This window comes from Streptomyces sp. NPDC051180 (assembly GCF_040689545.1).
Taxonomy (GTDB): Bacteria; Actinomycetota; Actinomycetes; order Streptomycetales; family Streptomycetaceae; genus Streptomyces.
In genome coordinates, this window is record NZ_JBFBBC010000004.1 from 395,280 (window position 1) to 450,592 (window position 55,313).

51 protein-coding genes and 1 pseudogene (2 of these 52 cut by a window edge) are annotated in these 55,313 nt (G+C 73.5%); 19 read left to right on the forward strand and 33 right to left on the reverse strand.

All coding sequences use genetic code 11. The features are described from left to right. On the forward strand, positions 1-834 hold the 3' portion of the coding sequence (locus AB0424_RS10890) for a DUF5925 domain-containing protein (RefSeq protein ID WP_366303983.1). 285 nt of this gene lie to the left of the window's left edge; only the last 834 of its 1,119 coding nucleotides appear in the window; the start codon falls outside the window, past its left edge; it ends in the stop codon at positions 832-834. On the opposite strand, the gene AB0424_RS10895 is transcribed toward AB0424_RS10890, so the two are convergent. Beyond that, entirely contained in the window at positions 825-1,220 is a 396-nt protein-coding gene (locus AB0424_RS10895; protein ID WP_366303985.1) for a GntR family transcriptional regulator, read from the reverse strand. The two genes, AB0424_RS10890 and AB0424_RS10895, sit on opposite strands and share 10 nt — an antisense overlap. A 73-nt stretch (positions 1,221-1,293) precedes the next feature. Here AB0424_RS10895 and AB0424_RS10900 point away from each other — a divergent pair, with 73 nt between their 5' ends. Both AB0424_RS10900 and AB0424_RS10905 read left to right on the forward strand, forming a co-directional pair. Further along, positions 1,294-2,217: a GNAT family N-acetyltransferase gene (locus tag AB0424_RS10900; RefSeq protein WP_366303987.1), complete on the forward strand. Its 924-nt coding sequence runs from the start codon at positions 1,294-1,296 to the stop codon at positions 2,215-2,217. Beyond that, entirely contained in the window at positions 2,198-2,686 is a 489-nt protein-coding gene (locus tag AB0424_RS10905) for a DUF402 domain-containing protein (protein ID WP_366303989.1), read from the forward strand. The genes AB0424_RS10900 and AB0424_RS10905 overlap by 20 nt, the downstream gene beginning before the upstream one ends. Before the next feature lie 33 nt (positions 2,687-2,719). On the opposite strand, the gene AB0424_RS10910 is transcribed toward AB0424_RS10905, so the two are convergent. From AB0424_RS10910 to AB0424_RS10925, 4 genes are all read right to left on the reverse strand, one after another. Next, positions 2,720-3,142 carry a DUF6299 family protein gene (locus tag AB0424_RS10910; RefSeq protein WP_366303991.1) on the reverse strand — a complete coding sequence of 141 codons (423 nt, stop codon included), beginning with the start codon at positions 3,140-3,142 and terminating at the stop codon, positions 2,720-2,722. Between the two features lie 122 nt (positions 3,143-3,264). Further along, the gene (locus AB0424_RS10915) at positions 3,265-4,761 is read right to left on the reverse strand and encodes a tripartite tricarboxylate transporter permease (protein ID WP_366303993.1); all 1,497 of its coding nucleotides are present in this window, start codon (positions 4,759-4,761) and stop codon (positions 3,265-3,267) included. Between the two features lie 2 nt (positions 4,762-4,763). Beyond that, positions 4,764-5,306 carry a tripartite tricarboxylate transporter TctB family protein gene (locus AB0424_RS10920; protein ID WP_366303995.1) on the reverse strand — a complete coding sequence of 181 codons (543 nt, stop codon included), beginning with the start codon at positions 5,304-5,306 and terminating at the stop codon, positions 4,764-4,766. After that, positions 5,303-6,286 carry a tripartite tricarboxylate transporter substrate binding protein gene (locus AB0424_RS10925; RefSeq protein ID WP_366303997.1) on the reverse strand — a complete coding sequence of 328 codons (984 nt, stop codon included), beginning with the start codon at positions 6,284-6,286 and terminating at the stop codon, positions 5,303-5,305. Before AB0424_RS10925 ends, AB0424_RS10920 begins: the two co-directional genes overlap by 4 nt. Before the next feature lie 132 nt (positions 6,287-6,418). On the opposite strand from AB0424_RS10925, the gene AB0424_RS10930 reads away from it, so the two are divergent. Further along, on the forward strand, positions 6,419-7,087 hold the full coding sequence (locus tag AB0424_RS10930) for a response regulator (RefSeq protein WP_366303998.1): 669 nt from the start codon (positions 6,419-6,421) through the stop codon (positions 7,085-7,087). A gap of 7 nt (positions 7,088-7,094) precedes the next feature. Here AB0424_RS10930 and AB0424_RS10935 read toward each other — a convergent pair whose 3' ends face one another. Together AB0424_RS10935 and AB0424_RS10940 are read right to left on the reverse strand one after the other, a co-directional pair. Continuing rightward, positions 7,095-9,254: a tetratricopeptide repeat protein gene (locus AB0424_RS10935; protein WP_366304000.1), complete on the reverse strand. Its 2,160-nt coding sequence runs from the start codon at positions 9,252-9,254 to the stop codon at positions 7,095-7,097. Further along, positions 9,251-9,661: a hypothetical protein gene (locus AB0424_RS10940; protein ID WP_366304002.1), complete on the reverse strand. Its 411-nt coding sequence runs from the start codon at positions 9,659-9,661 to the stop codon at positions 9,251-9,253. The genes AB0424_RS10935 and AB0424_RS10940 overlap by 4 nt, the downstream gene beginning before the upstream one ends. A 248-nt stretch (positions 9,662-9,909) precedes the next feature. On the opposite strand from AB0424_RS10940, the gene AB0424_RS10945 reads away from it, so the two are divergent. Beyond that, entirely contained in the window at positions 9,910-10,938 is a 1,029-nt protein-coding gene (locus AB0424_RS10945; protein WP_366304004.1) for a lytic polysaccharide monooxygenase, read from the forward strand. 12 nt (positions 10,939-10,950) lie between these two features. Here AB0424_RS10945 and AB0424_RS10950 read toward each other — a convergent pair whose 3' ends face one another. From AB0424_RS10950 to AB0424_RS10960, 3 genes are all read right to left on the reverse strand, one after another. After that, positions 10,951-11,829: an alpha/beta fold hydrolase gene (locus tag AB0424_RS10950; RefSeq protein WP_366304005.1), complete on the reverse strand. Its 879-nt coding sequence runs from the start codon at positions 11,827-11,829 to the stop codon at positions 10,951-10,953. 180 nt (positions 11,830-12,009) lie between these two features. Next, positions 12,010-12,924 (reverse strand): hypothetical protein, encoded by a 915-nt coding sequence (locus AB0424_RS10955; protein ID WP_366304007.1) that lies wholly within the window; start codon positions 12,922-12,924, stop codon positions 12,010-12,012. Between the two features lie 59 nt (positions 12,925-12,983). Then, entirely contained in the window at positions 12,984-16,466 is a 3,483-nt protein-coding gene (locus tag AB0424_RS10960; RefSeq protein WP_366304009.1) for a DNA polymerase III subunit alpha, read from the reverse strand. Positions 16,467-16,617: 151 nt separating this feature from the next. Between AB0424_RS10960 and AB0424_RS10965 the strand changes: the two genes are divergently transcribed. Further along, positions 16,618-17,658: a DUF3533 domain-containing protein gene (locus AB0424_RS10965; RefSeq protein ID WP_366304011.1), complete on the forward strand. Its 1,041-nt coding sequence runs from the start codon at positions 16,618-16,620 to the stop codon at positions 17,656-17,658. 63 nt (positions 17,659-17,721) lie between these two features. Here AB0424_RS10965 and adhE read toward each other — a convergent pair whose 3' ends face one another. The 9 genes from adhE to AB0424_RS11010 form a co-directional block, all read right to left on the reverse strand. Next, positions 17,722-20,316 carry a bifunctional acetaldehyde-CoA/alcohol dehydrogenase gene (gene adhE, locus AB0424_RS10970; RefSeq protein WP_366304012.1) on the reverse strand — a complete coding sequence of 865 codons (2,595 nt, stop codon included), beginning with the start codon at positions 20,314-20,316 and terminating at the stop codon, positions 17,722-17,724. A gap of 147 nt (positions 20,317-20,463) precedes the next feature. Beyond that, the gene (locus tag AB0424_RS10975) at positions 20,464-21,252 is read right to left on the reverse strand and encodes a DUF1684 domain-containing protein (RefSeq protein ID WP_366304014.1); all 789 of its coding nucleotides are present in this window, start codon (positions 21,250-21,252) and stop codon (positions 20,464-20,466) included. After that, the gene (locus AB0424_RS10980) at positions 21,249-22,571 is read right to left on the reverse strand and encodes an NtaA/DmoA family FMN-dependent monooxygenase (RefSeq protein ID WP_366304016.1); all 1,323 of its coding nucleotides are present in this window, start codon (positions 22,569-22,571) and stop codon (positions 21,249-21,251) included. The genes AB0424_RS10975 and AB0424_RS10980 overlap by 4 nt, the downstream gene beginning before the upstream one ends. After that, positions 22,568-23,617, reverse strand: coding sequence for an LLM class flavin-dependent oxidoreductase (locus AB0424_RS10985; RefSeq protein WP_366304018.1), 1,050 nt, complete (start codon positions 23,615-23,617; stop codon positions 22,568-22,570). The genes AB0424_RS10980 and AB0424_RS10985 overlap by 4 nt, the downstream gene beginning before the upstream one ends. 29 nt (positions 23,618-23,646) lie before the next feature. Then, complete coding sequence (locus AB0424_RS10990; RefSeq protein WP_366304020.1) at positions 23,647-24,621, reverse strand: ABC transporter substrate-binding protein; 975 nt, start codon at positions 24,619-24,621, stop codon at positions 23,647-23,649. Positions 24,622-24,665: 44 nt separating this feature from the next. Then, positions 24,666-25,466, reverse strand: coding sequence for an amino acid ABC transporter ATP-binding protein (locus AB0424_RS10995; RefSeq protein ID WP_366304022.1), 801 nt, complete (start codon positions 25,464-25,466; stop codon positions 24,666-24,668). Continuing rightward, on the reverse strand, positions 25,463-26,356 hold the full coding sequence (locus tag AB0424_RS11000; protein WP_366304024.1) for an amino acid ABC transporter permease: 894 nt from the start codon (positions 26,354-26,356) through the stop codon (positions 25,463-25,465). Before AB0424_RS11000 ends, AB0424_RS10995 begins: the two co-directional genes overlap by 4 nt. Before the next feature lie 46 nt (positions 26,357-26,402). Continuing rightward, positions 26,403-28,208, reverse strand: a complete 1,806-nt coding sequence (locus AB0424_RS11005) for an FAD/NAD(P)-binding protein (protein WP_366304025.1) — start codon at positions 28,206-28,208, stop codon at positions 26,403-26,405. Beyond that, a complete protein-coding gene (locus tag AB0424_RS11010) occupies positions 28,205-29,053 on the reverse strand; it encodes an amino acid ABC transporter permease (protein WP_366304027.1) in 849 nt (282 codons plus the stop codon). Before AB0424_RS11010 ends, AB0424_RS11005 begins: the two co-directional genes overlap by 4 nt. A gap of 403 nt (positions 29,054-29,456) precedes the next feature. Between AB0424_RS11010 and AB0424_RS11015 the strand changes: the two genes are divergently transcribed. Both AB0424_RS11015 and AB0424_RS11020 read left to right on the forward strand, forming a co-directional pair. Next, a complete protein-coding gene (locus AB0424_RS11015) occupies positions 29,457-29,936 on the forward strand; it encodes a GNAT family N-acetyltransferase (protein WP_366304029.1) in 480 nt (159 codons plus the stop codon). After that, a complete protein-coding gene (locus AB0424_RS11020) occupies positions 29,933-30,907 on the forward strand; it encodes an ABC transporter substrate-binding protein (protein ID WP_366304031.1) in 975 nt (324 codons plus the stop codon). The genes AB0424_RS11015 and AB0424_RS11020 overlap by 4 nt, the downstream gene beginning before the upstream one ends. Positions 30,908-30,930: 23 nt before the next feature. On the opposite strand, the gene AB0424_RS11025 is transcribed toward AB0424_RS11020, so the two are convergent. Further along, positions 30,931-32,214, reverse strand: coding sequence for a DUF5685 family protein (locus AB0424_RS11025; RefSeq protein ID WP_366304032.1), 1,284 nt, complete (start codon positions 32,212-32,214; stop codon positions 30,931-30,933). Positions 32,215-32,525: 311 nt separating this feature from the next. On the opposite strand from AB0424_RS11025, the gene sepF reads away from it, so the two are divergent. Next, positions 32,526-32,960 (forward strand): cell division protein SepF, encoded by a 435-nt coding sequence (sepF, locus tag AB0424_RS11030; RefSeq protein ID WP_366304034.1) that lies wholly within the window; start codon positions 32,526-32,528, stop codon positions 32,958-32,960. 42 nt (positions 32,961-33,002) lie between these two features. Here the strand turns inward: sepF and AB0424_RS11035 are convergent, their stop codons facing one another. Then, entirely contained in the window at positions 33,003-34,862 is a 1,860-nt protein-coding gene (locus tag AB0424_RS11035; protein WP_366304036.1) for an MFS transporter, read from the reverse strand. Between the two features lie 405 nt (positions 34,863-35,267). On the opposite strand from AB0424_RS11035, the pseudogene AB0424_RS11040 reads away from it, so the two are divergent. Next, positions 35,268-36,110, forward strand: a pseudogene (locus AB0424_RS11040) (phosphatase PAP2 family protein); the annotation flags it as partial. Between the two features lie 143 nt (positions 36,111-36,253). Here AB0424_RS11040 and AB0424_RS11045 read toward each other — a convergent pair. Further along, positions 36,254-36,469: an I78 family peptidase inhibitor gene (locus AB0424_RS11045; protein ID WP_366304038.1), complete on the reverse strand. Its 216-nt coding sequence runs from the start codon at positions 36,467-36,469 to the stop codon at positions 36,254-36,256. Between the two features lie 307 nt (positions 36,470-36,776). Between AB0424_RS11045 and ctaD the strand changes: the two genes are divergently transcribed. Further along, positions 36,777-38,498, forward strand: a complete 1,722-nt coding sequence (ctaD, locus tag AB0424_RS11050; protein WP_366304040.1) for a cytochrome c oxidase subunit I — start codon at positions 36,777-36,779, stop codon at positions 38,496-38,498. Here the strand turns inward: ctaD and AB0424_RS11055 are convergent. The 4 genes from AB0424_RS11055 to AB0424_RS11070 all read right to left on the reverse strand — a co-directional run bounded on the left by AB0424_RS11055 (position 38,428) and on the right by AB0424_RS11070 (position 42,666). Next, a complete protein-coding gene (locus AB0424_RS11055; RefSeq protein ID WP_366304041.1) occupies positions 38,428-39,414 on the reverse strand; it encodes a YafY family protein in 987 nt (328 codons plus the stop codon). The two genes, ctaD and AB0424_RS11055, sit on opposite strands and share 71 nt — an antisense overlap. A gap of 108 nt (positions 39,415-39,522) precedes the next feature. Further along, positions 39,523-40,797: a glycosyltransferase family 4 protein gene (locus AB0424_RS11060; RefSeq protein WP_366304043.1), complete on the reverse strand. Its 1,275-nt coding sequence runs from the start codon at positions 40,795-40,797 to the stop codon at positions 39,523-39,525. A 71-nt stretch (positions 40,798-40,868) separates the two neighbouring features. Further along, the gene (locus tag AB0424_RS11065) at positions 40,869-42,161 is read right to left on the reverse strand and encodes an ABC transporter substrate-binding protein (RefSeq protein WP_366304045.1); all 1,293 of its coding nucleotides are present in this window, start codon (positions 42,159-42,161) and stop codon (positions 40,869-40,871) included. Further along, positions 42,139-42,666, reverse strand: a complete 528-nt coding sequence (locus tag AB0424_RS11070) for a hypothetical protein (protein ID WP_366304047.1) — start codon at positions 42,664-42,666, stop codon at positions 42,139-42,141. Before AB0424_RS11070 ends, AB0424_RS11065 begins: the two co-directional genes overlap by 23 nt. Before the next feature lie 129 nt (positions 42,667-42,795). Here AB0424_RS11070 and AB0424_RS11075 point away from each other — a divergent pair, with 129 nt between their 5' ends. Genes AB0424_RS11075 through AB0424_RS11085 form a run of 3 tightly spaced genes read left to right on the forward strand, consistent with a single transcriptional unit; the run spans position 42,796 to position 46,372 of the window. Continuing rightward, positions 42,796-43,206, forward strand: coding sequence for a hypothetical protein (locus AB0424_RS11075; protein ID WP_366304049.1), 411 nt, complete (start codon positions 42,796-42,798; stop codon positions 43,204-43,206). Next, positions 43,194-45,728, forward strand: coding sequence for an ATP-binding cassette domain-containing protein (locus AB0424_RS11080; protein WP_366304051.1), 2,535 nt, complete (start codon positions 43,194-43,196; stop codon positions 45,726-45,728). Before AB0424_RS11075 ends, AB0424_RS11080 begins: the two co-directional genes overlap by 13 nt. Then, positions 45,725-46,372 (forward strand): ATP-binding cassette domain-containing protein, encoded by a 648-nt coding sequence (locus AB0424_RS11085; RefSeq protein WP_366304053.1) that lies wholly within the window; start codon positions 45,725-45,727, stop codon positions 46,370-46,372. The genes AB0424_RS11080 and AB0424_RS11085 overlap by 4 nt, the downstream gene beginning before the upstream one ends. A gap of 23 nt (positions 46,373-46,395) precedes the next feature. On the opposite strand, the gene AB0424_RS11090 is transcribed toward AB0424_RS11085, so the two are convergent. Next, on the reverse strand, positions 46,396-47,076 hold the full coding sequence (locus AB0424_RS11090) for a transglycosylase family protein (RefSeq protein ID WP_366304055.1): 681 nt from the start codon (positions 47,074-47,076) through the stop codon (positions 46,396-46,398). Positions 47,077-47,314: 238 nt separating this feature from the next. Between AB0424_RS11090 and AB0424_RS11095 the strand changes: the two genes are divergently transcribed. Further along, entirely contained in the window at positions 47,315-48,097 is a 783-nt protein-coding gene (locus AB0424_RS11095) for a hypothetical protein (protein ID WP_366304057.1), read from the forward strand. A 155-nt stretch (positions 48,098-48,252) separates the two neighbouring features. Beyond that, a complete protein-coding gene (locus tag AB0424_RS11100) occupies positions 48,253-48,582 on the forward strand; it encodes a hypothetical protein (protein ID WP_366304059.1) in 330 nt (109 codons plus the stop codon). Between the two features lie 74 nt (positions 48,583-48,656). On the opposite strand, the gene der is transcribed toward AB0424_RS11100, so the two are convergent. The 6 genes from der to AB0424_RS11130 form a co-directional block, all read right to left on the reverse strand. Then, on the reverse strand, positions 48,657-50,105 hold the full coding sequence (gene der, locus AB0424_RS11105; protein WP_366304061.1) for a ribosome biogenesis GTPase Der: 1,449 nt from the start codon (positions 50,103-50,105) through the stop codon (positions 48,657-48,659). 70 nt (positions 50,106-50,175) lie between these two features. After that, the gene (locus tag AB0424_RS11110) at positions 50,176-50,763 is read right to left on the reverse strand and encodes a lysophospholipid acyltransferase family protein (RefSeq protein ID WP_366304158.1); all 588 of its coding nucleotides are present in this window, start codon (positions 50,761-50,763) and stop codon (positions 50,176-50,178) included. A 53-nt stretch (positions 50,764-50,816) separates the two neighbouring features. Next, positions 50,817-51,491 (reverse strand): (d)CMP kinase, encoded by a 675-nt coding sequence (gene cmk / locus AB0424_RS11115; RefSeq protein ID WP_366304063.1) that lies wholly within the window; start codon positions 51,489-51,491, stop codon positions 50,817-50,819. Positions 51,492-52,030: 539 nt separating this feature from the next. After that, positions 52,031-53,119, reverse strand: coding sequence for a prephenate dehydrogenase (locus AB0424_RS11120; protein ID WP_366304065.1), 1,089 nt, complete (start codon positions 53,117-53,119; stop codon positions 52,031-52,033). Further along, positions 53,116-53,478 carry a chorismate mutase gene (gene aroH / locus AB0424_RS11125; RefSeq protein ID WP_366304067.1) on the reverse strand — a complete coding sequence of 121 codons (363 nt, stop codon included), beginning with the start codon at positions 53,476-53,478 and terminating at the stop codon, positions 53,116-53,118. The genes AB0424_RS11120 and aroH overlap by 4 nt, the downstream gene beginning before the upstream one ends. A 117-nt stretch (positions 53,479-53,595) precedes the next feature. After that, positions 53,596-54,030 (reverse strand): YidB family protein, encoded by a 435-nt coding sequence (locus tag AB0424_RS11130; RefSeq protein WP_366304069.1) that lies wholly within the window; start codon positions 54,028-54,030, stop codon positions 53,596-53,598. Between the two features lie 120 nt (positions 54,031-54,150). On the opposite strand from AB0424_RS11130, the gene AB0424_RS11135 reads away from it, so the two are divergent. The 3 genes in view from AB0424_RS11135 to AB0424_RS11145 are tightly spaced (at most 46 nt apart) and all read left to right on the forward strand, a layout consistent with a single transcriptional unit that may run on beyond the window. After that, entirely contained in the window at positions 54,151-54,486 is a 336-nt protein-coding gene (locus AB0424_RS11135; protein WP_366304071.1) for a DUF952 domain-containing protein, read from the forward strand. A gap of 46 nt (positions 54,487-54,532) precedes the next feature. After that, entirely contained in the window at positions 54,533-55,024 is a 492-nt protein-coding gene (locus tag AB0424_RS11140) for a Rieske (2Fe-2S) protein (RefSeq protein ID WP_366304073.1), read from the forward strand. A gap of 10 nt (positions 55,025-55,034) precedes the next feature. Continuing rightward, on the forward strand, positions 55,035-55,313 hold the 5' end (the start) of the coding sequence (locus AB0424_RS11145) for a nucleotidyltransferase domain-containing protein (protein ID WP_366304075.1). It continues 423 nt past the right edge of the window; 279 of the gene's 702 nt are visible here — the first part of the coding sequence; the start codon lies at positions 55,035-55,037; the stop codon falls past the right edge of the window.

Genomic DNA, 55,313 nt, shown 5'->3' on the forward strand with positions numbered 1-55,313 from the left:
CGCTGGAACCGGGGCGCCGACGTCACCGTGACGGCCGCCGACGCCGAGCTGGCGGAGCGGATCCTCAAGGAGGCCACCGACGGCGCGAAGGACGAGCCGGAGCCGCAGCCCGAGAACGTGACGATGGGGTTCTGGTACGTGTCGCCCCGGCGCGGCCCGCACCGGACCACCCGGCAGATCAGCGCCGGGACGTGGGACGAGGTCCGGCCGAACTACTCCGCGCCGGTGGCCGAGTCGATGGACCGCCTCATGAAGGTGACGCCCGACTCCATCGCCGGCCGGCTCCTGCTGCTGCACGGTCCGCCGGGCACGGGCAAGACGTCGGCGCTGCGGACCCTGGCCCGGTCCTGGCGGGACTGGTGCCAGGTGGACTGCGTGCTCGATCCGGAGCGGCTCTTCAACGACGTCGGCTATCTGATGGACATCGCGATCGGTGAGGACGAGGGCACGGCGAAGGGACGCTGGCGGCTGCTGCTCCTGGAGGACTGCGACGAGCTGATCCGCGGCGAGGCGAAGCACACCGCGGGGCAGGCCCTCTCCCGGCTGCTCAACCTGACGGACGGTCTCCTCGGGCAGGGGCGCAACGTCCTGGTCGGCGTCACCACCAACGAGGACCTGGAGCGGCTCCACCCGGCCGTCGTCCGTCCGGGCCGCTGCCTGGCCCGTATCGAGGTCGGGCCGCTGACCCGGGCGGAGTCGGTGGCGTGGCTCGGCCGCGAGGAGGACGTGCCGCGCGAGGGCGCGACGCTGGCGGAGCTGTTCGCGCTGCGCCGCGGCACGCCCCCGGCGGAACTCCCGGAGCCCCGCAACGCGGGGGCGGGCCTCTACTTGTAGGGCGCGTCCGGCGGGCTGTCGTACGCCGCGCGCAGCGCCTCGCTCATCGCCGCCTCCGCGGCCTCGCGGCTGAGTCCGAGGCGGCGGGTCTCCTCGGCGTACTGGGCGGCGGCGGTGGCGGCCTTGCGGGTGGCGGCGTCGCCGGCGGCCGCGACGAAGGTGCCGTGGCGGCCGCGGGTCTCGATGACCCCGTCCGCCTCCAGTGCCTTGTACGCCTTCGCGACCGTGTTCGCGGCGAGGCCCAGCTGTTCCGCGAGCCCGCGCACCGTCGGCAGCTTGTAGCCGACCGGAAGTCTGCCCGACCGGGCCCGCTCCGAGATCTGGGCACGCAGCTGTTCGTACGGAGCGGTGGTGGATTCGTGGTCCACGGCGATGGTGAGTGTCACCCCGCCGATTCTGCCCCCACCCCGCCGGAAAATGGGAGGCGGCTGCGTCTCCGCCCCCGTAGCGTGCGGCCACATGACTGTGATCGTCCGTGATGTGACGCCCGAGGACGCCGCCGGATTCGCCCGGGTCCGCCGGTCCGCTCTCCCCTTCATGCTCGCGACGGCCGAGCAGCTGCGCTTCGACTGGGCGCACGCCCATCCGGAGAGCCACTACCGCCCGCTCGTCGCCGTGACCGAGGACGACGGGATCGTCGGGACCGCGCAGGTGGGGATCGCCCACGAAGCCCCCGAGCCCGGCATCGGCTACGCGAACGTGTACGTGGACCCGGCCCGCCTGGGCCTCGGCGCCGGGTCCCTGCTGCTGCGCACCGCCGAGGAGTACCTCGCCGAGCGGGGCGCGCACACCGTGTACAGCTGGGTCCTCGACGCGCCGGGGAACCGCGGCTGGGCCGAGCGCCGCGGCTACGCGCCGAGCCGGTCCGCGCACTTCCTCCGCCTCGACCTGAAGACGGCCGAGCTGCCGCCGCTCCAGGACCCGCCGGCCGGTGTCGAGGTGCTCACCGCGCAGGACTTCGCGGACGACCCCCGGCCGCTGTTCGAGCTGGACGCCGTGACGACGGCGGACGAGCCGGGCGACGTCGGGGCCGAGCTCGCCGACTTCGAGCACTGGCGGGAGACCACCTGGGAGCACCCCCATCTCGACCGGGCGCTGACGACGGTCGTGGTGGTGGACGGGGTCCCCGCGGCGTTCAGCGCGGCCCAGACGGACGGGCTCGGCCGGTACTCCTCCGGCATGACGGGGACCTCCCCCGCCTTCCGCGGCCGCGGACTGGCCAAGCTCGCCAAGAACACGTCCCTGCACCGGGCCCGCGCCGCGGGCTGCACGGAGGCGTTCACGGGGAACGACGCGGGCAACGGCCCGATGCTGGCGATCAACGAGTGGTTCGGCTACGAGATCGCTGCGACGGAGGTACGGCATGTCCGGACGATCGGTTGAGGTGACCCTCACGAAGGCCGGACGCACGAAGATCCGCTACCCGGCCGAGGTCCTCAGCGAAGGGGGCGCGCGGCTCTCGGTGCGCGCCCCGTGGGCGGCCGAAGGGGTCCGGGACTTCGGCTTCGTGCGGTTCGAGCCGGGCGACGTCTTCGTGGAGCACTACTGGAGCGACCGCTGGTACACGGTCAAGGAGGTGTGGTCCGCCGACGGCGCCCTCAAGGGCTGGTACTGCGACATCACCCGGCCCGCCGTGATCGACCGCTCCGGGGTGGTGGTCGAGGACCTCGACCTCGACCTGTGGGTGTCGGCGGACGGCAGCGAGGTGCTGCGGCTGGACGAGGACGAGTTCGCGGCCGGCGGCCTCGCCTCCTCCGACCCCGAGGCCGCGGCCCGCGCGGTCGTGGCCCTCGACGAACTCGAAGTCCTCGGCCGCGAGGGCCTGGTCGACCTGCTCCGCCGGCCGGCATGACCGGCCGGACACCCCCTCGGGGGGTGTCCGGGCTCAGCCCTCGTACAGGGCGACGTCGGACTCCCGGGTGGCGAGGAAGCCGGGCGTCGGCAGTCCCGTCTCGCCGGTGGTCAGCTGCATGAGCGTGGCCCGGACACGGGCCGCGCCCGGCTGGTAGGCGGCGTCCTTCACGACGGCGTCGTTGACCCAGGTGTGGACGCGGCCGTCGCAGACGGCCCGGGTGCCGCCGATCCCGGCGCTCCGGCCTCCCTGGAGGAGGGTGGAGCCGACGAAGACGGGGCCGGCGCTGTCGTCGAGGCAGCGGTAGGTGCCGGAGAGGGTCACCTTGCTGTCGGAGGCGACGACGCCGAAGCCGTCGACGGTCAGGCCGTCGACCTCCGTCGCGTGCGCGAGGGGGGCCGTGGCGGCGGTCACGGCGGCGAGCAGGCCGGCGGCGAGGACGAGGCGGACGCGCATGATGCGTGGTCCTTTCGGTGTGGGGGGATGGTGCTGCCCGCCAGGGATACCGGATCAGGCCGCCGACTGTCCGAAACTCACCCCATCGGCGGCGAGTTGGATTGCTCCGCGCGCATACGGTCCTACGGTCGGAGCGGGGTGCGCCGACCGGTCGCCCGCTTCAGCAGCGGCCAGGCCAGCAGGATCGCGACGACCGCGTACACCGTGACCGAGAACGGCGTGTTCACCAGTCCCGTCAGGGAACCGTCGCTGATCTGGAGGGCGCGGCGCAGCTGCTGTTCCGCGGCCGGCCCCAGGATCACGCCGATGACCGCCGGCAGCACCGGCAGGCCGTAGCGCCGCATCCCCAGGCCGATCAGCCCGATGACGAGCAGGATGACCAGGTCGAGGGCCTCGCCGCCCACCGCGTACGCGCCGACGGCGGCGAAGAAGAGGATCCCCGCGTACAGGTACGGGCGCGGGATGCGCAGCAGCCTGGCCCAGACGGGCGCGAGCGGCAGGTTGAGCGCCAGCAGCAGCACCATGCCGACGAACAGCGAGGCGATCAGACCCCAGACCAGCTCCGGCTCCCGCTCGAAGAGCAGCGGTCCGGGCTGGATGCCGTACTGCTGGAACGCGGCCAGCATCACCGCGGCGACGGCCGTCGTCGGCAGGCCCAGGGTGAGCATCGAGACGAGCGTCCCGGCCGCCGAGGCCGAGGCCGCCGACTCGGGCCCGGCGACGCCCTCGATGGCGCCCTTGCCGAACTGCTCCCCGTGCTTCGAGAGCCGCTTCTCCGTCACGTACGACAGGAAGGTCGGGATCTCGGCGCCGCCGGCCGGGATCGCGCCGAACGGGAAGCCGATCAGGGGGCCGCGCAGCCAGGACTTCCAGGTCCTCCGCACGTCGTCCCGGCCCAGCCAGGGGCGGCCGACCGGAATGGCCTCCCCCGCCGTGCGGCGCAGGTGCGCGGCGACCCACAGGGCCTCGCCGATGGCGAAGAGGCCGACCGCGACGATGACGACGTCGACGCCGTCGGCGAGCTGGAGCGAACCGAAGGTGAGGCGCTGCTGCCCGGTCATCTGGTCGAGGCCGACCAGACCGATCGTCAGACCGATCAGGAGCGAGGCGAGACCGCGGATGCGGGACGAGCCGAGGACCGAGGTCACCGCGATGAAGGCGAGGACCATCAGCGCCAGGTAGTCGGGGGCGCCGATGTCGACGGCGAGCGCGGCGACCGTCGGGGCCAGGACGACGAGCAGGATCGTGCCGATCATGCCGCCGGCGAAGTGGCCGACGGCCGCCGCGGCGAGCGCCTGCGCGCCCCGCCCCGCCTTCGCCATCGGATTGCCCTCGATGGCGGCCACCACGGCGGCGCTCTCGCCCGGGGTGTTCAGCAGGATCGAGGTGGTGGAGCCGCCGAACATGGCGCCGTAGTAGATGCCGGCGAACATGATGAAGGCGCCGGTCGGTTCGAGGCCGTACGTCACCGGCAGGAGCAGGGCGACGGCCATCGCGGGGCCGATGCCGGGCAGGACGCCGATGGCGGTGCCGAGGAGGACGCCGATCGCGGCCCACAGCAGGTTCATCGGGGTGAGCGCGGTCCCGAAGCCGTCGATCAGGGAGGTGAGGGAATCCACGGTCAGATCACTCCCATCAGCGGGCCGCCGGGGAGCGGGACGCCGAGCAGCTTGTCGAAGACGACGTAGGTGAGAAGCGAGAGGCCGGCCGCGATCAGCGGGTCGCGGTGGGGATGGCGGCTGCCGAGCGCGTAGGCCGCGCCCCAGAAGAGGAGGGCGCCGGCGACGGGGAAGCCGACGGGGCCGATGAGGACGGCGAACGCGAGGAAGACCCCGGCCAGCAGCAGGACGGTGCGCCAGTCGGCGGGCTCGGACAGGTCGACGTCCTCGCCGGCCTCGGACTCGCCCCGGCCGCCGCGCAGGACGTCGACGGTCAGCAGGACCGCGACGACGAGCAGCCCGCAGCCGACCACGAGGGGGACGGTGGCCGGGCCGACCGGACCGCGGCCCGTGACGTCGGTGTCGAGGGTGACCGCGTCGGCGAGGACGAGGACGCCGAGGAGGAAGAGGAGGACGCCGACGCCGAGTTCGGACCGGCCGCGCAGCCGGTCCCTCAGGGTGGGCGTCGCGGAGGTGGTCACGGGGGTGTCCACGGGGGTGTTCACAGGCCCAGCTCCTTCAGGACGGAGGCGACCCGCCGGTCCTGCTCGGTGAGGAAGGCACCGAACTCCTCGCCCGGCAGGAAGGCGTCGTTCCAGCCGTGGGTCCGCAGCGACTCGCGCCACTGCGGCGAGGCGTGCAGCTTCGTCACCAGGCCGACGAGCTTCTCCCGCTCGGCGTCGGAGAGACCGGGCGGGGCGACGACGCCGCGCCAGTTGGTGAACTCGGTGTCCAGGCCCGCCTCGCGGAGCGTGGGGGCGTCGAGTCCGGGAACCCGCTGGGGGCCGGTGACGGCGAGGAGGCGCAGCTCCCCCGCCTTGATCTGGTCGAGGTACTCGCCGACGCCGGAGACGCCGAAGCCGACCTTGTTGCCGAGGATGGAGGCGAGGAGTTCGCCTCCGCCGTCGAAGGGGACGTAGTTGACGTCCTTGGGCGCGATCCCGGCGGCCTGCGCCATCAGCATCGGGGCCAGGTGATCGGGGCCGCCGGGCGAGGAGCCGCCCCCGACGGGCAGCTTGCCGGGGTCCTTCCGCCAGGCGGCGAGCAGGTCCTGGATGGTCCGGTACGGGGAGTTCCTGCCGACCACGACGATGTCCTGCTCCTCGGTGAGCCGGGCGATCGGAGTGGTGTCGGCAAGGGTCCTGGGCGTCTTGTTGGTGTGGACGGCGCCGACGACGCCGAGGCCCATGGACATCGCGAGGCGGCCGTTGCCCCGCTCGCCGACGAGCCGGGTGAGGCCGACGGTCCCGCCCGCGCCGGGCAGGTTGAAGACCTCGATGTCGCCGGTGAGGTCCGCCTCCTCGGCGTTCTTCGCCGCCGTGCGGGCGGTGATGTCGTATCCGCCGCCGGGGGTGTTGGGGACCATGAAGCGCAGGCCGGGTATCTGCGTGCCGGTGTCGGAGCCGCTGCCGGGGGTGAGCAGCGGAGGGACCACCAGGACCAGCAGAGCCGCCCCGAGCAGGGCGAAGGGGGTGCGCAACCGCACGTGAGCCGCCTCTCGGACAGGGGGATAGGGGGGTGTGAGGTGGCCCACATGTTGCCGGTACGTGAAGAAGCTGTCTCTCTTCCGCAATCAACGGACGTTGTGGTCCTTGTGGTCGGGACCTACCGTGTCGGCGTGACGAACGTGCTGGTGGTGGACGACGACTTCATGGTCGCCAAGCTGCACTGCCGCTATGTGTCGGCCGTGCCGGGGTTCCGGGTGTCCGGGGTCGCGCACAGCGGCGCCGAGGCCCTCAGCGCGGCCGAACGGCTCCGGCCCGACCTCGTCCTCCTCGACGTCTTCCTGCCCGACATGGACGGCGTCCAGGTGCTGCGCGACCTCCGCGCGGCCGGCCACGCGGTGGACGCCCTCTTCATCACCGCGGCCCGGGACGCCGCCACCATCCGCTCGGCGCTGCGCGCCGGGGCCCTGCACTACCTCATCAAGCCCTTCAGCCAGTCCGCGCTCCACGAGCAGCTGCGCCACGTCGCCTCCCTGCGCACCCGCCTCGACGACCTCGACGAGGCCCGCCAGGAGGACGTCGACCGGATCTTCGGCACCCGCCCCCGCGGCTCCCGCGACCTCCCCAAGGGCCTCGCCGCCCCCACCGCCGAGCTCGTCGAATCCGTCCTGCGCGCCCACCCCGAGGGCCTCTCCGCCACCGAATGCGCCGAGGCCGGCGCCCTCTCCCGCGTCAGCGCCCGCCGCTACCTCGAGTACTTCGCCGCCACCGGCCGCGCCGAGGTCACCCTCCGCTACGGCGGCACGGGCCGCCCGGAACGCCGCTACCGCCGGCTGGGGTGAGCGCCCCTCACGAGGCCGGGCCGAGGGCGTCGCGGTACCGCCGGAGGAGTCCCTCGGCGTGCACCGTCCAGGGGTGCGCGGGGCCGAGCACCCGGGTCCGCCCGTCCACCAGCAGCTCGCCCTGCTCGACGGCCTCGGCGCTCTGCCCCAGGGCGTGGAGCGCGACGCTGAGCGTCTGTCGTGCGTTCAGCAGCAGGGGGTAGTCGGGGCTGAAGACCCGCTCGTACCCGCCGAGAGCCCTGCGGGCGTGCGGCAGCGCCTCGGCCGGCCTCTCCATGGCCCCGAGCGCGAACGCGTAGACCAACTCCGCGCCGAGCGTCATCGGGTGGTCCTCCCCGGTGGCGCTGCCGCAGTCCGCGATGACGGCGGGCCCCGTGGCGAGGATCTCCTCCCGGTCCGGCAGGATGCCGGCGTCCGGGTGCGCGGCGGATTCCAGGAGGCACTTCCGGGCGATGAGCGTCAGGGGGTGGGACGGGCCGAGGGCCTCCTCACGGCCTCGCGCCGCCCGCTTGGTCAGGACGACCGCTTCTTCGAGCCGGGCGAGGTTGAAGTACGGGCTGCCCAGTCGGAGGCACGCCTCCAGGGTATCCGGGGCATCCGGTCCGAGGGTCCTCTCGCAGTCGTCGAGCACCTCCCGGTAGACGGCCGCGGACTCCTCGAACCGTCCGAGGCGGAAGAGGGCGCGCCCCACGCGCATGCGGAGCCGGAGAGCACGGACGTCGTCGGCGGGAAGGGCGCGCGTGACGATGTCGAGGGCCTCCCGCGCCAGGGTGAGCGCGGAGGCGTAGTCGCCCGACCGGTGCACGGCGATCACGAGCCGCAGGACGCAGTCGACCGCGTCCGCGACGGCGGCGGGGCCGGCGTTCCAGCCGATCACCCGCCGCAGGAGCGCGATGACGTGGGGCGCGAGCAGGATCACCTTCGGGTCCTGCTCGCCGCGTTCGGGCACCTCCGGGAGGAGGGCCGTGACGAGGCGGGCGGCCGTCGAGGCGATGCGTTCCCGCTGGTCGGCGGGGGTGGCCTGGGCGACGCTGTCGAGCAGGATCCCGTGGACGCGCAGGCAGCGCACGCGACCCGGCACGAGCTCGCTCAGCGAGTGGTCGAGGAGTCCGCGGAGGGCGGGGTCGACGCGGGACGGGTGGAGTTCCGCGCCGAGCCCGGCCCCGGCGAGGAGGGCGAGCGGGAGGGGGTCGCCGGCCCAGCAGGCGAGCAGCCGCAGCAGGGCGGTGGCCTCGGGGAGGCCCTGTGCGGTGAGGGCGTCGAGGGAGAGCTGCCAGGTGCGGCTGAGCAGGTGGCGGGATTCCGCGCCGGCCTCGGCCCCCCGGTCGAGGAGTTCGATGGGGTGGTGACCGGCCGCGCCGTCGAGTCCGAGCCGGTAGTCGGCGAGGTTCCACGGGTCGAGGATCTGGTGGGCGAGGAACCCGCCGGCCAGGGTGAGCGCCAGGGGCAGGCGGCCGAGGCGGTCGGCGACCTCCGCCGCCTCCTCCGCGCTTCCCGCGTGGGGGGCGAGGTCCTGGAGGACGAGGGCGGCGTCCTCGCGGGGGAGGACGCCGAACTGCAGGAGTTCGGCGCCCGACCACCAGTGGGCCGCGGCCTGCCGGGTGGTGACGACGACGATGCCGGAGGGGCTGGTGCGCAGCCATCCGCCGTCGCGGAGGACGGCGGGGGTGTCGGCGTTGTCCAGGACGAGCAGCCAGGGCCGGTCGGAGGCGTCGAGGTAGTGCCAGACGAGGTCGGCGGCGGGGCGCAGTCCGCTGCGCGCGCCCGTGAGTTCGGCGTCGGTGGCACCCCGGTCGGCCGCGACGGCGAGCATGCCGGCCCGCAGGGACGCGGGGTCCGAGGCGTTGACCCAGAGTCCGATCCGGTCGGCGTTCCGGGTGGCATGGCGGAAGAGGGTGTACGCGACGGCGGTCTTGCCGCAGCCGCCCATGCCGTGGAGGACGTAGGCGCGGCCGCCGACTCCGGGCTCGACGGCGGCGCGCAGGCGGTCCATCTCGCCGACGCGGTCGCGGAGCACGACGGGTGCCCGGCCGACCGCGGGGTGCCGCACCGAGTCCGGGCCCGCCCACTCGGGGGCGTGGTGGTGGTGCTCGACGATGTGCTGGTCGCCCGATGCCTGGTAGACCCTGCCGTATCCGTCGGCCCGGGCGTCGTTGGTGCCGCTCACCGCTGGTCGATGTGCTGGTCGCGGCCCGCCTGGTACACGCGTGCGTGTCCGGAGGCGGTGGCCTGCTGGCTGACCGACGGCACGTCGGGGGTGACGGGCCGGAGCTCGTCGAGGAGCGCGCGGAGCACCGCGGCCTCCTCGGGGTGGGTCACGAGCAGCCGCCGGATGCGGCCCTGCCACTCCGCGCCCAGTTCGCCCCCGGTCTCCAGGTCACCGGCTTCCCGCGCGGCCAGCAGGTCCGTGCGGGTCGTCTCCAGCTCGGCGGAGATGGTCTCGGCCCGCTCCGGTTCGGCCCGGCGCCACAGCGAGGTGATGCCGTCGCTGACCCGCTGCCACGCCTCGGTCGTCAGCAGGGTGACCAGCGTCGTCCCCGCCGTCCCCGCCAGTACGGCCAACTCCGCGTCCAAGAACCCGCCCCCTCCGACCTGTTGTCGCCTGTCATCCCACACTATCCAGGCGGACCCGGCCGTCACAGTGGATTCCCGCCAACCGCGCCGGCCTGCGCGGACCTCTGTCTGAGCCGGCGCTTAGCGGTTCCTTAAAGCGGTCCTAAGGATCGTCGCATCCTGTTCTTCAGGGGCTTTTGCGTGGGTGGCGGGGGCTAGCGTGCGGGGCGTTCACCCCCCCACAGACCCTCGTGAAGGAGCTGTCCCCCATGACTTCTCGCCGTACGGCCGCGGCCGTCGCCACCACCACCGCCGGGCTCGCGCTGGCCGGGCTGATGTCCGGGAACGCGTTCGCGCACGGGTCGATGACCGATCCGGTGAGCCGGGTGTCGGCGTGCTACGCGGAGGGGCCGGAGTCGCCGAAGTCGGCGGCGTGCAAGGCGGCGGTGGCGGCGAGCGGGACGCAGGCGTTCTACGACTGGAACGCGGTGAACATCGCGAACGCGGCGGGGAAGCACCGTGAGTTGATCCCGAACGGGAAGCTGTGCAGCGCGGGGAACGACAAGTACCGGGGTCTGGACCTGGCGCGCGCCGACTGGCCGGCCAGCAAGCTGAGCTCCGGCTCGCACACCTTCCACTACAAGGGGACCGCCCCGCACAAGGGCTCGTTCGAGCTGTACGTGACGAAGGACGGGTACGACCCGTCGAAGCCGCTGAAGTGGTCGGACCTGGAGGCGAAGCCGTTCGTGACGGTGACGGACCCGGGGATGCAGAACGGCGACTACGTGTTCCAGGGGACCGTGCCGAAGAAGTCCGGGCGTCACCTCATCTACTCGATCTGGCAGCGCTCCGACTCCCCCGAGGCGTTCTACACCTGCTCCGACGTGGTGTTCGGGAAGGACAGCGGCGGTACGGCCCCGGCGACGAAGGACCCCGCCCCGACCGCGTCCGCGCCCACCGACGAGCAGATCGAGGACGGCGCGGACAAGTCCACCGTCCACCACGGCGGGCACGGGACGACGGCTTCCGCCCCCGCGCCCACCACGCCGTCGTCGGGTACGTCGGCCGGCGGCACGTCCGCGGGCGGCACGTCCTCCGGTGGTGCGTCCTCCGGTGGTGCGGAGGGCAACGCGCCCGTGCCCGCGTCCGGTGGGGAGGCGGGCACGGAGCTGGCGGAGACCGGCGGCGACTCCGCCACCCCGTTCGTCGCGGTGGGTGGCGCCGCCGGGCTCGCGCTGGGTGCGGCACTGCTCTTCTCGACGACCCGGCGGCGCCGGAATCGCGTCCAGGGTTCCTAGAGGGTGTCCGCCCTAGCCGACGACCGAGAGGCAGGTCGTCGGGGTGGCGTGGGCCGGGTCGAGGGCGTTGGCGACCTCGTGGAAGGTGACCCGGTCCACCGTGCCGATGGCCACGTGCTCGGAGAGGTCGAGCGCGCACTTGTCCTGGATGAGGACGTTGGTGACGTTCGGGCCGGTCAGGAACTGCGAGCGCCACGGGGTGACGACCTCGTCGTACTGGCTCGCGATGACGTGGTAGCGGACGCCGGGCACGGTGTCGCCGCCCGCGTTGAGCTGGGTGATGAACGCCGAGCCGGCGATCTGGTCGGCGAGGCCGGGGGTCGTGGAGCTGATCAGGTCCTCGGCCCCGGGGAAGTACGGCAGGAGCTTGGTGAGGCCGAGGAGGGTGGTGCCGTGGTTGTCGGGGGCGATCCCGACGAGCGCGTTCACCTTCCCGGCCCCGCCGAGGAACTTGAGGTACCAGCGGGGCATCATGCCGCCCTGGGAGTGTCCGACGAGGTCGACCTCGGGGGCGCCGGTGGCGGCGAGGACCCGGTCGACGTAGGCGTCGAGCTGGCCCGCGGAGGCGGCGATGGGGCCGAGCCCGTTGAAGAAGGGCACGTTCGGCAGCTGGCCGTAGTCGAGCGAGAAGACGCAGTACCCGCGGTTCACGAGGTACGGCGCGAGAACGAGCCAGTTGTCGACGGAGTTGCCGAAGGTCCCGTGGACGAGGACGACGGGCCGCGGGTGGGCGGCGGAGGGCTTGCAGGAGAAGTCGTTCCAGCCACGGCTGGACGCGACGCCCGCCTCCTGGGCGGAGGCGGCGGCGGTGGGGGCGAGGGTGGCGGCGGCGGTCAGCAGCACGACGGACAGCGCTCTGACGGCGCGCTTCCAGGACTTCCGGGGCAGCATCGGGCGATCTCCTTGCGGCTCAAGGGGATGGTGGGGGTGCTGTGCCCTGCGGTCCGGACCACAAGTGGGGATGCGCCATGGGGGGGCGCTTCAGCCAAGCTACGCACCGGTAGCCTCGACTGGGAAGTTACGCGTCGGTAAAAACTGAGGTGTCGTCACGGCGTGCCCCCGGAAGCGTGATCAGGCCGCGAGCGAGCCCGGGAGGACCGCTCGCGGACCGAACTTCGCGCGGGCCAGGTCCGCCACCGCCTCGATGCGCCGGGCCTTTTCGTCCGCGGGGTCCAGGGACAGCTGGTGGGCGGAGCCCTCGGCGTCCGTGAGTCCCTCGGCGCGCAGCGCGATGCCCCGGACCCGGGCCCGCTGGAGGCCGAGGGAGTCGTGGACGGCGTACGCGAGGGCGGTGAGCGCGGCGGTGTGGGCGGTCGGTTCGGGCAGGGCGCGGCTCCGGGTCGTCGTGGTGCGGTCGGCGTACCGCACGGTGACCGCGAGCGAGCGGCACACCTGTCGCTCCGTCCGCAGCCGGGCGCCGAGCTCGGCGGCGAGGGAGAGGAGCGCTCTGCGGTGCGCGTCCCGGTCGGTCTCGTCGTGCGGGAAGGCGCGCTCGGCCGCGGCCGAGCGGGCGGCGGCGTTCGGGACGACGGGGGTGCGGTCGACTCCCCGGGCCCGTTCCCACAGTTCGCGGCCGGCCTTCGCGCCGACGAGCCGCTGGAGGACCGCGAGCGGCGCGTCCGCGACGCGGCCCGCGGAGTCGAGTCCGTAGCCGCAGAGGGTGCGGGCGGTGGCGCGGCCGACGCCGTCGAGCGCGACGACCGGCCGGTCCCGCAGGAAGGCCGCCGGGTCGTCGACGACCAGGGTGACGCCGGGCCGGGCGTCGCGGGCCGCCATCCGGGCGAGCATCGGGTTGGGTCCGGCGCCGATGACGCAGTCGACGCCGTGGAGGGCGAGCGCCCTGACCCTGATCACCGCGGCGAGTTCGGCGGGGCCGCGCCCGAAGTAGCGCAGCGCGCCGCCCATGTCGGCGAGCAGGCTGTCGGGCGGGGCCGCCTCGACGACGGGGGTGAACTCGCCGAGCAGGTCGACCAGTCGGGGCAGCATCACCTCGGCCCCTCCGCCCGGGGAGGGGGACGTCTCGAGGCGGAGTCGTACGCAGAGGATCATCCCGCGCTCCCGGGGCTGCTGTGCCAGAGTTTCCGCGCCGGGGTGGCGGCGCCTTCCCCGGCGGGCCGGAGGTCGGCCCAGGGGTTCATCTCGTAGCCGGTGGGCAGGGTGATGCGCCGGCCGTCGTCGGTGCTCTCCGCGGCGGGCGGGGTCTCGGCGAGCCGCTCCCCCACCGCTTCCAGGCCGCCGGCCGCACGGAGTTCGGCCAGTTCGGCGAGGTTCCAGGCGGCGGAGCCGACGACGCTGAGGCTGCGCGGTCCGCGGCGCTGCACCACGCCCCGGACCAGGAGCAGCCAGGAGTGGAAGACGGTGTGGGCGCAGGCCGCGTGGGCGTCGTCGAAGAAGGCGAGGTCGACCAGGCCGGTGCCGTCGTCGAGGGTGCTGAAGATGACGCGCTTGCCGGACCGGATCGGTGGGGTCTGGGTGGCGGCCTTGGCGCCGGCGACCAGGACGGTCCGGCCGTGGGGGGTGTCGCGCAGCCGCCGGGCGGTGACGACGCCGAGTTCGCGGAGGAAGGCGTGGTGGTCGTCCATGAGGTGGCGGGAGGCGTCCATGCCGAGGATGCCGAGTTCGGCGCTGAGGCGTTCGGTCTCGTCGAGGTCGGGCAGGCCGACGGGGGCGGTCTTCCCGCCCTGGGCGAAGGGCAGTTGACCGCCGTGGGAGGCCGCGCCGCGCTGGACGCGCCGGAGTTCGGCGAGGTGGAGCAGGAGGTCGCGGCGGTTGGCGCCGAAGGCGTCCAGGGCGCCGACCTGGGCGAGGCGTTCGGCGACGGGGGTGCGGGGGCGGGCCCGTTCCCAGAAGTCGAGCAGGGAGGCGTAGGGCTGTCCGGCCTCGATCCGGCCGCTCTCGGCCTCGCTGATGCCGTGGACGTCGGTCAGGCCGAGCCGGAGTCCCCACACCGAGGGCTCGTCGGACACCAGTTCGATACGGTGGGCGACCGCCGACCGGTTCACGTCGAGCGGCAGCACCGGCACTCCGCGCCGCCGCGCGTCCGCGAGCAGCAGCCGCTTGGGGTACATGCCGGGGTCGTGGGTGAGCAGCCCGGCGTAGAAGGCGGCCGGGTGGTGCGCCTTGAGCCAGGCGGACTGGTAGGTCGGCACGGCGAAGGCGACCGCGTGCGCCTTGCAGAAGCCGTACGAGCCGAAGGCGGCGACGATCTCCCAGGTGCGGGCGACGGTGTCGGCGTCGTAGCCGCGCAGCGCGGCGAGCCGCCCGAACCAGACCTTGATCCGGCCCTGCGACTCGGGGTCCGAGAGCCCGCGCCGCACCTGGTCGGCCTCGTCGCGGCCGCAGCCGGTCATGATCCGGACGATCTCGATGATCTGCTCGTGGAAGACGACCACGCCGTACGTCTCCTTCAGCGCCTCCTCCAGGTCGGGGTGCGGGTAGCGGACGGGGGCGCGGCCGTGCCGGGCCTCGATGAAGGGGCGGACCATGTCGGCGGCGACCGGACCGGGCCGGAAGAGCGAGATGTCGACGACCAGGTCGTCGAAGGTGGCGGGCTGGAGCCGGCCGACCAGGTCGCGCTGGCCCGGGGACTCGATCTGGAAGCAGCCGAGGGTCTCCGTGGAGCGGATGAGCCGGTACGTCTCGGGGTCGCCGTCGGGGATCGCGTCGATGTCCACGCGTCCGCCCGTGGCCCGCTCGACCTCGGCGACGGCGTGGGCCATCGCGGACTGCATCCGCACCCCGAGGACGTCGAGCTTGAGCAGCCCGAGGTCCTCCACGTCCTCCTTGTCGAACTGGGACATGGGGAAACCCTCGCCGCTGGTGGGGACCACGGGGGTGCGGGTGAGCAGCGAGCCGTCCGAGAGGAGGACCCCGCAGGGGTGCATGGCGGTGCCGCGGGGCAGCGCGTCGAGCGCCTCGACCAGCTCCCAGAACCGGCCGTACCGCTCCCCGTCGCGGCGCGTCTCCCCCGCGAGCTCGCGCAGCTCGGGCAGCTCGTCGAGGGCGGCGAGCGCGTCCCGGGCGCGGATGTGCGGGAACGCCTTGGCGATCCGGTCGATCTCGGCCGGGTCCATGGAGAGGGCCGCGCCCACGTCCCGTACGGCGTGGCGGACGCGGTAGGTCTCGGGCATGGCGACGGTGGCGACCCGGGCGGTGCCGAAGCGGTCGATGATCGCCCGGTAGACCTCCAGGCGGCGGGCGGACTCGACGTCGACGTCGATGTCGGGGAGGGCGGTGCGGCGCTTGGAGAGGAACCGTTCCATCAGCAGGCCGTGCCCGACCGGGTCGGCGTGGGCGATGCCGAGGAGGTGGTTGACGAGGGAGCCCGCGCCGGATCCCCGGGCGGCGACCCGGATGCCCATGGACCGGACGTCGTCGACGACCTGGGCGACCGTCAGGAAGTAGGTGGCGAAGCCGTGGTGGGCGATGACGTCCAGCTCGCGGTGCATCCGGTCCCAGTAGGCGCGCCGGTTCCCGTACCCCTTCAGGACCATGCCGGCGGCGGCCCGGGAGGCGAGGACGCGCTGGGCGGTGCGGTGCTCCGCGCCGACGAGGTGCGGTTCGGGGAAGTGCGCGGAGCCGATGCCGAGGTCGTCCTCGGGGTCGACCAGGCAGGCGGCCGCGACGGCCGCGGTCTGTTCGAGCAGCCGGTGGGCGGCGTCGCGGCGGAAGCCCGCGGCCTCGACGATCCGCTCGGCGGCGGCCAGCATGCCGTCGGTGTCCGCGGCCCCGTGGGCGCCGCGGGTCCCTTCGGCCCCCTTGAGCCACGCCTCGCCGCTGTCGAGCTCCTTGCGGGGGTCGACGGGGACGAGCCGGCGGGCGGAGTCGAGGACGTCGGCGACCGGCCCCTGACCGGGGTCGGCGTAGCGGACGGCGTTGGTGAGGACGGGCCGGACGCCCTGCTCGGCGGCGAAGCCGACGGTACGGGCGGCGAGCCGCAGGGAGCCGGGCCCGGTGCCGGGGCGCCCGTGGTGGACGGCCGCCAGGCGCAGTGCGTCGCCGTACCGCTCACGCCAGGGGGCGAGCAGCCGGGCGGCCCGGTCGGGGCGGCCGGCGGCGAGGGCGCGGCCGACGTCGGAGTCGGGGCCGAGCAGGACGGACACGTCGTCGTCGCGCAGGGCCGTCCAGGGCAGCAGGGGGCGTTCCCCCTCCCCGGCGTGGGCGGCGGTGATCATCGCGCAGAGCGAGGTCCAGCCGGCGCGGGAGCGGGCGAGGAAGACGGCGCGGGGCGCGGACTCGTCGACGAAGGCCCCGCCGCGCACGGGCACCCGCCGGGCGGAGCCCCGGTCGAGGGCGGGTCCGGGGGCCTCGGGGAGCGCGTACGTGAGGTCCACGCCGAACAGGGGGCGGATGCCCTCCTTCGCGCATGCCTTCGCGAAGCGGATCGTGCCGGCGAGGGTGTCGCGGTCGGTCAGGGCGAGTGCGTCCATGCCCCGCTCGGCGGCGCGTGCGGCCAGCCGTTCGGGGTGGGAGGCACCGTAGCGCAGGGAGAAGCCCGACGCGGCGTGCAGGTGCGTGAATCCCGGCATGGCTGGCGCACCTCCCGCACTCCGCGTCGAATTCGTACGTACGTTCTCACCCCCGGAGTCCCAGCCTAGCCTATTTTCGAACATCCGTACGATAACCCGTTCGGGCTTGCCCCACCTGCGGAAACACCGCCCTCCCCGGAGCCTGGGGGGCATGAGTCTCGTCGATGAACTGAAAAGCGCCGTCACCCCACGGGCCGCCCTGCTCGTGGTCGGCGTCTTCGCCCTCCAGCTCCTGTTCATCACCTCGTACGTCGGGGCCCTGCACAATCCGAAACCCGTGGACGTCCCCTTCGGCGTGGTCGCCCCTCAGCAACAGGTCGCCACCGTCCTGAACGACCGGCTGGAGAAGCTGCCCGGCGACCCCCTCGACCCGCGGGTGGTCGCCGACGAGGCCGAGGCGCGCGACCAGATCATGGAACGGGAGATCGACGGGGCCCTGATCGTCGACCCCCGGGGCCGCACCGACACCCTGCTCGTCGCCTCGGGCGGCGGCACCGTGCTCGCCTCCACCCTGGAGTCGCTGTTCACGAAGGTCGAAGCCGCCCAGGGGCGCACGGTGCGGACCGTCGACGTGGCCCCGGCCTCCCCGCAGGACTTCGACGGGCTCTCCGCCTTCTACCTGGTCGTCGGCTGGTGCGTCGGCGGCTACATCTGCGCCGCGATCCTGGCGATCAGCGCGGGCTCGCGGCCCGCGAACCGGGAGCGGGCGATCATCAGGCTCGGGGTGCTCGCCCTCTACGCGGTGCTCGGCGGACTCGGCGGCGCGATCATCGTCGGCCCGATCCTCGGCGCCCTGCCCGGCAGCGTCGCGGCCCTGTGGGGCCTCGGCGCCCTGGTGGTCTTCGCCGTCGGCGCCGCCACCCTCGCCCTGCAGTCGGTCTTCGGGATCGTCGGCATCGGCCTGGCGATCCTGCTCATCGTGATCGCCGGCAACCCCAGCGCGGGCGGCGCCTTCCCCCTGCCGATGCTGCCGCCGTTCTGGCGGGCGATCGGCCCGTACCTGCCACCGGGCGCGGGCACCTGGGCGGCCCGCTCCATCGCGTACTTCAAGGGCAACGACATGACCGCCTCCATGGTGATCCTGTCGGTCTGGGCGATCGTCGGCTCGGCCGTCACCCTGGTGATGTCCTCGGTGAAGCGGCACCCGAAGGAGGACCCGATCGCCGCGGAGGTCGGCGAGGTCCGCCCGTAGGCCCACGCGGACGGCAGGAGGGCCCCCGCCGGACGGCGGGGGCCCTCCTGCCGTCGGGCGAACCTAGGCGCCGTAGTAGGCCCGGGTCATGAGTTCCTTCATCTCGCCGATCATCGGCATCCGCGGGTTGGCGGGCGCGCACTGGTCGGCGTAGGCGTTCATCGCCTGCTGCGGAAGGGCCGCGAGGAAGGCCGCCTCGTCGACGCCCTCCTCCCGGAACGAGGCCGGGATGCCGCACCGGGTGCGGAGCTCCTCGACCGCGCGGGCGTAGGACTCCACGCCCTCGGCCGGGGTCGCGGCCGGCAGGCCGAGCATCCGCGCGATCTCCTGGAACCGCTCCGGGGCCCGGTAGACCTCGGCCTTCGGCCACGGCACGGCCTTGTGGGTGACGGTGCCGTTGTGGCGGATCACGTGCGGGAGGAGCAGCGCGTTGGTGCGGCCGTGGGCCACGTGGAAGGTGTTGCCGAGGGTGTGGGCCATGGCGTGGACCAGACCGAGGAAGGCGTTGGCGAAGGCCATGCCGGCGATGGTGGACGCGTTGTGCATCCTCTCCCGGGCCTCGGGCGCCTGCGCGCCCCGCGTCACACAGGTCTCCAGGTTCTCGAAGACCAGCCGGATCGCCTGGAGGCACTGCCCGTCGGTGAAGTCGTTGGCGTAGGCCGAGACGTACGCCTCGGTGGCGTGGGTCAGGGCGTCGAAACCGGAGTCGGCGGTGACCGTGGCCGGGAGGTGCAGGGGAAGGAGCGGGTCGACGATGGCGACGTCCGGGGTGAGCGCGTAGTCGGCGAGGGGGTACTTCTGCGCGGCCTCGGGGTCGGAGATCACCGCGAAGGGGGTGACCTCGCTGCCGGTGCCCGAGGTGGTCGGGATCGCGACCAGCTTCGCCTTCTCGCCGAGCTTCGGGAAGCGGTAGGCGCGCTTGCGGATGTCGAAGAACTTCTCCCTGGCGTCCGCGAACTCGACCTCGGGCCGTTCGTACATCAGCCACATGATCTTCGCCGCGTCCATCGGGGAGCCGCCGCCGAGGGCGACGACGGTGTCCGGCTCGAAGTCCCGCATGGCGGCGGCGCCGGCCCGGACGGTGGCGAGTTCCGGATTGGGCTCGACGGAGTCGATGACCTGGACGGCGACGGGCTCCGGACGTCCGTTCAGGATGTCGGTGACCTTGCCGACGAAGCCGAGGTCTCCCATGGTCCGGTCGGTGACGATCGTGACGCGGTGGACGTCCTCCATCTCGCCGAGGTAGCGGATGGCGTTGCGCTCGAAGTAGATCTTCGGCGGCACCTTGTACCACTGCATGTTGGTGGCGCGCCGTCCGATCCGCTTGATGTTGAGCAGGTCGACGGCGGTGACGTTGTCCGAGACCGAGTTGCGGCCGTACGAGCCGCAGCCGAGGGTGAGCGAGGGGAGGAAGGAGTTGTAGACGTCGCCGATGCCGCCGAAGGTGGAGGGGGCGTTGACGATGACCCGGATCGCCTTGACCCGCCGGCCGAACTCCTCGGCGAGCTCCTCGTCCTCGGTGTGGACGGCCGCGCTGTGGCCGAGGCCGTGGAACTCCACCATGCGGGCGGAGAGTTCGAGGCCGTGCTCGGTGGAGTCGGCCCGGAGGACGGCCAGTACCGGGGAGAGCTTCTCGCGGGTGAGCGGTTCGCCCTCGCCGACCTCGGCGCATTCGGCGAGGAGGACGGAGGTGTCCTCGGGGACCTCGAAGCCCGCCTGTCCGGCGATCCAGTGCGCGGACCTCCCGACCACGTCCGCGTTGAGCCGGGCGCCCGCGCAGCCGGTGGACCAGGCGGTGGCGCCGAAGACGTACTCCTCCAGCTTGGTCTTCTCGGCGGCGGTGACGACGTGGGCGCCGAGCCGCTCGAACTCGGCGATGCCCTCCTCGTAGATCTCGGTGTCGAGGATGACGGCCTGTTCGGAGGCGCAGATCATGCCGTTGTCGAAGCACTTGGAGAGCACGATGTCGTGGATGGCGCGCGGGAGCCTGCCGCTCCTGGTGACGTACGCCGGGACGTTCCCGGCACCCACGCCGAGGGCGGGCTTGCCGCAGGAGTAGGCGGCCTCGACCATCGCGTTCCCGCCGGTGGCGAGGATGGTGGAGACGCCCTCGTGGCGCATCAGGAGGCCGGTGGCCTCCATGGAGGGCTCCTCGATCCACTGCACGCACCCCTCGGGCGCGCCGGCGGCGACGGCGGCGTCGCGGACGATCCTGGCGGCCTCGGCCGAGCACTTCTGCGCGGAGGGGTGGAAGGCGAAGACGATCGGGTTGCGGGTCTTGAGGGCGATGAGGGCCTTGAAGACCGTGGTCGAGGTGGGGTTGGTGACCGGGGTCATCGCGCAGACGACGCCGACGGGTTCGGCGATCTCGGTGATGCCGCTCGGTTCGTCGCGGCGGACGACTCCGACCGTCTTCAGTCCGGCCATGGAGTGGGTGACGTGTTCGCAGGCGAAGAGGTTCTTCACCGCCTTGTCCTCGAAGAGGCCGCGGCCGGTCTCCTCCACGGCGAGCCTCGCCAGGTCGCCGTGCGCGCCCAGCGCGGCGAGCGACGCCTTCTTGACGATGTGGTCGACCTGCTCCTGGTCGAAGGACTCGAACCGGTCGAGCGCCCCGAGGGCCGCCCGCACCAGTCCGTCCACCATCTCCTTGGCCTCCATGACAGGCACTCCTTCCGGGTCCCTTGGTCCGATGCCTCCATTCGACACCCGATGACCTGGGAAAAAGCCGGGAGAAGGACCTTGGAGGAGGGGCCGGAGGTCCTTTTGTGAACGCATTCACAAAAGGACCTCCCCACGAGGGACTGGTCAGGCGGGGTTCAGCCGCCGCTCGCCGGCCGGCACCGCGGTGTCGAGCGTGTTCCCCGGCGGCGGGAAGGGGCAGAGGAAGTGGTCCACGAAGGCGCACGGCGGCAGCAGGGCCCGGTTGAAGTCCACCGTCACCGAGCCGTCCGCCGCGGGGACGTCGGGCCGGAGGAAGCGGAAGCGGTAGCTGTCCCGGCCGCTGGTGGCGTCGGCGAAGACGGCCCAGAGGGTGCCGTCGTCCTCGACGGCCACCTGGAGGACGTGCTCCCCGCCGTGCAGCTCGAAGGAGAGCTCCCCCGACAGCCCCAGACCGCGTTCGACCCCGTCGGCGTTCTCCACCCGCACGCTGCGCCGCGCCTCGTACGGGCGGTAGACGCCGGGCACCGACCAGCGCTCGTCGTACGGGGTGGCCTCGATGCCCCGGAAGGCGCGGCGCGCCTCCGAACCGGGATCGAAGTCCCGTACGGCCCAGAGCCCTTCGCGCCGCAGGACCACGAGGCGGCGGCCCGCCGCCTCGACCCGGGACTCGTGGATCGGGCCGTGGTCGGCTCCCAGCCGGACCGTGCCCTCGAAGGGCTTGCCGTCGACGGTGAGCCCGTCCTCGGCGACCGCGGTCAGGGCCACCTCGTCGCCGTCCTCCCGCCATACGCCGGGGACACCCGGCACGCGGCCCTCCGGCGCGTCCGAGAGCCAGTGGGTGCCCGTGAGGGAGAGCGGGCCGTACGAGGACGAGACCGCCGCGTCCCGCTGTTCGTGCCAGTGCTGCCAGTCCTGCCGTGGATCCGTGCTCATGGTGTTCCACCCTTCCACACGGGCTCGGGAAGCCCGAGGTGCGAGCGCAGCGTCGTGCCGGAGTACTCCGTACGGAAGACACCCCGCTCCTGGAGCAGGGGCACGACCCGGTCGACGAAGTCGTCGAGGCCGCCCGGAGTGAGGTGCGGGACGAGGATGAAGCCGTCGGCGGCGTCCGTGACGACGAACTCCTCCAGGGCGGCGGCGACCGTCGCCGGGGAGCCGACGAAGGACTGCCGGCCGGAGGACTCGATGACCGTCTGCCGGATCGACAGGCCCTTGGCCTCGGAGAGCGCCCGCCACTTCCGGGCCACCGCCACGGGGTCGGCCACCCGCACCCGGCCCTGGACGAGCGTCGAGTCCGGGTCGGGGTCGACGTCGGGGAGGGGGCCGTCGGGGTCGTAGCCGGAGAGGTCGCGGCCCCAGATCTGTTCCAGGGCGAGGATCGCGTTCTGCGGGGAGACCTGCTGCCGGCGGATCTCGGCGGCCCGCTCCTGCGCGTCGGCGTCGGTGTCGCCGAGCACGTAGGTCACCCCCGGCATGATCTTCAGGTCGCCGGGCTCCCGTCCGTACCGGGCGAGCCGCCCCTTGACGTCGGCGTAGAACTCCCGGCCCGCCTCCAGGGTGGAGTGCCGGGTGAAGACCACGTCGGCGCCCGAGGCCGCGAACTCCCGCCCCTCGGGGGAGTCACCGGCCTGGATGACGACCGGATGCCCCTGCGGGGAGCGCGGGACGGTGAAGCCGCCGCCGATCCGGAACTGCGGCCCGTCGTGGGAGAAGGGCAGCTGGGCGCCGTCCGGCGTCCAGGAGTCCCACAGCTCCCGGGCCGTCGCGAGGAACTCGGCGGCCCGCGTGTACCGGTCGGCCCGGTCCAGGTAGCCGCCGCGCCGGAAGTTCTCGCCGGTGAAGGCGTCCGAGGAGGTGACGACGTTCCAGGCGGCCCGGCCCGCGCTGAGGTGGTCGAGCGAGGCCAGCCGCCGGGCCAGTTCGTACGGCTCGTTGAAGGTGGCGTTGACCGTGGCGGCCAGCCCGAGCCGGTCGGTGACGGCGGCCAGCGCGTTCAGGACGGTGATCGACTCCGGCCGGCCGACGACGTCCAGGTCGTGGACGCGTCCGGCGTGCTCGCGCAGCCGCAGCCCCTCGGCCAGGAAGAAGAAGTCGAAGAGGCCGCGCTCCGCCGTCCTCGCGAGGTGCTCGAACGAGGAGAAGTCGATCTGCGAACCGGACCGCGGATCGGCCCAGACGGTCGTGGAGTTGACGCCGGGGAAGTGCGCGGCGAGATGGATCCGCTTCCCGCCCCCGGCCCTGCCCGTGCTCATGGGCGCGCTCCCGTCGTGGCGTACTGGCTGACGGGGCGGGCGAGTCCCAGGTGGTCGCGGAGGGTCGGCGCCCCCGCTCCCCCGTCGCCGTCGGCTCCCGCGTAGGCCACGCGGAAGAGACCGCGCTCCACGAGCCGGGGCACGGTCACCGCGGTGAACCGCTCCAGGTCCCGCGCGGGCACGGCCGGCACGAGGTGGAAGCCGTCGACCGCCCCGCCGCCGTGCCAGCCGGCGATCAGTTCGGCGAGTGCCCCGGGCCCGCCCTCGTACGCGTCGAGATCGACGGTCAGCGAGAGGAGCACCCGCAGCCGGCCGGGGTCCCGGCCGTGCGCGCGGGCCGCCCGGTGCAGTTCGGCCCGGAGGCCCGCGGCCTCCTCCGCGGAGGAGGCGCGGACCAGCACCACGTCGGCGTGGTGGGCGGCGGTGTCCCGGGCGGCCGGGCGGGTGGCGTCGACGACGGTCACCGGGTTGCCCTGCGGGGGCCGGGGGACGATCGAGGGACCCTTGACCGAGAAGGTGGCCCCCTGGAAGTTCACGTGGTGCAGCTTGCGGCGGTCGACGAACCGGCCGGTCACCACGTCGCGTATCTCGGCGTCGTCCTCCCAGCTGTCCCACAGCTTGCGGGAGACCTCGGCGACCTCTCCCGCCTCCTGCCACAGCTCGGTGGTGGGCGGTGCCGGGCGGCGGCCGAAGAGCCGGGCCTCGGCCCCGGTCGGGGAGACCTCGATCCGCCAGCCGGCCCGGCCGCGGCTGACCCAGTCGAGGGTGGCGACGGCGGCCTGGACGTGGAAGGGCTCGGTGTGGGTGGTGGTCACGGTCGGGACGAGGCCGACCGAGCGGGTCTCGGGCGCGACCCGGGCGAGGACGGCGAGCGCGTCCAGGCCGGGCCGGGCGAAGGAGTCGTCATGGGTCACGAAGTCGAGCGCGGCGGCCTCGGCGAGCCGGGCGAGCGCGACCGTGCGGGCGGCGGTGTCCGGGCCGGGCTCGGCCCGGCCGGAGCCCGGGGCGAGCTCCGCGGCGAGGTGGAGCGGTCGGGTGCTGGTCATGCGGTCTCTCTCGGAGCAGGCGGGGAGGGTCAGTTCTTGGTGCGGGGCAGGCCGGGCGGGTTGATCTCCGACTTCGGGACGGCCTCGCCGGTCAGGCCCCACCGCTTGAGGACCTGGGCGTAGGTGCCGTTCTCGACGATGTGGTCGATGGCGGCCGCGTAGGCGGCGACGAGACCGCTGTCCTTCTTCGTGGTGGCGGCGATCTTGCCCTGGAGTCCGGTGCCCGCACCGGAGAACGTGCCGACGGCCTCGGTCTGTCCGGCGGAGGCCACGTGGTACGCGACGGTGGGGTTGGGGCCGAGGTAGCCGTCGATGCGGCCGGACTGGAGGGCGAGGTAGTAGTCGGTGGTGTTGTCGTAGTACTTGATGTCGACGCCCTTGCGGCCGGCCTTCTCGTTCTGCCGGGACCAGTCGACGAGGATCTTCTCCTGGTTGGTGCCGCTGCCGACCGCGATCCGCTTGCCCGAGACGTCCTCGGGGCCCTTCACCGTCCAGCCGGACCCCTTCTTCGCCTCGAAGGCGAGGTCGTCGAGGCGGTAGGTGGCGAAGTCGTACTTGTCCTTGCGCTCCTCGGTCACGGTGACGTTGGAGAAGACGCCGTCGTACTTGCCGCTGTCCAGGCCGACGAAGAGGTTCTCCCAGGAGACCGGGTTGAACTCGGGCTTCAGGCCGAGGGTGTCGGCGACCAGGGTGGCGATGTCGAGCTCGACGCCGATCAGCGTCTTGTCGTCCGTGGCGCGGAAGGCGAGCGGCGGGTTGCTCTTGGCGGAGACGCCGAGGACGAGGGTGCCTCTCTTGCGGACGGCCTCCGGGAGCTTTCCGGCGATGGCGTCGACCTTGGCGGTGTGGACGCGCTTCTGGTCGGGGCCGATGTTGATGCCGGTGTCCTTCTGGCCCTCCGGCTTGATCTCGTTGACGGCGGCGTCGCCCGAACCGCAGGCGGTGAGGACCCCGAGGGCGGTGAGCGAGGCGAGGGCGGTGAGGAGGGTGCGGCGGGACGTCATGGCGATGCTCCTTGGATGAGAGGGAGGTGCGGGAGGGAACGTGGTCAGAGGACCTTGGAGAGGAAGGCGCGGGTGCGCTCGTGGCGCGGGCTGTCGAGGACCTCGGCGGGCGGGCCCTGCTCGACGATCCGGCCCTCGTCCATGAAGACCACGGTGTCGGCGACCTCGCGGGCGAAGCCGATCTCGTGGGTGACGACGATCATGGTGGTGCCGGACGCGGCCAGGTCCTTGATGACGTCGAGGACCTCGCCGACCAGCTCGGGGTCAAGTGCGGAGGTCGGCTCGTCGAAGAGCAGCAGGCCGGGTTCGAGGGCGAGCGCGCGGGCGATGGCGACCCGCTGCTGCTGTCCGCCGGAGAGCTGCTTGGGGTACGCCTCCGCCTTGTCGGCGAGTCCGACGCGGTCGAGCAGGCTCCGGGCCGCGGCCTCGGCCTCCTTGCGGGGGCGCTTGAGGGCCGAGACGGGCGCCTCGACGATGTTCTCCAGGACGGTGAGGTGCGGGAAGAGGTGGAAGTTCTGGAAGACGAAGCCGATGCGGGTGCGCTGCCGGAGGATCTCGCGCTCGCGCAGCTCGTACAGCTTGTTCCCGGAGCGGCGGTAGCCGACGAGGACCCCGTCGACGCTGACCGTGCCGCCATCGACCTTCTCCAGGTGGTTGATGGTCCGCAGCAGCGTCGACTTGCCCGAGCCGGAAGGGCCGAGGACGACGGTGACCTCGCCGGCCCGCACGTCGAGGTCGATGCCGCGCAGCACGTGCAGGGGGCCGAAGTTCTTGTGGACGGCGCGGATCTCGACCTTGGCGGTGGCGGACTCGGCGGCGGGTTCGGCGGTGGTGACGGAGCTCATCGGACGCTCCCCTTCGCGTAGTGGCGTTCGACGTAGTGCTGGACGACGGAGAGCGCGGTGGTGAGCAGGACGTACCAGGCGGTGGCGACCATCAGGAGCGGCACGACCCGGCCGTTGCGGCCGTAGACGACCTGCACCTGGTAGAAGAGTTCGCCGATCGCCATGACGGAGACGATCGAGGTGCCCTTGAAGAGCGAGATGATCTCGTTGGCGGCGTTGGGCAGGATCGAGCGCATCGCCTGCGGCAGCACGATCCGCCGGACCTGGCGGAGCTTGGGGATGCCGAGGGCGGCCGCAGCCTCCAGCTGGCCGTCGTCCACGGCGAGGACGCCGCCCCGGACGATCTCCGCGGCGTAGGCGGCCTGGTGCAGGGCGAGCCCGAGGACCGCGGCGCCCATCTCGCCGACCAGGCCCATCGTGTCGAAGGAGAGGAAGCTCGGCCCGAAGGGGACGCCGATGCTCAGCTCCTTGTAGAGATAGGCGAGGTTGAACCAGAAGAGCAGCTGCACGATGAGCGGGATCGAGCGGAAGGCCCAGATGTAGGCGAAGGCCACCGACCGCAGGAACGGGCTGGCCGACAGCCGCATGAAGGCGAGGACGATGCCGATCGCGAAGCCGAGCGCGGTGCCGTAGAAGGTGAGCTGGAGGGTGACCCAGACGGCCTGGAGGATCGTCTCCGTGGTGAAGAAGGCGGCGAAGACGTCCCACTCCCAACCGGGGTTGGTCACCAGACCGTGGCCGAACTGCACGAGCAGGACGGCGGTGGCGGCGACCGCGACCCAGCGCCAGGGATGGCGTACGGGAACGACGACGAGTCGCTGTTCGGTTGCTGACGGAGCGGGGGTGGGAGCCGGTTTCTGCACGTCGGCGTCGGTGCTGGTGAGAGCCATGGCGGTTCCTCGGAAGGGGCGGGCGGGCGGCGGGGGGAGCGCGGGATCAGGCGCTCAGCGGCGCGGGGAGGCGACACTCCCGGTCGCGCAGGAAGACCAGCGCGGCGCGCGCGGTGACGTCGTTCTGCCCGAAGGCGACACCGCCGGTACGGGGACGGGTGAAGGCGCCCCCGGCGCGGGCGGTGGTGTGCGGGCCCAGGGCGAAGCGGCGCGGGTGCGGGCGCCCGTCGCGCTCCACGATCCGTCCGTCGGCGGGGTCGACCACGAGGAGGCCGCTCGCGGTCGCCCGGGCCCCCTCCTCGTACAGCGCGCGCAGCAGCGGGCTGCCGGTGAGTTCAAGGGTGGGGTCGGGGAGCCGGGCCTCGACCAGGGCGCGGGCCTCGGTCCACTCCCCCGGCACGGCGGTCGACGCGGCCCGGAAGACCCCGCGCTCCTCGTCGGTCTCGACGGTGACCCGGGGGCCGAGGAAGCGGACGACGCCGGCCCGGGAGAGCGCGAGGAGCTGCCGCAGCCGGGGACCGGGCGGTCCGGAGGCGAGGTAGCTGAAGAAGCCGTGCCACCAGCCGCCGAGGTCCACGTGCTGCCCGAGCCGCAGGAGCTGGCCGTAGACGGAGAGCAGTCCGGCGAAGACGGCGGCGTCGGGGCTGTGCGCGGGGTCGTGGCGGCGGTTCAGGTCCTCGCCGATGTAGTCGCGCAGTCCGTGCTGGAGCGCCTCTCCGGAGGCGAAGCGGATGCCGTCCAAGGGGTGGTCGAGGGCGTCGAGGTCGAGCCGGTCGGCGGGGTCGGGGACGGCTGCGGCGACGACCGCGGCCAGTTCGGCACCGCCCGGCGGGGCCTGCTCGTACGCCTTTTCGAAGTCGCTCCAGGCCAGCGAGGTCCGCTCGGGGTGGGTGGAGAAGAGCCGGTGGTAGTGGGCCCAGCCCAGCTCCTTGTCGACGAGCGGCCACACGTCGCGCCCGAAGTCGACGGGCGCGGTCCTCCGCAGCAGGGCGTCGGTCTGCTCGGGGCCGAAGAAGCGCGGCAGCGGGGGCCGTTCGCCGTCGAGGACGTACCCGATCTTCGAGTGGTACGGGACGCCCCGCCGCGATCCGACGTGCAGCACCGGCTCCCGGCCCGAGGGGACGTAGACCAGGGCGTCGCCCTCGCCCTCGTACCGGCCGCCGCGGCCCTCGGTGAGCAGCACCATCAGGTCCACGAAGGCGAGTCCGAGGCCCCGGACGAGGACGGGCTCGCCGGCGCGCAGCGCGCCGAGGTCGGTGTCGGCGGTGAAGTCGGGCGGCAGGTGGACGAGCCGGTGGCGGGCGGCGAAGGCGGCGAGTTCCCGCTGCTCGTGGTCGGGTTCGGCGTCGAGGTGGCCGACGGTGAGGACGACGAGGTCGGCGAGGAGGGGGACGGGGCTGCCCTCCAGCCAGACCCGCTGGCGTCCCTCGCGGGGGCCGCCGATCCGCAGCGCGGTGGTGCGGTGTTCGTGGACGGTGACACGGGCGGGCAGCGCGTCGCGGGCCCGCTCGTACACCCAGCGCAGGTAGGCGCCCTGCTGGGGGCGGGTCGGGAAGGTGCGGCCCTCGATGCCGGCCCATTCGGCGAGTGTGGGGCCGGGACGGACGGGTCCGTCCAGCCGCACGGTCTCGTCGGTGAACATCGTGACGTCCTCGGCCTGGGAGTTCATCCAGAGCAGCGGGGACTGTCCGGTGCGCCAGATCCGCCCGGGGCCCGGCGGGTGCGGGTCGACGAGGTGGACGGTCAGCGGGCCGTCGCCGTACAGCTCGGGCAGGTTGGCGGCGAGCCGCTCCAGGAAGCCGGTCCCCCGCGGCCCGGCCCCCACGACGACGATCGACGGGCCGGGGCTCATCGGGCACCGGCCGTTCCGCGGGCGTAGTGCCGCTCGACGTAGTGCTGGCCGATGCCGAGGACCGAGGTGACGGCGACGTACCAGAGGGTGGCGACGAGGAGCAGCGGGATGATCTCGTACGTGCGGTGGTAGACGAGCTGGGTCGAGTAGAGCAGGTCCTGGACGGCGATGACGGAGACGATCGAGGTGCCCTTGAGGGTGCCGATGAGCATGTTCCCGGCCGGCGGGACGATGGCGCGCATGGCCTGCGGCAGCACGATCCGGGAGAGCCGGCGCCACCGGCCGAGGCCGAGGGACTCGGCGGCCTCGATCTGGCCGCGGTCGACGGAGAGGATGCCGCCGCGCACGACCTCGGCGGCGTAGGCCGCCTCGTGCAGGGTGAGGCCGATGACGGCGACGGCGACCGGGCCGAGGAGGTTGACCGTGTCGACGCCGAGGATCTGCGGGTAGAGCACGCCGATGTTGAACCAGAAGAGCAGCTGGACCAGGATCGGGGTGGACCGGAAGAACCAGATGTATCCCCAGCCGACCGCGCGCAGAACCGGGTTGGCGGAGAGCCTGAGGACGGCCAGCAGGGTCCCGAGGACGAAGCCGAGGGCCATCACGAGGGCGGTCAGCCACAGCGTCAGGCCCAGTCCGCGCAGGACGGACGCGGAGGTGAAGTACTGGGCGACGACGTCCCACTGGAAGGCCCTGTTGCGCACGACGGAGACGAGGCCGAGCGCGAGCAGGACGAGGAGGAGGGTCGCGGCGACCCACTGCCCGGCACGGCGGGTGGGGACGACTCGGAGGTTCGGTTCGGCCGGCGGGGCCGTGGAGGGGGTCTTGACGAGGGTCGCGGACATGCGAAGGCTCCGTCGATGCCAGGGGGCGGATCGAACACGGGAGTGCGCCTTCACATGCGCAGAGCGCGGATCCGGGCCCCTCAGCCCGATCCGCCCTTCGAGGCTATGCGGTCAACACGCCCTGCTGTCAAGGGTGTCCGCACTGTGAGCCGTACGTCTCACCGTAGTTGACGCGCGACCGGATGCCTGTTCCACTGGGGCCATGCATCCGCAGCAGCTCGTCACGCGCTCCCACATCGACTTCGGTCGCGTGTGGTCCTCCTCCTGTTGAGCCGACCCGCTGTTCTGCCCTGCCCGCGTGTTCCTCTCCGCGGCGCCTTCACATCCGGGCACCCCGTGGGTGCCTGAGCCCTCCCCTCCCCTCGCCTTGCCCTTGTGCCCTCCTTCGCCCTGAAGGACCTTCATGACCTTCGCGTTGTCCGTGCACCGGACCACGACCGCAGACCCGCTCGCCCGTCCGCTCTTCGAGGAGCTGGCCCACGAGTACACGACCCGGTACGGCTCCCCGCACGATCTGACCAGCTACCCGTCGGAGGAGTTCCTCCCTCCCCACGGCGCCTTCCTGCTCCTCCTGGAGCAGGGCCGGCCCGTGGCGGGAGGCGCCTACCGCCGCTACGACGACCACACCGCCGAACTGAAGCGGATCTGGACGCACTCGGCGCACCGGAGGCGCGGGCTCGCCCGCCGCGTCCTGACGGTGCTCGAACGGGAGGCCGCCGCCCGCGGCTACTCCCGCGTCTTCCTGACGACCGGCCCGCGCCAGCCGGAGGCCAAGGGCCTCTACCTGGCGAGCGGCTACCGCCCGCTGTTCGACGTGACCGCCGATCCCGAGTCGATCGGCCCGCTGCCGTTCGAGAAATTCCTGGAGAACCCGAGACCATGAGCACGCGCACGAGTTCCGCAGCCCGCACCACCGTCGCGTTCGCCCTGATCACCGCCGCCACGCTCACCCTCACCTCGTGCACGGGAGGCGACCCCGCGACGGCCCCCGCCGGCGCGTCGGGGGCGCCGGGGGCGGCGAAGGGCGCGCTCCCGACCGAGGACGTGGTGGCGGCGGTCCGGAAGAACGAGGCCGCGGCCGCGCTGCTGCCGGCCGAGGTGCGGCAGCGGGGCAGCCTCACCTTCGCGGCCTCGGTCGCGACCCCGCCCAGCTCCGCCTATCTGCCCGACGGGACGACCGTGGTGGGCGTGGACGCCGACTTCTCGGCCGCCGTGGCGAAGGCGCTCGGCCTGGGCCTCAAGCGGGAGGTGGTCGGCTTCGAGGCGATCCTGCCGGCGCTCGGCAGCGGCAAGTACGACGTCGGCACCGGGAACTTCGGCGTGACGGAGGAGCGGCGCAGGACGATCGACTTCGTCACCTACATCAACGACGGGCAGGGGTTCGCGAGCCGGTCCGACAGCGCGCTGACGGCCGTCACCGACCTCACCCAGCTGTGCGGTCTCAAGGTGGCGGTGAACGCCGGCACCACCTTCGAACGGACCCTGGAGAAGAACAGGGGCCGGTGCGCGGAGGCCGGCAGGAAGCCGTACGAGGTGAACGTCTACAGCGAGACGGGCGCGATCTGGATGTCGCTCCGGCAGGGCCGCAGCGACGTCGTGATGAACACGATCAACGGCGTGCGGTACGCCGTGACGCAGCAGCAGGGCGTGAAGTTCCTCAACGAGTACCGCCGGCTCGACGTCGGCTTCGCCTTCAAGAAGGGCACGCCGCTCGCGCCGGCGTTCCAGGCGGCGGTCAACGGTCTGAAGGCCGACGGGACGTACGACCGGATCCTGCGGAAGTGGGGCGTGACGGCGTCGGGCATCGCGCGATCGGAGATCTCCCCGCCGGAGATCCCGGCGCCGACGAAGTAGCGGCGCCGGGACCCGACGGCACGTCAGCAGTCGCAGCCGCAGTCACAGCAGCAGCCGTCGCCCTCGCAGCATGAGGAGCAGTTGCTGCAGCAGTCACAGCAGTCGCAGCAGCTCCCCGGGTCGCACTGCTGGCAGAGCCCCTCGCGCCGCTGGCGGCTCCAGGGGTCCTCGAAGGTGCCGCAGCACATCTGGCAGGTGCAGGCAAGGCCGATCCAGAGGGCGCAGCCGGCGATCAGCCCGCGCCGGTTCGGGGGGCCGGGCGGGAAGGGCCCCCCGGGGCCTCCGGGACCGCCGGGGCCGGGGGCGTACGGACCGCCGGGGCCGGCCGGACCGCCGGGGGCGTACGGGTTGCCGGGTCCCGGGCCGTGCGGTGTGGCGTACGGGTTGCCCGGCACAGGTCCGTGCGCGTGCGGGGCGCCCTGCCCCTGCGCCGCCCCGGTGTGCGAGCAGCTCGTCGTGCCGAAGGCGCGGTCCACGGAGGTGCGGAGCTCGTGGGCGAGGAGGACGTGGACCAGCTTGCCGTCGGCGAACTCCGCGTCCTTCAGGGCGAGACGTATGCCGTGCAGGGCGTCGTCGGCGAGCCTGCGGGCCTCCTCGCGGGAGGTGCCGGTCGCGGTGAGCGGGTTCCAGGCGCCGCTCGCCGCGTCGGCGCTCTGGTCCTCGACGGCGTCGAGGAGGTGGGCGAGCCGGCCGAAGAGGCGGCCGGCCTCCGCGAGCGGCTCCGCGTTCCCGGGGCGTCCGGCGAGGACGGCGGTGTGCGCGAAGGCGGCCGCGGTCGCGGTCTCGGTCGGCTCGGTGACGGCGAGCAGCGGGGTGCCGGGGCCCGCGAGGGCCTCGATGCCGGTCTGCCGGTCGACCGCGTCGACGAGGACGGCGGTGTCGAAGCCGAGGGCGCGGCCGGTCCTGGCCCCGGCCCGGTCCCAGGAGCGGGCGACCCGGCGGGCGGCCGCGGCGACGGGCCGACGGGCCAACAGGCCGTCCCGGTCGGCGACGTGGTCCCGCACCTTCGCCGAGGCGAGGACGAGCGAGACGGCGGCGGCGAGCCGGGCGCCCTCGCCCTGGGCGACCGGGGCGGTCCGCATGCCGCGCAGCGGGCAGGGCCCCGCGGTGCGGCGGCCGCTCTCGACGGCGCCCGTCTGAGCCTCCGTCAGGACCGAGACGATGAGTCCGTCGTAGTTGGTGACGACCCGGGCGAACTGTCCGTGGTCCGCGCGGAGCGCCAGGCAGAGGCCGCAGAGATGGGCCATCCACTCAGCCTTCAGGCCGTCGGTGAGCCGGTGCGCGCAGGGCCTGACGATGCCGAACAAGTGACTCCCCCGTGGATGGTGCGATGTGCCGCCGCGCGGCCTCGCGGCATCGTAGCGAGCCGGGCCGTTCACCCGTACGCGCCCACCGTCACCCTTCCGGCCCGACTTTCATATTTTCAGCTACATGGCCCTCCTTCAGGGCCCGCATACCGCAGGATTCCTGACGAATCGCCAGAAAGAGGCCCTCACGTTCTGCACCAGTACCGTCACGAATCCCCTGCGCGCCGACTATCCACTTGGCGCGCGATCCGCATCATGAAGGACGATAGGGATTGCGGAACCACAAGTGACCGCGCTGAAAGGAGGCGTCCATGGGATCGGTGCGCAAGGCGAGTGCCTGGCTGGGACTCGTCGAGGACAACGACGAGCGTTACTACGACGACGAGTACGCCGACGGTGCCGAGAGCGGCGACGCCTGGGTGACGGACCCCCGGGTCCGTGTCGCCACGGACACCGCCGAGGAGCGGGGCCGCCGGATCGCCACCGTCTCCCCGGACGGCTTCCGGGACGCCCGGGGCATCGGCGAGCTCTTCCGGGACGGCGTTCCGGTGATCGTGAACCTGACCGCGATGGAGCCGAACGACGCCAAGCGCGTCGTCGACTTCGCCGCCGGCCTCGCCTTCGGCCTGCGCGGTTCGATCGAGCGGGTGGCCACGCGGGTCTTCCTGCTGACCCCCGCCGACACCCAGATCGTCACCGGCGAGTCGGGCCGGCGCCGCCAGGACGGCTTCTTCAACCAGAGCTGACCGGGTCCGCCGGCCCGGCTCGGCGACTCCCGGGACACCGGGTCAGTGCGCCGGGCGCCCCGAGCCGGCGGGCTCGATCGCTTCCCGGGTCGCGGGCACCCGCGGCTCGGCCGTCTCCGGCCGCTCGCCCCGCTCCGGCGACTCGACGGCCACCGCGTCCGGCATCCCGGCGCGTTCCGCGGCCGCGCGTCCGGCCAGGGCCGTCGCACCGGCGGACGCCACGTCGCCGGCGAGGCCCGTCGCACCTCCGCGCCGGTCGGCCCCCGCACCGCCCGACGCCCTCTCCGGGTCCGCCGTCCGCGCCTTCGTCGGCTCCGGCACGAGGACGTCGGTGTACTCCGCGTCCGGCCCGTGGGGATCCGCCGGACACTCCATGACACGCGGCAGCCGCCGGGCCATCAGCGCGCCCAGGAGAAGCAGTCCGGCGCTGACGCAGAGGGTCACGTGCAGGCCGTTGACGAAGGCGTGCCGGGCCGCCTGGTGCAGCGCCCCGCCGGCCGCGCCGCCGAGCCGGTCGGCGACCTGGTACGCCTCGCCGAGCGAGTTCGCCGCGGCCCGGCTCGCCTCCTCGGGCACCCCCGGCACCCCGTCGAGCCCCGGGGCGTACGCCGCGTTCATCACGCTGCCGAGCAGGGCGATGCCCATGCCGGCGCCGAGCTGGTACGAGGTCTCGCCGATCGCGGCCGCGCCGCCCGCGCTCTGCGGCGGCGCCTCGCTGAGCATCGACTCGTACGCAGAGAAGAGCGTGGTCTGCAGGCCGAAGCCGAGCAGGACGAAGCCGACCGTGAGCAGCAGCGGACGGTCGTGCTGTCCCATCAGGGTGAGCAGCAGCACGGCGGCGGCGGTGAGCACGAAGCCCCAGCAGACCATCCGGCGCGGCCCGATCCTGCGCAGGGTGTACGAGCCGGTGGCGCCGGCGGCCATGGCGGCGAAGGTGAGCGGCAGCAGCCGCAGGCCGGTCTCCAGCGGGCTGAGCCCGATGACCAGCTGGAGGTACTGGACGGCGATGAGCTCCAGGCCGACCAGGGCCAGCATGCCGATGACGATGCAGCCGACGGAGGTGGTGAAGGCCGCCCGGGAGAAGAGCCGGAGGTCGATCAGCGGGTGCGGGCGCCGGCGCTGGCGGCGTACGAAGAGGACGAGGAGCGCGGCGCCGACGAGGAGGGGGCCGGCGGTCGGGAGGGCGAGCAGCGGGTCGCCGGCCCCCGCGCGCTTCACGCCGAGGACGCAGCCGAGGACGCCGGCCGCGGCCATGAGGGCGCCGAGGACGTCCCAGGGGCCGTCGGCGCCGCCCCGGGACTCCGGGAGGAGCCGGCGGCCGAGCGGGAGGATGAGCGCCATCAGCGGGATGTTGATGAGGAAGACGGAGCCCCACCAGTAGTGCTCGACGAGGAAGCCGCCGAGTACGGGTCCGGTGGCGGCGCCGATCGCGGCGACGGCGGTCCAGATGCCGATGGCGGTGGCGCGCTCGCGCCGGTCGGGGAAGACCGTCCGGAGGATCGAGAGCGTCGCCGGCATGATCATCGCGCCGCCGACGCCGAGCAGCGCGCGGGCCGCGATGAGGACCGAGGGCTCGGTCGCGAGGGCGGCGATCGCCGAGGCGATGCCGAACAGGGCGTAGCCGAGGAGGAGGACCTTCCGGCGCCCGACGCGGTCGCCGAGCGTGCCGAAGAGGATCAGCAGCGAGGCGCAGATGAGCGGATAGGCGTCGACGATCCAGAGCAGCGCGGTGGAGCTGGGGCGCAGGTCCTCGGTGAGCGAGGGGACGGCGACGTGGAGGATGGTCGCGTCGAGGGCGACCAGGAGGAGGCTGACGCAGAGGACGACGAGGACGACCCAGCGGTTGGCGCTTCTGCCGGCAGCGGCACGGAGTGGTCCTTGGGCCGTGTTCGTCCGCGACATGTACGTACCTCCCAGTGAAGCTCTCGCGCTCGGCGGGCCCCGACCAGGGCTTATGCCCTCGGGGCGGCCCGGCATCGACGGGCGAGTGAGCCGTCAGCGTACGCGAGTTCAAGCCCCGAGCGCGTGGTGCAGCTCTCACCTCGGCGAGGCTCGCGGTGTGGCGTACGCCACTCCGGACACCCCGCGCTTCGCATGGAATTCCGTACGGACGCGCGTTTGAGGAAATTCCGTCGCCTTCAAACACCCTTACGAAATCGACCCTTCGACAATAGGGCGGAAGGTCATGTGATTTCCCGACGGACGTCTGGAATAGACCACTCGCTGAGACCTACTCCACATCACATGGTCATCACGAAGGGAGCGGATCGACCGGGTCTGCTTCTCACTCCCTGTAACGTCGATTGGGTGCGTACCGACATCTTTGCCCGGCTGGACCGGGAGCCGGAACCGCCGAAGATAGAGGTCCCGCGGATGACCCGCACGCGTCTCGCCCTCTTCGGCGGGACGTCGGCGTTCTATCTCGCCATCGTCGTGGCCGTGCTGCTCTCGACCTGGCTGGTGACCCTCGACTGGAAGATCATGCTCTTCCGGCCCTACCAGCAGTGGCCCGAGATCCACGGCTTCCTCGACTACTACGTCGTCCTCGGCCAGCGCGGCCCCACGGCCGTCATGGTGGCCGCCTGGCTGGGCTGGCGCTCCTGGCGCCAGCACACCCTGCGACCGCTGCTCTGTCTCGGCGCCGCCCTTCTGCTGCTGAACGTCTCGGTCGGCGCGGTCAAACTCGGACTCGGCCGGCTCGGCCCCCACTACGCGACCCAGGTCGGCTCGGCCGAGCTCTTCGCCGGCGGCGACATATTCCCCTCCGGTCACACCGCCAACGCGGTCGTGACCTGGGGCATCCTCGCCTATCTGGCGACCACCCCGCGGGCCCGGCGCTACCTGTCGGCGCTCTCCGCGGTGGTGGCGCTCGGCGTCGGCCTCACCACCGTCTACCTGGGCACGCACTGGCTGAGCGACGTCCTGCTGGGCTGGGCGGCCGGACTGCTGGTCCTGCTGGCGCTGCCCTGGTGCGAGCCGTTCCTCGCCGTGGCGGAGTCCTGGATCCTCGCGGCGCGCGACAGCCTGCGCGAGCGGCTGCGCGACCGCCGCCGCCTGGTGCCGTCGCTGCCCGTGGCCTCCGGGGGCCCGCGCCCGGGGTTCTTCCCGCCGCGCCCGCCGGGGACCGAGGAGCCGGTCCGCGACCCGGTCCGCGAACCCGTGGGGGTGGCCGGCGGCCGGCGCGCCCCGGCGACCCGCGGCTGACGCGTCCCGCACGACACGGAAGGGCCCCGGCCTCATCGGCCGGGGCCCTTCCGCGTGCGCGCCGCCCGGAGGGGCGACCCGGCACCGCGTCAGCCGAGCCAGCAGCGGGTGACGGAGCCGTCCTCGACCTCGAAGTTGATGCGCCCGGAGAGGTACTCCATGGTGATGATCGAGCCGGGCGGCAGGGACCTGACGACGCCCCAGCCGCGCGCCCGGGCGAGCTGCTCGGCGCCTTCGGCGTCGAGGCCCAGATAGGACTCGGGAGCGTCGCGGGGCGGTTCGGGAGTGCGTGACGTGGGTGACATGAACCTCACGTTAGTCCCTCGGCGGTCACGCTTGTGTCACAAGTTCTCGACATATGTTTGACACGCCGGGCCTCACTCGTAGGGGCCGTTTCCAGCCGATTCCCCGGTAATTCCGATCGACCTCCGGAACTTTCCGGTAATCCTCCGGAAGCCTTCGCCACGGCCTCCGCGATATCCCGTTCCCGCGTCGCCGCCCCGAATTTCGCCGGCGACGCGCACGCGAGCCGCCCACGGTTCCCTTACAGAATGCTTACGCTGACCGAACGCCCGGAGACGCGGAGCCGGGAGGCGCGAGGCGGAGGCAGCGATGGGGACCGAGACAGCGACCGCGACCGTCGAATCGGCCCGGCAACGGCACGGCCGCGTCCTGATCGACTGGCTCACCACCACCGACCACAAGAAGATCGGCCACCTCTACCTGGCCACCTCCTTCGTCTTCTTCCTCCTGGCCGGGCTCCTGGCGATGCTGATGCGCGCCGAGCTCGCCCGCCCCGGGCTCCAGCTCGTCACGAACCAGGAGTTCAACCAGGCGTTCACCCTGCACGGCACGATCATGCTGCTGCTCTTCGCCACCCCCACCTTCGCCGGCTTCGCCAACGAACTGGTGCCGCTCCAGATCGGCGCCCCCGACGTCGCCTTCCCGCGGCTGAACATGTTCTCGTACTGGCTGTTCCTCTTCGGCGGACTGATGGTGGTCGGCTCCCTGCTCACCCCGTCCGGCCCGGCCGCCTTCGGCTGGACCGCCTACGCGCCGCTGAACGGCCTGGAGCGCTCCCCCGGCGTGGGCGCCGACCTGTGGATCATGGGCCTGGCGCTCTCCGGCTTCGGCACCATCCTGACCTCGGTCAACTTCCTCGCCACGATCGTGGGGATGCGCGCGCCGGGCATGACCATGTTCCGGATGCCGATCTTCACCTGGAACGTCCTCTTCACCGCGGTCCTGGTGATCGTCGCCTTCCCGGTCCTCGCGGCGGCGCTGCTCGTCCTGGAGTCGGACCGGCGTCTGGGCTCGGTGGTCTTCCAGCCCGAGAACGGCGGGGCGCTGCTGTGGCAGCACCTGTTCTGGTTCTTCGGCCACCCCGAGGTCTACATCATCGCGCTGCCGTTCTTCGGGATCATCAGCGAGATCATCCCGGTCTTCGCCCGCAAGCCGATCTTCGGCTACGCGACGCTGATCGCGGCCACCATGGCGATCACCGGGCTCTCGGTGGTGGTCTGGGCGCACCACATGTTCGCGACCGGAGCCGTGCTGCTGCCCTTCTTCTCGCTGCTGTCGTTCCTCATCGCGGTGCCGACCGGGGTGAAGTTCTTCAACTGGACCGGGACGATGCTGCGGGGCTCGCTCTCCTTCGAGACCCCCATGCTCTGGTCCGTCGGCTTCCTGGTGTCCTTCCTCTTCGGCGGGCTGACCGGGGTGATCCTCGCCTCGCCTCCCATGGACCTCGCCGTGACCGACTCGTACTTCGTCGTGGCCCACTTCCACTACACGGTCTTCGGGACGGTGGTCTTCGCGACCTTCGCCGGCTTCTCCTTCTGGTGGCCGAAGTTCACCGGCCGGATGCTCGACGAGCGGCTGGGGAAGATCCACTTCTGGACGCTCTTCACCGGCTTCCACCTGACGTTCCTGGTGCAGCACTGGCTGGGCGCGGAGGGCATGCCCCGGCGGTACGCCGACTACCTGGCCGCGGACGGCTTCACCGCCCTCAACACCCTGTCCACGATCGGCGCCTTCCTGCTCGGCGTGTCCACCCTGCCCTTCCTCTACAACGTGTGGCGGACCCGGCGCTACGGGGCGAAGGTCGAGGTCGACGACCCGTGGGGGTTCGGCCGCTCGCTGGAGTGGGCGACCTCGTGCCCGCCGCCGCGGCACAACTTCGACGCCGTGCCGCGGATCCGGTCCGAGGCGCCCGCCTTCGACCTGCACCACCCGGAGTTCGCGGCCTACGAACGCATGCGGATCACGAGCCCTCCGCCGACCCGGCTCCGGTCCGGTCGAGGGCGCGGGACAACCGGTCCCGAAGAGCCCTGATCCGCTCCGTCAGCTCGGGCGGTTCGACCACCTCGAACGCGAAGCCCATCAGCGACACGTGGATCACCAGCACGTCGAGGCTGTGCGCCCCCGTCCGCAGCAGACAGCGGTCCTCGCCGTCCGCCTCCAGGGTGCCGTCCATCGGCCCGACGACCGCGGCCGCCTCGGCGAGCGGGACCAGCAGCCTGACCGTCGCCTCGGCCGCGTACGCCGTGCCGGACACGCCTCGGGAGACGTAGGCGGCCAGATCCTCGGCCGGGGGTTCGCGGGGCGGGAAGCGGGGGCCGTGGGGCGGGGTCGGCTCGATGCGGTCGGCCCGGAACGTCCGCCAGTCCCCCCGGTCCGGATCCCAGGCGACCAGGTACCAGCGCCGCTCGCTGCAGACCAGGCGGTGCGGTTCGACGGTCCTGCGGGTGGTGGCGCCGGCGTGGTCGCGATAGGCGAACCGGAGCCGCTCACCGTCCCGGCAGGCGTTGGCCAGCTCGGTCAGGACCGCCGGGTCCACCCGCTCCTTCGGGGTGCGCAGCATCGGCACGGTGAAGGCGTTGAGCGCCGAGATCCGCCGCCGGAGCCGGCCCGGCAGGACCTGCTCCAGCTTGGCCAGGGCGCGCACCGAACTCTCGCCGATGCCCTCGACGCCCTGACCGGCGGCGGCCCGCAGGCCCACGGCGACGGCCACGGCCTCCTCGTCGTCGAGGAGCAGCGGCGGCAGTTCGGCCCCGGCCCCCAGCTGGTACCCGCCGCCGGTGCCGGGACTGGCGTGCACGGGGTATCCGAGCTCCCGCAGCCGCTCCACGTCGCGCCGGACGGTGCGCGAGGTCACCCCGAGCCGTTCGGCGAGGTCGGGGCCGGACCACTCGCGGTGGGCCTGGAGCAGCGAGAGCAGGCGCAGCAGCCGCGCGGAGGTCTCCAACATGGCGCCGAGTCTGCCAGCAGCCCGGAGGCGCCGTCCCGTGTGCCCACCCGCCCTGCCCTGAGGGACGACGGCCCACCGCGGGGGGTGTGCCGAGACCGCATCGCCCCGTCAGCGGAGGCGGCGGACGAGGCGGCCGGCTCTCGCCTTCTGGGCGTAGACCGCGTCGATGACCCGGCCCACCGCCCGATGGACCCGGGCGCGTGCCTCGGGGTGGGTGCGCCGGGCGGCGCCCCGGTCGACGAGGTCGGTCCAGAGGGCCTCGTGCCGGGCCGCGATCCGCCCGGGGTCGAAGCGCTCGGAGGCGGCCAGCGCAGCGCGCGCCGTCTCGGCCCGCAGCTCCTCGTCCTCGACGAGGCTCCGCAGGGCGAGGGCGAACGCGGCGACGTCGTCGACGGGGACGAGGCGTCCGTCGACGCCGTCCTCGATGATCTCGCGGGGTCCGTTCGGGCAGTCGGTGGAGACCACGGGAAGTCCGCAGCGCATCGCCTCCACGATCGTCATGCCGAAGGACTCGCGCTGCGAGGTGACCGCGGCGATCGAGCCCTTGGCCCACTCGGGTTCCATCGGGGTCACCGACCCCATGAGGAACGCCTGGCCTCCGAGTCCGCGTTCCTCGATGCGCCGGGCCAGCGGGCGCCGGAGGTCCTGGACCGCGTCGCCGGAGCCGTAGATGCGCAGCTTCCAGTCCGGGTGGTCGGCGGCGACCCGCGCGAAGGCGTCGATGAGGACGTCGTACCGCTTGACCCGGGTCAGCCGGCCGGCCGCGACGACGGTCCGTGCCGCGGGGTCGGCGGGCGGCAGCGGTGAGGCGGGCACGCTGTTGGGCACGGACTCGACGCGCACGCCGGGCAGGTCAAGTCGGCGGTAGGCGCGGGCGTCGGCCTCGGTCACGGTCGTGACGGCGTCGAGGAGGGCGTACTCGTGGGCGATGTCGCGGCGCAGCCGGTAGCTGTGCCCGTCCAGTATCAGGTGCTCCTGGCCGACGAGGACCGGCCCCCGCCGGGCCTGTCGGGCGAGGTGCACGTTGAGCCCGGGACGGGTGGCGACGAGGACGTCGGCCTCGACCCCGCGCAGGTGCTCCCCGATCCGCGCGTCGGTGAGGGCGCTGTACTGCTTCCAGCGTCCGTCGCCGCGCGGGAAGACCTGCGCCGGGCGGCGGAAGTCGGGGTGGTCGCCGTCGTATCCGGGGCTGTCCTCGCGCAGGTCGACGAGGTGACGCAGGGTCACCCTCGCGGGGAGGTCCAGGATGGGTCGGTCGCGGTGGCGGAACACCGAGACGATCTCGACCTCGTGGCGTTCCGCCAGTTCCCCGGCGAGGGTGAAGGTGGTCCGGATCGTCCCGCCGTAGTGATAGCCGTTGTGAAGCAGAAAGGAAATGCGCATCGCGCTGCCGGTTCCCCCCGGGTCGGACATGTGATCGGTCGATCGACTGTACTGCCGGGGCCGGGAGTTGCTCACGGGCGGTAGCCGAGCTGGGGGACGGTCGCGCAGTTATCGGTCATCTCGCCCTGCGCCACCCAGCCCCGGCCGCTCTCCCAACGGGCCACGGACAGGCAGGTGTAGCGGGTCGCCGGCGGGGCGGCCAGGTGCTCGAAGCGGACCGGGAGCAGCAGCCCGCGCGCGGTGTACGGCTGCGGACGGTTCATGAAGTCCTCGACGCACGCGCGCGTGAGGCCACCGTCGGCGAGGCAGGAGCGGGCCGCGTCGGTGAACCACATCGCGGCCGCCCATCCCTCCAACTGCCACTGGGAGAGCGGGCGTTGCCCCATGGCCGCGCGGAACTCGCGGACGGCGGGATCGCCGGTGTCCTGGTGGTTGCGGCTGGCGCCCGTCACCCACAGGGCGTTCAGGCAGCCGGGGGCGCGGGCGTAGTCGCGGGCGACGGACGAGGACCAGTTCTGCACGTTGGTGACCTTGGCGGCGACCCGTACTCCGAGCGCCTCCATCGCCTCGCAGAGCCGCACGTTCCCGTGGGTGTCCATCGCGTCGAAGAGGAGGTCGACCTTGCGGTCGCGCAGATCGGCGGCGACGGCGCGGAAGTTGGGCAGGGCGAAGTCGACCTGCTCGTCGACGACCCGGTAGCCCTCGGCCCGCAGTCCGTCGGCGATCAGCCGGGCGTACGCGGCGGACGCGGTCTGGTTGTAGGAGACGACGGCCGCGGTCCTGGCGCCCAGCTCCTTCTCGAACCAGTGGTAGACCTCGGTGCCGCCGTAGAGCGTCCCGTTCCAGCCCGGCTTCCCGCCGGTGCGCGGGGCGGAGCTGCCGTAGATCCCGTAGAGGTGCGGATACGTGTCGTAGGCCGGCGTCAGGGGCTGCCCGCCGATGTCGGGCACGCCGGCCCGGGAGACGAGGGGCGCGCCCGCGTAGTCCAGGGCGGTGGTGGCGACGAGCGCGAAGACCTTGCGCTCGTCGACCAGCCGGTGCACGCACGCGTTGTTGCCGACGCCGCTGCCGCCGTCGTCGCAGGTCTCGACCTCGACGCGGCGTCCGTCGAGACCGCCGTTCCGGTTGAGCGCGTCGAAGTAGGCGCGGGCGCCGTCGCGCGGTCCGGTGAACGCCTGGCCGCCGACCGGGCTGGTGGCACTCGTGATGATCCCGATCCTGAGCGGCTCACCGCCGGAGGGGGTGGCGGTGGGCCGCGTCTGGAAGGCGCGCTCCGGAAGCCGGCTGCCGCAGCCCGCCAGGAGGGCGAGCAGCACGGCCAGGAGCAGCGCCGCGGCCGTCTCAGCAGCCCGGAACGGTGACACCGCTCAGCTCGACGAGGCCGCACAGGGTCTTCACGGACACCTTCCACGTGCCGTCCTGGAGGATCGACGTGCCCTGGGAGCCGGGCAGGGCCGGGGTTCCGCCGACCAGAAGGTCGTAGGTGACGTTCGCGTCGGTGGCCGAGGTGAACTCGACGCCGGTGACCTTCGCCGAGGTCATGGCGGCGTTCTTGTCGGCGGCGAAGGCGGCGAGGACCGGCCGCAGCTGCTCGCCGTTCTCCAGGAGCCCGACCTTCTCGGTCGTCGGGGTGCCGGGGTCGAAGAAGGCCGTCCAGTTCCTGGTGATCTCCGCCTTCGCGGCGGCCGGGTCGGCGGGCCCCGCGGAACCGGGCGACTGCTCGGTCACCCCCGGCGGCGGGGTCGGCGAGGTACCGCCGGACGAGTCGCCGTCGTCCGAGCAGCCCGCGAGGGCGGGTGCCAGGGCGAGGACGGCGACGGCTCCGAGGGCCACGAGGCGGGATCGCCCGCCGGGTCGTTCGACAACCATCCGCCTCACCACCGCGTGTCATGCCCGCGTGAACGGGCTGATGTTTCCAGGGTGGGACGGATCGGGGCATAGTGCAAGGAAAGAAGGAAGCGGACGACTCGGGCGTGGCATCGACTGCGAGGAGGTCCCGTGCCGACATCCCGGATCCTGCTCTGGAGCGGTCTCGCGGCCGCCGCCGCCGGCGCGGTGCTGTGCGTCCTCGGCTGGTACGGGATCTCCGGAGAGCGGTTCGCCGAGCGGCAGCTGCCCTATCTGGCCTCCTGCACGGTTCCGGGGGCGGCGCTGATCGTGGCGGGCGCGGTGCTCACCGGGACGGCGGCGCTGCTCTCGGTGCGCACGCCGCAGACGGAGCCGACGGGACCGCCGGGACCCGAGCCGGAGTCTCCCCCGCCCTCCGACGACGGCCCGCCCCTCCGCGTCCCCGGCGGAACCCTCGCCCACCGCCCGGACTGCCCCCTGGTCGAGGGCAAGCCGGAGGCGACGGAGGCGGGCGCCGCCGGCCTCGACCCCTGCCCGGTGTGCGAGCCGTGGCCTCCCTGACGTACGAGCTGACGCTCGCCGGCCTCGCGGTCGGCAGCGCCGCCGCGCTCACCGGCATCGGCCTGATCGTCACCCACCGGGCCACGGGCGTGCTGAACCTCGCCCACGGCGCCGTGGCCATGATCTGCGCGTACGTCCTGCGGCAGCTGGTGGTCGAGTGGGGCTGGCCGCTGCCGCTCGGCGCCCTCGTCACGCTCCTGGTGGTCGCCCCGGGCATCGGGCTCGTCCTGGACCGCGGGGTCTTCCGGCCGCTCGCCGTCCTGGGGCAGAACCCCGCGCGGACCCTGGTGGCCTCCATCGGCGTCTTCGTCCTGCTCGTCGGGGCCGCGGTGCTGCTGTGGGGGCCCGGGGCGCGGGACGACGCGCCGGTCCTCCTCGGCGACGATCCGTGGGCCCAGCTCGGGGCGGTGGCGGCCCTCGCCTGCCTGGTCGGGGCGGTGACCCGGTGGACCCGGTTCGGCCGGGAGCTGAGGGCGGTGGTGGACAACCGCCCGCTCGCCGTGATGTCGGGGATCGACGCGGACCGGGTCGCGGCGGCGGGGTGGGCCTTCGGCTCGTTCACGGCCGGGCTCACCGGCGTGCTGCTCGCCCCCTACGTGCGACTCGATCCGTACGGGATGCCGCTGCTCGTCCTGGAGGTGCTCGCGGTCGCGGTGATCGCCCGGATGAGGTCGCTGCCGGTCGCGGTGGCGGCGGCGCTCGCCATCGGGGTCGCCCAGGCGCAGCTCACCCGGCTCCACCCCGAGGGGTGGGCGGAACCGCTCGTGCAGGCCGTCGGGGCGAACCTCTTCGTGGTGGCGCTCCTGGTGGCGGCGCTCGTCCTGCCCGGCATCGGCGGCAAGGGCCGGGACGCGCTGCCGCCCCCCTCCCCGGCCCCGCGGCCGCCGGCCGGCCTGTGGGGGGTGGTGGGCGTCCTGATGCTCCTCCCCCTCGGCTTCGCGGGCTCCGACCTGCACACGGCGATCCAGGTCCCCGCGCTCGCCGTGATCCTGCTGTCCCTCGTCGTGGTGGCGGGCCGGGGCGGCCAGATCGCCCTCGGCCAGGCCGCGTACGCGGGCCTCGGCGCCCTCTTCACGGCCCTGCTCGCGACGGCCGGCGTGCCGGCCCTGGCCGCGCTGGCGCTCGCGGTGCCCCTGGTGGCCCTGGCGGGCCTGGTGACGGGCGGGCCGGCGATCCGGCGCCACGGCCTCGCCCTGGCGCTCGCGACCCTGGCCGTCGGGGTGGCCGTCAGCCGCTTCGTCCTCACCCAGCCGTACGCGACGGCCGGACTGTCCCTCGGCCGCCCGGCGGGCTTCGCCGACGACCGCGCCTTCTACGCCCTGGAGCTGGTCGTCCTGGCCGGCTGCCTGGTCCTGGTGGCCGGGCTGCGCCGGGGCCGCACGGGCCGCGCCCTCGCCGCGCTGCGGGACCACGAGCCGGGAGCCGAGGCCGCGGGCGTCCGCGTCGGCGGCCTCAAGCTCCTCGCCTTCGTCCTGGGCTCCGCCCTCGCCGCGCTCGGCGGCGGACTCCTCGGCATGGGACTGCGCGCCTTCGACCCGGAGGCGTACGACCCCGTCCGCGGCCTCCTCTGGTTCGCCGCCGTCCTCGCCCTGGGCGCCGACAGCCTGCTCACCCCCCTGATCGCCGCCGCCCTCCTGGTCACCCTCGACGCCGGCCCCCACGCCGGCGCCGCCGCGGCCCTCGTCGGCGTCCTCACCGCGCTCACCGGCCGCCTGCCGCCGCTCACCGCCCTGCTGCCCCGGGCGAGCCCCCGACACCCCCCGCCCGGAGCGCCACCGCGGGCGGGGGCGGCCCCCCGCCGGGCACCGGGCCGGACCCGTCCCCGCGCCCGGGCGACGCCCGCCGGGCACCCCGCGGGCCCGACCCCACCACGCCTGTGCGCGCACGACCTCACCCTCACCTACCCCGGCGGGACCACCGCCCTGCACCACGTCACCCTCGGCCTCGCCCCCGCCCGCGTCACCGCGCTCGTCGGTCCCAACGGCGCCGGGAAGAGCACGCTCTTCGACTGCCTCGCCGGGACCCTGCGGCCGCGGCGCGGCCAGGGCACCATCACGCTCGACGGCACGGACATCACGGGGCGGCCGGCGCACGCCCGGACCCGGCTGGGCATCGCCCGCACCTTCCAGCGGCTCGCCGTCTTCCCGTCGCTGACCGTCGAGGAGAACGTCCGCCTCGGCGAGGAGCAGGGCCACGGCGGAGGGGACCCCGCCGCCGTGGAGCGTGCCCTGCGGCTGCTGGGGCTCGACGGCCCGGTGCGGCACCGGGCGGCGGGCGACCTGCCCACCGGGGCCCTGCGCCGGGTGGAGCTGGCCCGCGCGCTCGCGGGCCGGCCGCACACCCTCCTCCTCGACGAGCCCGCCGCCGGGCTCGACTCCGCCGAGACGGCAGCGCTCGCCCGCATCCTGGCGGCGCTCGCGGCGGACGGCCTGACGGTCCTGGTGGTCGAGCACGACCCGGACCTCGTCGCGGGGATCGCCCACACCGTGCACACCATGGAAGGAGGCCGGCTCCTGTCATGAGCGTCGAGATGGAGCTGCGTGCCGCCCACGTACGCTACGGCCCCCTGGAGGCCCTGCACGGCCTCGACCTGGCCGTCCCGGCCGGGACGGTCACCGTGCTCCTGGGCCGCAACGGCGCGGGGCGGACGACCGCCCTGCGCGCCCTCGCGGGAACGGTCCGGCTCTCGGCGGGCCGGGTGCTGTGGCAGGGCGCCGACGTGACCCGGCTGCCGGCGTACGAGAGGGCCCGCCGCGGGCTGTGCCTCGTACCGGACCTCCGGGCGGTCTACGAGGGCCTCACGGTCGCCGAGAACCTCGCGCTCCTCACGCCCGGGCCCGCGGACCCCGCGCCGTACCCCGAGCTCCTGCCGCTGCTGCCCCGGACCGCAGGCACCCTCTCGGGCGGGGAGCGCCGGATGCTCGCGCTGACCCGCGCCCTGCGGGCACGCGCGCGCGTGGTGCTGGTCGACGAGCCGTCGCTCGGCCTGGCGCCGCCGATCGCGGCCCGGACCTACCGGCTGCTCGCGGAGCTCGCCGTACGGGACGGGCCGGCCGTGGTCCTCGCCGAGCAGCGGGTGCCCGACGGGCTCGCGCCGGGCACGCTCGTGCACGAGCTGCGCCGCGGCTCCCGCGCGGCGAGCGGGGAGCCGGTCGAGTTCACCTGAGGGGAGTGCGCGGGGACGCGGGCTCAGAGCGGGGCGATCCGCAGCATGGCGCCGACGACGATCCGGTTCGGGTCGGCCCCGATGACGGCCCGGTTCGCCTGGTACAGCGCCTGCCAGCCGCCCTTGATCGCGAACCGCCGGGCGATCGAGGCCAGCGTGTCCCCGGGCTGCACCGTGTGGACCCGCCCGCTCAGGCCGTACCGCTTGGAGCAGACGGGCCACGCGCCCCATCCCTGGGTGCGCAGCACCTCCTGCGCGACGGTGATCTGCTGCTGCCGGGTCGCCAGGTCGGCCCGCGGCGCGAACCGCAGCCCGCCGTGCTCGACCCAGGTCGGCTGCCAGAACTGGAGCCCGCCGTAGAAGCCGTTGCCGGTGTTGGTGTTCCAGCGCCCGCTGGACTCGCACTCGGCGACGCACCCCCACGGCCACTGGTCGGCGGCGCAGGCGTAGGCGGGCACGGAGGCGGCCCCGCGGAGTGCGTCCGACGCCTCCAGGAGCGCGGCGGAGGTCTCGCGGAGCGCGTCCCCGGCCGCCGCCTGGCCCTCCCGAACCGCGTCGGGCACGTCCCTGACGACCGCGTCGGACCGGCCCCCGACCGCGTCGGACGCGTCCCGGGCCTGGGCGGGTGCCGGAGCCAGGGTCAGGAGCGCGGCCGCGGACGCCGCCACGAGGGAACCGGCCGTCCAAAATCGGATCTTCGACATCGACGCAGGCTAGGCAGCCGCCCCGCGCCGCCGGCCCGTGCCGCGCGGAACACCGTTCACACCCCACCCGGTCGGAGTCACCGCCCCCGGCGCGCCCCGCCGGCCGCCCGCCGCACGAGCCTCCGGCAAGTTGCCTCGCTTCCACGCGTGACCCCGGCCGATCCTGACCCGTTGAACTCGTCATGAGACGCCCGGCAACGGGCCGGCGTCCCCCCGTACCGAGTCCAGGGAGCCCCCCGTGCCGCGCATGCTCGACGTCAGCGAGGACGTACGCGCCGAGATCGGCGACGAAGAAGCGGACCGGCTGCTCGCCGGCGACAACGCCCCGGGCAGCTACGACTGCACCTCCTGCCGCACGCCGGGCGACTCCGACCAGGAGCGCACCAGCACGGTCCTGTTCGTCGGCGACGAGACCGCGGTCCTCGCGTTCGCCCACGCCAGCTGCATCCCGTCGCAGGTCGTCCGGGTCGCCGAGGAGCAGCTCCAGGGCGCCGTCGCCTCCATCACGGCCTCGGACACCGCCGACGCGCTCAGCGCCGCCCACCCCGAGCAGGCCGTGCTCGGCGTGACCAGCGGTCTCGTCCTGATCCAGGGCGAGCTGCACCCCGCGCTCGTCGTGGAGCCGACCGCCCCCGTCGCCCGACCGGGATCGGACGGCCTCGTCGACGAGTTCCTGCCGCTCCTTGCCGACCAGGGCTTCCAGCAGGTGATGGACCTCGACGAGAGGCCCGCCGTGCTGCCGGGCTGGTCGGTCCTGGTCGCCATGGGCCAGCTGCACTCCGTGCTCCAGCCGGGCCCCGGCGGAGCCGGCCAGGCCGCGTGGTGGCAGGCGCACCAGCCGCTCCAGGTCACCGACGGCTGGCGGGCGGCGGCCAACAAGTCGCACACGGTCCTCGTCTTCGCCGCCCCGGTCGGCTCGATCGGCCAGCAGCCGCGCGAGGACCTGCTGCGCGACGCCCTGGAGAAGGCCGCGGCGAACGGCCGTCTGGTGGCCGCCGCGATGCCGCTGGCCGGCACCTGATGGAGGACGGCCGGCCGGCCATAGGGCGGGCGCGGGTCCCGGCGACACCGAAGGACCAGGCGTCCGCCGGCGGCCCGACCGTGCCGCGCCCCCGGCGGGCTCCTCTTTCGGAGAGCCGCCCGCATCCGACGGGCGGCAGGGTCGTTGGCACGTACGTGCACGCATACGACCCCTTCCTCCAGCCGTATCCGAGTCAGATCCCGGCCATGCGCCCCGCGCAGGACGTCGCGGCGGGCGGTTCGCCCACGCCGATCTACGACGCCCTGTACTCGGAGTTCCGCAGGTCGTTCCGCACGCTGCCGGGTGATCGCAGCGGCGAGGAGGAGCTGACCTTCCGGGCCTTCGGCACGGCCGCGGGCGGGTACGGACACGGGCAGGGCCACCGGCACGCGGCGGCGCATCCGACGGCCTGGTCGGCGCAGCTTCCGCAGCCCTATCCGCCGGCGCAGGCGGCGCTGCCGCCCGGCCCCCGCAGGGGGCTGTAGGGGGCCGGGACGGGGGAACGGCCGAGGGCCGGGGCGACCAAGCCCCGGCCCTCGGCCGTTCCCGCGTGCGGGTGCTACTTCTTGCGGCTGCGCTTCTCGCGGACGCGCACCGAGATGTGGATCGGGGTGCCCTCGAAGCCGAACTCCTCGCGCAGACGGCGCTCGATGAAGCGGCGGTAACCCGCCTCCAGGAAGCCCGAGGCGAAGAGGACGAAGCGGGGCGGCTTGGTGCCGGCCTGCGTGCCGAAGAGGATGCGGGGCTGCTTGCCGCCGCGGACCGGGTGCGGGTGGGCCGCGACGATCTCGCCGAGGAAGGCGTTCAGCCGGCCGGTGGGGACACGGGTCTCCCAGCCGGCGATGGCGGTCTCGATGGCCGGGACCAGCTTCTCCATGTGGCGGCCGGTCTTGGCGGAGACGTTGACGCGGGGCGCCCAGGCGACCTGCTGCATCTCGGTCTCGATCTCGCGCTCGAGGTAGTAGCGGCGCTCCTCGTCGAGCTCGTCCCACTTGTTGTAGGCGATGACGATGGCGCGGCCCGACTCGACGGCCGTCGTGATGATCCGCTGGTCCTGGACCGAGATGTTGTCGGTGGTGTCGATCAGGATGACGGCCACCTCCGCCTTCTCGATGGCCGCGGCGGTCCGCAGGGAGGCGTAGTAGTCCGCGCCCGCCTGGAGGTGGACCTTCTTGCGGATGCCGGCGGTGTCGACGAACTTCCACGTCACGCCGCCGAGCTCGATCAGCTCGTCGACCGGGTCGCGGGTGGTGCCGGCCAGCTCGTTGACGACGACGCGGTCCTCGCCGGCCACCTTGTTCAGGAGGGAGGACTTGCCGACGTTCGGGCGGCCGATGAGGGCGATCCGGCGCGGGCCGCCGACGGCGTTGCCGAAGCGCTGCTCCGGGGCCTCCGGCAGCTTGCGCAGGACCTCGTCGAGGAGGTCGCCGGTGCCGCGGCCGTGCAGGGAGGAGACGGGGAACGGCTCGCCGAGACCCAGGGACCACAGCATCGCGGCGTCGGCCTCGCCGGACTGGCCGTCGACCTTGTTGGCGGCCAGCACGACGGGCTTGCCGGCGCGGCGGAGCAGCTTGACGACGGCCTCGTCGGTGTCGGTGGCGCCGACGGTGGCGTCCACCACGAAGAGGCAGGCGTCGGCGGCCTCGATGGCGTACTCCGCCTGAGCGGCGACGGAGGCGTCGATGCCGAGGACGTCCTGCTCCCAGCCGCCGGTGTCGACGACCTTGAAGCGGCGCCCGGCCCACTCGGCCTCGTAGGTGACGCGGTCACGGGTGACGCCCGGCTTGTCCTCGACGACGGCCTCGCGGCGGCCGATGATGCGGTTCACCAGGGTCGACTTGCCGACGTTCGGGCGGCCGACGACGGCGAGGACGGGGAGCGGGCCGTGCCCGGCCTCCTCGATCGCGCCCTCGACCTCGTCGACGTCGAAGCCCTCTTCCGCGGCGAGCTCCATGAACTCCGCGTACTCGGCGTCGCCAAGTGCCCCGTGGTCGTGCTGGTCGTTCATGAAGTCCGTTCCTTGATCATTCGTGGTCGGTGGGTACCCCGGCGGCGGGGCCCACTACTGAAAGTCTCGCTCAGCGCCCGGTGAGGCGCCTGGCGTTTTCCAGGTGAGCGGTGAGCTGTCCCTGGATCCGTACGGTGGCCTCGTCCAGCGCCTTGCGGGTGCGCCGGCCGGAGCCGTCGCCCGCGTCGAAGGCGTCGCCGAAGACGACGTCGACCCGGCCGCGCAACGGAGGCAGTGCCTTGACCAACCGTCCCCGGCGCTCGGTGCTTCCCAGGACGGCGACCGGGACGATCGGCGCCCCGCTGCGGACGGCGAAGTAGGCGAGGCCGGCGCGCAGCGAGGCGAAGTCGCCGTCGCCCCGGGTGCCCTCGGGGAAGATCCCGAGGACGCCGCCCTGCTCCAGGACGCCCAGGGCGTTTCCTATCGCGGTGCGGTCCGTGCTGTCGCGGTCCACCTTCACCTGCCCGATGCCCTCCAGGAAGCTGCCGAGCGGGCCGACGAACGCCTCCTTCTTGATCAGGAAGTGCACGGGACGCGGGGCGGTGCCCATGAGCATGGGGCCGTCGATGTTGTGCGCGTGGTTGACGGCGAGGATGACGGGGCCGGAGGCGGGCACCCGCCAGGCGCCGAGGACGCGCGGTCTCCAGAAGCCGTACATCAGCCCGATGCCGATACGGCGGCCGACGGCGGCGCCCTTGCCGGAGGGCAGGGTCACTTGGCGGCCGCCCTCTTCTCGTCCACCAGGGTGACCACGCACTCGATGACCTGGTCGAGGGTCAGGTCGGAGGTGTCCACCTCGACGGCGTCCCCGGCCTTGGCGAGCGGAGACGTCTTGCGGCTGGAGTCGGCCGCGTCCCGCTTGATCAGGGCCTCCCTCGTCGCGTGCACGTCGACGCCCTTGAGCTCTCCGGAGCGGCGCGCGGCGCGGGCCTCGGGCGAGGCCGTGAGGAAGATCTTCAGGTCCGCGTCCGGCAGCACCGTGGTCCCGATGTCCCGGCCCTCGACGACGATGCCCAGCTCGGCGCTCCTCGCGATGGTCCGCTGCAGCTCCGTGATCAGCGACCGCACCTCGGGCACGGCGCTCACGGCGCTGACCTTCGAGGTGACCTCCTCGGTACGGATCGCCACGGCGGCGTCCGCGCCGTCGACCGTGATCGTCGGACGCGACGGGTCCGTCCCGGAGACGATCACCGGCTTCGACGCGGCGTTCGCCACGGCCTCCGCGTCCTGCGTGTCCACGCCGTTGCTGATCATCCACCACGTGATCGCCCGGTACTGCGCACCGGTGTCCAGGTAGCTCAGCCCCAGCTTGGCGGCGACCGCCTTCGAGGTGCTCGACTTGCCCGTGCCGGAGGGCCCGTCGATGGCGACGATCACGGATTCCACGGTGGGAACACCTTCCTGGGGGTGAGTGGCGGGGCCCTGCGGGATGCGGGCACCTCTACAAGGTTACCGAGTCCCCGACCCCCTCCGCCCCCGCGCCCCGGACCCCCCACGGCCCCGCACCCGCCCACGGCCTCGGCGGGCCCCGCCCGGGCTCGCGCCCCCGCCCCTGGACCACGTCCCCTGCGGGGCGGCCGCGCCTGGGCCCACCTCGGCCGGCGCACGGGCCGGCGCACCCACGGGGCCGGGCCACCCGGCGCGCGGAGCGTCGCCATGAGCCGGGGGCGGCCCCCTCGTGTGGGCAATCGTCCCGCTGGGGCGGGACGGGTGGGCACACGGGACGGCGCGCTCGGCCGCGCCTCCGCCCCTTGTGCCTGGACCCGCACCGTCAGGGCGACGCGCAACGGGTGCGGGCCCGGGGCACGGAAGCCTAGGCCCGGCAAAGGGCGCCGTCCGTTGTGCCCACCCGTTCCGCCCCAGCGGAACGATTGCCCACAACGAAGCGGCACCGGCGTCGGCGGAGCGCAGGCTCGCATAGGGGGTCAGGTCGTGCGGAGGGACCAGCCTCGTTCTTGGAGGGCGGTGCCGAGGAGGGCCGCGGCGGAGGGCTCGACCATGAGCTGGACGAGGCCGGCCTGCTGCCCGGTCGCGTGCTCGATGCGGACGTCCTCGATGTTGACCCCCGCGCGGCCGGCGTCGGCGAAGATGCGGGCCAGCTCGCCGGGCTGGTCGCTGATGAGGACGGCGACGGTCTCGTAGACGGTGGGGGCGGCACCGTGCTTGCCGGGGACGCGGGCGCGCCCGGCGTTCCCGCGGCGCAGGACGTCCTCGACGCCCGCGGCACCGTCCCGGCGCTTGTCCTCGTCGGAGGACTGGAGGGAGCGCAGGGCGCGGACGGTCTCGTCGAGGTCGGCGGCGACGCCGGAGAGGACGTCGGCGACGGGGCCGGGGTTGGCGGAGAGGATGTCGATCCACATGCGCGGGTCGGAGGCGGCGATGCGGGTGACGTCCCGGATGCCCTGTCCGCAGAGGCGTACGGCGGACTCGTCGGCCTCCTCCAGGCGCGCGGCGACCATGGAGGACACCAGTTGGGGGGTGTGGGAGACGAGGGCGACGGCGCGGTCGTGGGCGTCGGCGTCCATGACGACGGGGACGGCCCGGCAGAGCGCGACGAGTTCCAGGGCGAGGTTGAGGACCTCGGTGTCGGTGTCCCGGGAGGGGGTGAGGACCCAGGGCCGGCCCTCGAAGAGGTCGGGGGTGGCGGCGAGCGGGCCGGACCGCTCCTTGCCGGCCATGGGGTGCGTGCCGATGTACGCGGTGAGGTCGAGCCCGCGGCCTTCCAGCTCGCGCTTCGGCCCGCCCTTGACGCTCGCCACGTCGAGGTAGCCGCGGGCGAGCCCGGCGGCCATGGCGTCGGCGAGGGTGGCGGCGACGTGCGCCGGGGGTACGGCGACGATGGCGAGGTCGACGCGGCCTTCGGGGGCCTCGTCGGTGCCGGCGCCGAGGGCGGCGGCCGTGCTGGCGCGCGCCGGGTCGTGGTCGCGGAGGTGGACGGTGACGCCCCGGCCCGCGAGGGCGATCGCGGCGGAGGTGCCGATCAGTCCGGTTCCGATGACGAGCGCTGTTCTCACTGGGCGATGTCCTTGCGCAGGGCGGCCGCGGCGCCGAGGTAGACGTGCGCGATCCGGGACTTGGGCAGTTCGGTCTCGACGTGGGCGAGGAGCCGGACGACCCTCGGCATCGCCCCCTCGATGTCGAGCTCCTGTGCGCAGATCAGGGGCACGTCGACGATCCCGACGTGGCGGGCCGCGGCGGCGGGGAAGTCGCTGTGCAGATCGGGCGTGGCCGTGAACCAGATGCTGATGAGGTCGTCGTGGGTGAGCCCGTTGCGGGTGAGGACGGCGGTCAGCAGCTCCTCGACCCGCTCGCGCATGTGTCCGGCCTCGTCCGCGTCGAGCTGGACGGCTCCTCGGACCGCTCGTACCGCCACGTCGTGCTCCTTCGCCTGCGTCAAGTGCTCCGTTCAGCCTAGTCAGCGGTGGGGGCGGCGCGCCGCGGCGCCCGCCCTCCGAGACGTACGGGACGGAGTGCGGGCGCCGTCGGCGGGTCAGAGCTGCTGCTGCCGGATGATGTCCTCCAGGGAGCCGCCCTGGGGAAGCGAGCCGTTCGGGGTCAGCTTGTCGACGGCTCGGGGCAGCGACCGGGCGATCTCGTCGGCGGCCTGCTGCGGGCTGACCCCGGCTTCCGTCGCGACCTGCCGGAGCGTCTCGTCGGGGAGGGCCTCGGAGATCTGGGCGCCGCTGACGGGCTGGTTGTCACCGGTGCCGACCCAGGACTGGGCCTGGTCGACGAGGCCGGACTTGGTCAGCATGTCGAGGAGGCCGCCGAGCGGGTTCGTGCCGTCGCCGCCGGCGGCGCCGCCCTTGCCGCCCGCGAGGGCGCCGATCAGGGAGCCGAGGATGCCGCCGGCGCCGCTGCCGCCGCTCTGCCCGCCGCCTCCGAGGAGGCTGCCGAGGAGACTGCCGAGGTCGTTTCCCGCCATGGTCCTGCCTTTCGTACGGTACGGAACAGGGTCAATGTCACCCGAACCGGGGTGTTCCGCCACTCGGCGTACACCCCGGGGAAGCGGAGGAAGGTGCGCGGGGCGGGGTACAAAGGTCGGATGCTGCTGCACGTCGTACCGCTGACCGACTGGTCCGCCTCTCCCGATGCCCCGTACGCCCCGCCGTCGCTCGCCGCCGAGGGGTTCGTCCACTGCTCGGCGGACGAGGCGACGGCCCTGGCGATCGCCGACGCCCACTACCGGGACGTGCCAGGTCCGCTCCTGGTGCTGGTGATCGACGAGGCGCGGCTCGGCGCCGAGGTCCGCTGGGAGGGGTCGGGGGACGTGCTGTTCCCGCACGTGTACGGCCCGGTGGAGCGGGCCGCGGTGACCGCGGTGAGGGAGGTGCGGCGGGATGCGGACGGCCGTGCGAGGGAGCTGGTCCCCCGCGCGTAGGCGTGTTGCGGAGGCCCGGCGGGGGGCCCGGCGCCAAGCTGGCCGCATGACTTCACGCGCCACGAACCGCCGTACCGTCCTTCTCGCCGCCGCGGCCCTGACGACGACGGGCTGCGGCTCGGACGGTGGCGGCGACGGCGGCGACGGGGGTACGCAGACGTCCTCCGCGGCGGCCGCGCCGTCGTCTCCGGGAGCCGGCGAGACCACGGCATCGGCCCCGGCGTCGCCGACGACGAAGCCGAGCGCGAGCGTCGAGGCGCTGGCCACGACGGCGGAGATCCCGGTCGGCGGGGGCAAGGTCTTCGACGAGGAGAAGGTCGTCGTCACCCAGCCGACGGCCGGCGAGTTCAAGGCGTTCTCCGCGGTCTGCACCCATCAGGGCTGTCTGGTGAACAAGGTCGCGGACGGCACCATCGACTGTCCCTGCCACGGCTCGAAGTTCCGCGTCGCCGACGGCTCGGTGGCGGCGGGGCCGGCTCCCCGCCCCCTGCCGGCCGAACAGATCACCGTCTCCGGGGGGTCGATCACCCTCGCGTAGCCTGACCGGCATGACTCCGGACGACCTGGTGCGCGACCACACGATCTACTCCTGTGTCATGGGCTCGCGCGCCTTCGGGCTCGCGACCGAGGACAGCGACACGGACCTCCGGGGCGTCTACCTCGCCCCGACGCCGCTGTTCTGGCACTTCGACAAGCCCCCGGCCCATGTGGAGGGGCCGGCGGAGGAGCAGTTCAGCTGGGAGCTGGAGCGGTTCTGCGAACTCGCCCTGCGCAACAACCCCAACGTCCTGGAGTGCCTCCACTCCCCCGTCGTCGAGCACGTCGAC

What these genes read in the sequence shown, in the direction of transcription:
- AB0424_RS11020 (WP_366304031.1), top strand. Translation starts at nt 29,933, where the DNA reads ATGAGCACGCGCACGAGTTCCGCAGCCCGCACCACCGTCGCGTTCGCC.
- AB0424_RS10975 (WP_366304014.1), bottom strand. Translation starts at nt 21,252, where the DNA reads ATGAGCACGGATCCACGGCAGGACTGGCAGCACTGGCACGAACAGCGG.
- AB0424_RS10950 (WP_366304005.1), bottom strand. Translation starts at nt 11,829, where the DNA reads ATGCTGCCCCGGAAGTCCTGGAAGCGCGCCGTCAGAGCGCTGTCCGTC.
- AB0424_RS10900 (WP_366303987.1), top strand. Translation starts at nt 1,294, where the DNA reads ATGACTGTGATCGTCCGTGATGTGACGCCCGAGGACGCCGCCGGATTC.
- ctaD (WP_366304040.1), top strand. Translation starts at nt 36,777, where the DNA reads ATGGGGACCGAGACAGCGACCGCGACCGTCGAATCGGCCCGGCAACGG.
- AB0424_RS10980 (WP_366304016.1), bottom strand. Translation starts at nt 22,571, where the DNA reads ATGAGCACGGGCAGGGCCGGGGGCGGGAAGCGGATCCATCTCGCCGCG.
- AB0424_RS10995 (WP_366304022.1), bottom strand. Translation starts at nt 25,466, where the DNA reads ATGAGCTCCGTCACCACCGCCGAACCCGCCGCCGAGTCCGCCACCGCC.
- AB0424_RS11140 (WP_366304073.1), top strand. Translation starts at nt 54,533, where the DNA reads ATGACTTCACGCGCCACGAACCGCCGTACCGTCCTTCTCGCCGCCGCG.
- AB0424_RS11045 (WP_366304038.1), bottom strand. Translation starts at nt 36,469, where the DNA reads ATGTCACCCACGTCACGCACTCCCGAACCGCCCCGCGACGCTCCCGAG.
- AB0424_RS11055 (WP_366304041.1), bottom strand. Translation starts at nt 39,414, where the DNA reads ATGTTGGAGACCTCCGCGCGGCTGCTGCGCCTGCTCTCGCTGCTCCAG.
- AB0424_RS11000 (WP_366304024.1), bottom strand. Translation starts at nt 26,356, where the DNA reads ATGGCTCTCACCAGCACCGACGCCGACGTGCAGAAACCGGCTCCCACC.
- AB0424_RS11070 (WP_366304047.1), bottom strand. Translation starts at nt 42,666, where the DNA reads ATGGTTGTCGAACGACCCGGCGGGCGATCCCGCCTCGTGGCCCTCGGA.
- AB0424_RS10945 (WP_366304004.1), top strand. Translation starts at nt 9,910, where the DNA reads ATGACTTCTCGCCGTACGGCCGCGGCCGTCGCCACCACCACCGCCGGG.
- AB0424_RS10955 (WP_366304007.1), bottom strand. Translation starts at nt 12,924, where the DNA reads ATGCTGCCCCGACTGGTCGACCTGCTCGGCGAGTTCACCCCCGTCGTC.
- AB0424_RS10965 (WP_366304011.1), top strand. Translation starts at nt 16,618, where the DNA reads ATGAGTCTCGTCGATGAACTGAAAAGCGCCGTCACCCCACGGGCCGCC.
- AB0424_RS10990 (WP_366304020.1), bottom strand. Translation starts at nt 24,621, where the DNA reads ATGACGTCCCGCCGCACCCTCCTCACCGCCCTCGCCTCGCTCACCGCC.
- AB0424_RS11135 (WP_366304071.1), top strand. Translation starts at nt 54,151, where the DNA reads ATGCTGCTGCACGTCGTACCGCTGACCGACTGGTCCGCCTCTCCCGAT.
- AB0424_RS11085 (WP_366304053.1), top strand. Translation starts at nt 45,725, where the DNA reads ATGAGCGTCGAGATGGAGCTGCGTGCCGCCCACGTACGCTACGGCCCC.
- AB0424_RS11035 (WP_366304036.1), bottom strand. Translation starts at nt 34,862, where the DNA reads ATGTCGCGGACGAACACGGCCCAAGGACCACTCCGTGCCGCTGCCGGC.
- AB0424_RS11130 (WP_366304069.1), bottom strand. Translation starts at nt 54,030, where the DNA reads ATGGCGGGAAACGACCTCGGCAGTCTCCTCGGCAGCCTCCTCGGAGGC.
- AB0424_RS10960 (WP_366304009.1), bottom strand. Translation starts at nt 16,466, where the DNA reads ATGCCGGGATTCACGCACCTGCACGCCGCGTCGGGCTTCTCCCTGCGC.
- sepF (WP_366304034.1), top strand. Translation starts at nt 32,526, where the DNA reads ATGGGATCGGTGCGCAAGGCGAGTGCCTGGCTGGGACTCGTCGAGGAC.
- AB0424_RS11090 (WP_366304055.1), bottom strand. Translation starts at nt 47,076, where the DNA reads ATGTCGAAGATCCGATTTTGGACGGCCGGTTCCCTCGTGGCGGCGTCC.
- adhE (WP_366304012.1), bottom strand. Translation starts at nt 20,316, where the DNA reads ATGGAGGCCAAGGAGATGGTGGACGGACTGGTGCGGGCGGCCCTCGGG.
- AB0424_RS11010 (WP_366304027.1), bottom strand. Translation starts at nt 29,053, where the DNA reads ATGTCCGCGACCCTCGTCAAGACCCCCTCCACGGCCCCGCCGGCCGAA.
- AB0424_RS10985 (WP_366304018.1), bottom strand. Translation starts at nt 23,617, where the DNA reads ATGACCAGCACCCGACCGCTCCACCTCGCCGCGGAGCTCGCCCCGGGC.
- AB0424_RS11110 (WP_366304158.1), bottom strand. Translation starts at nt 50,763, where the DNA reads ATGTACGGCTTCTGGAGACCGCGCGTCCTCGGCGCCTGGCGGGTGCCC.
- AB0424_RS11005 (WP_366304025.1), bottom strand. Translation starts at nt 28,208, where the DNA reads ATGAGCCCCGGCCCGTCGATCGTCGTCGTGGGGGCCGGGCCGCGGGGG.
- der (WP_366304061.1), bottom strand. Translation starts at nt 50,105, where the DNA reads ATGAACGACCAGCACGACCACGGGGCACTTGGCGACGCCGAGTACGCG.
- AB0424_RS10910 (WP_366303991.1), bottom strand. Translation starts at nt 3,142, where the DNA reads ATGCGCGTCCGCCTCGTCCTCGCCGCCGGCCTGCTCGCCGCCGTGACC.
- AB0424_RS11060 (WP_366304043.1), bottom strand. Translation starts at nt 40,797, where the DNA reads ATGCGCATTTCCTTTCTGCTTCACAACGGCTATCACTACGGCGGGACG.
- AB0424_RS11015 (WP_366304029.1), top strand. Translation starts at nt 29,457, where the DNA reads ATGACCTTCGCGTTGTCCGTGCACCGGACCACGACCGCAGACCCGCTC.
- AB0424_RS10905 (WP_366303989.1), top strand. Translation starts at nt 2,198, where the DNA reads ATGTCCGGACGATCGGTTGAGGTGACCCTCACGAAGGCCGGACGCACG.